Origin of the sequence: Streptomyces sp. NPDC048288 (assembly GCF_043201555.1) — a bacterium.
In the GTDB taxonomy this organism is placed as follows: domain Bacteria; phylum Actinomycetota; class Actinomycetes; order Streptomycetales; family Streptomycetaceae; genus Streptomyces.
On sequence record NZ_JBICZD010000019.1, the window covers coordinates 56,206 to 112,919 of the forward strand.

Annotated in this window: 50 protein-coding genes and 2 tRNA genes (2 of these 52 only partly in view); 31 read left to right on the forward strand and 21 right to left on the reverse strand. The window is 71.6% G+C overall.

Annotated elements, in window-relative coordinates:
- A protein-coding gene (locus ACGFZS_RS45015; protein WP_393800043.1) for an XRE family transcriptional regulator crosses the window boundary here: on the reverse strand, positions 1–1,140 show its 5' portion. 144 nt of this gene lie to the left of the window's left edge; only the first 1,140 of its 1,284 coding nucleotides appear in the window; its start codon is at positions 1,138–1,140; its stop codon lies beyond the left edge, outside the window.
- Between the two features lie 241 nt (positions 1,141–1,381).
- Here ACGFZS_RS45015 and ACGFZS_RS45020 point away from each other — a divergent pair, with 241 nt between their 5' ends.
- From ACGFZS_RS45020 to ACGFZS_RS45040, 5 genes are all read left to right on the forward strand, one after another.
- Positions 1,382–1,828, forward strand: a complete 447-nt coding sequence (locus tag ACGFZS_RS45020) for an ATP-binding protein (protein ID WP_393800044.1) — start codon at positions 1,382–1,384, stop codon at positions 1,826–1,828.
- A gap of 554 nt (positions 1,829–2,382) precedes the next feature.
- Complete coding sequence (gene tgmA / locus ACGFZS_RS45025) at positions 2,383–2,685, forward strand: putative ATP-grasp-modified RiPP (protein ID WP_393800045.1); 303 nt, start codon at positions 2,383–2,385, stop codon at positions 2,683–2,685.
- 5 nt (positions 2,686–2,690) lie between these two features.
- Entirely contained in the window at positions 2,691–3,656 is a 966-nt protein-coding gene (gene tgmB / locus ACGFZS_RS45030) for an ATP-grasp ribosomal peptide maturase (RefSeq protein ID WP_393800046.1), read from the forward strand.
- Positions 3,646–4,833, forward strand: a complete 1,188-nt coding sequence (gene tgmC / locus ACGFZS_RS45035; RefSeq protein WP_393800047.1) for an ATP-grasp peptide maturase system methyltransferase — start codon at positions 3,646–3,648, stop codon at positions 4,831–4,833. Before tgmB ends, tgmC begins: the two co-directional genes overlap by 11 nt.
- Positions 4,834–4,866: 33 nt before the next feature.
- Positions 4,867–5,193 carry a DUF6087 family protein gene (locus ACGFZS_RS45040; protein ID WP_393800048.1) on the forward strand — a complete coding sequence of 109 codons (327 nt, stop codon included), beginning with the start codon at positions 4,867–4,869 and terminating at the stop codon, positions 5,191–5,193.
- Between the two features lie 480 nt (positions 5,194–5,673).
- Here the strand turns inward: ACGFZS_RS45040 and ACGFZS_RS45045 are convergent.
- The 3 genes from ACGFZS_RS45045 to ACGFZS_RS45055 form a co-directional block, all read right to left on the reverse strand.
- Positions 5,674–5,746, reverse strand: a tRNA-Arg gene (locus ACGFZS_RS45045).
- 65 nt (positions 5,747–5,811) lie between these two features.
- On the reverse strand, positions 5,812–7,377 hold the full coding sequence (locus tag ACGFZS_RS45050; protein ID WP_393800049.1) for an IclR family transcriptional regulator C-terminal domain-containing protein: 1,566 nt from the start codon (positions 7,375–7,377) through the stop codon (positions 5,812–5,814).
- A 149-nt stretch (positions 7,378–7,526) separates the two neighbouring features.
- On the reverse strand, positions 7,527–8,768 hold the full coding sequence (locus ACGFZS_RS45055; protein ID WP_393800094.1) for a M6 family metalloprotease domain-containing protein: 1,242 nt from the start codon (positions 8,766–8,768) through the stop codon (positions 7,527–7,529).
- Positions 8,769–9,842: 1,074 nt separating this feature from the next.
- On the opposite strand from ACGFZS_RS45055, the gene ACGFZS_RS45060 reads away from it, so the two are divergent.
- Positions 9,843–10,493: a helix-turn-helix domain-containing protein gene (locus tag ACGFZS_RS45060; RefSeq protein ID WP_365694141.1), complete on the forward strand. Its 651-nt coding sequence runs from the start codon at positions 9,843–9,845 to the stop codon at positions 10,491–10,493.
- A 244-nt stretch (positions 10,494–10,737) separates the two neighbouring features.
- Entirely contained in the window at positions 10,738–12,279 is a 1,542-nt protein-coding gene (locus ACGFZS_RS45065) for an MFS transporter (RefSeq protein WP_393800050.1), read from the forward strand.
- A gap of 63 nt (positions 12,280–12,342) precedes the next feature.
- On the opposite strand, the gene ACGFZS_RS45070 is transcribed toward ACGFZS_RS45065, so the two are convergent.
- The gene (locus ACGFZS_RS45070) at positions 12,343–12,858 is read right to left on the reverse strand and encodes a MarR family winged helix-turn-helix transcriptional regulator (protein ID WP_393800051.1); all 516 of its coding nucleotides are present in this window, start codon (positions 12,856–12,858) and stop codon (positions 12,343–12,345) included.
- A gap of 151 nt (positions 12,859–13,009) precedes the next feature.
- Here ACGFZS_RS45070 and ACGFZS_RS45075 point away from each other — a divergent pair, with 151 nt between their 5' ends.
- Positions 13,010–13,801: a dioxygenase gene (locus tag ACGFZS_RS45075; RefSeq protein WP_393800052.1), complete on the forward strand. Its 792-nt coding sequence runs from the start codon at positions 13,010–13,012 to the stop codon at positions 13,799–13,801.
- Positions 13,802–13,814: 13 nt separating this feature from the next.
- On the opposite strand, the gene ACGFZS_RS45080 is transcribed toward ACGFZS_RS45075, so the two are convergent.
- On the reverse strand, positions 13,815–14,333 hold the full coding sequence (locus ACGFZS_RS45080; protein WP_365694136.1) for an N-acetyltransferase family protein: 519 nt from the start codon (positions 14,331–14,333) through the stop codon (positions 13,815–13,817).
- A 249-nt stretch (positions 14,334–14,582) separates the two neighbouring features.
- On the opposite strand from ACGFZS_RS45080, the gene ACGFZS_RS45085 reads away from it, so the two are divergent.
- Together ACGFZS_RS45085 and ACGFZS_RS45090 are read left to right on the forward strand one after the other, a co-directional pair.
- Positions 14,583–15,596, forward strand: a complete 1,014-nt coding sequence (locus ACGFZS_RS45085; protein ID WP_393538822.1) for an RNA polymerase sigma factor RpoD/SigA — start codon at positions 14,583–14,585, stop codon at positions 15,594–15,596.
- 535 nt (positions 15,597–16,131) lie between these two features.
- Entirely contained in the window at positions 16,132–16,800 is a 669-nt protein-coding gene (locus ACGFZS_RS45090) for a TetR family transcriptional regulator (RefSeq protein ID WP_393800095.1), read from the forward strand.
- A gap of 13 nt (positions 16,801–16,813) precedes the next feature.
- Here ACGFZS_RS45090 and ACGFZS_RS45095 read toward each other — a convergent pair whose 3' ends face one another.
- A complete protein-coding gene (locus tag ACGFZS_RS45095; RefSeq protein WP_393800053.1) occupies positions 16,814–17,830 on the reverse strand; it encodes a helix-turn-helix transcriptional regulator in 1,017 nt (338 codons plus the stop codon).
- A 62-nt stretch (positions 17,831–17,892) separates the two neighbouring features.
- On the opposite strand from ACGFZS_RS45095, the gene ACGFZS_RS45100 reads away from it, so the two are divergent.
- The 5 genes from ACGFZS_RS45100 to ACGFZS_RS45120 all read left to right on the forward strand — a co-directional run bounded on the left by ACGFZS_RS45100 (position 17,893) and on the right by ACGFZS_RS45120 (position 24,142).
- Positions 17,893–19,446 carry an MFS transporter gene (locus ACGFZS_RS45100; protein WP_393800054.1) on the forward strand — a complete coding sequence of 518 codons (1,554 nt, stop codon included), beginning with the start codon at positions 17,893–17,895 and terminating at the stop codon, positions 19,444–19,446.
- Positions 19,447–19,676: 230 nt separating this feature from the next.
- A complete protein-coding gene (locus ACGFZS_RS45105; protein WP_393800055.1) occupies positions 19,677–20,438 on the forward strand; it encodes a DeoR/GlpR family DNA-binding transcription regulator in 762 nt (253 codons plus the stop codon).
- 29 nt (positions 20,439–20,467) lie between these two features.
- Positions 20,468–21,415: a 1-phosphofructokinase gene (gene pfkB, locus ACGFZS_RS45110; protein ID WP_393800096.1), complete on the forward strand. Its 948-nt coding sequence runs from the start codon at positions 20,468–20,470 to the stop codon at positions 21,413–21,415.
- 247 nt (positions 21,416–21,662) lie between these two features.
- Positions 21,663–23,780: a fructose-specific PTS transporter subunit EIIC gene (locus ACGFZS_RS45115; protein ID WP_393800056.1), complete on the forward strand. Its 2,118-nt coding sequence runs from the start codon at positions 21,663–21,665 to the stop codon at positions 23,778–23,780.
- A 110-nt stretch (positions 23,781–23,890) separates the two neighbouring features.
- Positions 23,891–24,142 (forward strand): hypothetical protein, encoded by a 252-nt coding sequence (locus ACGFZS_RS45120; RefSeq protein WP_393800057.1) that lies wholly within the window; start codon positions 23,891–23,893, stop codon positions 24,140–24,142.
- Positions 24,143–24,174: 32 nt separating this feature from the next.
- On the opposite strand, the gene ACGFZS_RS45125 is transcribed toward ACGFZS_RS45120, so the two are convergent.
- The 4 genes from ACGFZS_RS45125 to ACGFZS_RS45140 form a co-directional block, all read right to left on the reverse strand.
- Complete coding sequence (locus ACGFZS_RS45125; protein WP_393800058.1) at positions 24,175–24,918, reverse strand: DUF6227 family protein; 744 nt, start codon at positions 24,916–24,918, stop codon at positions 24,175–24,177.
- Between the two features lie 157 nt (positions 24,919–25,075).
- A complete protein-coding gene (locus ACGFZS_RS45130) occupies positions 25,076–26,302 on the reverse strand; it encodes an Ig-like domain-containing protein (protein ID WP_393800059.1) in 1,227 nt (408 codons plus the stop codon).
- A gap of 181 nt (positions 26,303–26,483) precedes the next feature.
- A complete protein-coding gene (locus ACGFZS_RS45135) occupies positions 26,484–27,533 on the reverse strand; it encodes a P1 family peptidase (RefSeq protein ID WP_393800060.1) in 1,050 nt (349 codons plus the stop codon).
- A gap of 50 nt (positions 27,534–27,583) precedes the next feature.
- Complete coding sequence (locus ACGFZS_RS45140) at positions 27,584–28,822, reverse strand: low temperature requirement protein A (protein ID WP_393800061.1); 1,239 nt, start codon at positions 28,820–28,822, stop codon at positions 27,584–27,586.
- A 212-nt stretch (positions 28,823–29,034) separates the two neighbouring features.
- On the opposite strand from ACGFZS_RS45140, the gene ACGFZS_RS45145 reads away from it, so the two are divergent.
- Positions 29,035–29,223: a hypothetical protein gene (locus ACGFZS_RS45145; RefSeq protein WP_355708552.1), complete on the forward strand. Its 189-nt coding sequence runs from the start codon at positions 29,035–29,037 to the stop codon at positions 29,221–29,223.
- A gap of 16 nt (positions 29,224–29,239) precedes the next feature.
- On the opposite strand, the gene mscL is transcribed toward ACGFZS_RS45145, so the two are convergent.
- The 6 genes from mscL to ACGFZS_RS45175 form a co-directional block, all read right to left on the reverse strand.
- Positions 29,240–29,716 (reverse strand): large conductance mechanosensitive channel protein MscL, encoded by a 477-nt coding sequence (gene mscL, locus ACGFZS_RS45150; protein WP_365694118.1) that lies wholly within the window; start codon positions 29,714–29,716, stop codon positions 29,240–29,242.
- A gap of 138 nt (positions 29,717–29,854) precedes the next feature.
- Positions 29,855–30,445, reverse strand: a complete 591-nt coding sequence (locus ACGFZS_RS45155) for a hypothetical protein (RefSeq protein ID WP_393800062.1) — start codon at positions 30,443–30,445, stop codon at positions 29,855–29,857.
- Positions 30,446–30,621: 176 nt separating this feature from the next.
- Positions 30,622–31,455 carry an S-methyl-5'-thioadenosine phosphorylase gene (locus ACGFZS_RS45160; protein ID WP_393800063.1) on the reverse strand — a complete coding sequence of 278 codons (834 nt, stop codon included), beginning with the start codon at positions 31,453–31,455 and terminating at the stop codon, positions 30,622–30,624.
- Between the two features lie 123 nt (positions 31,456–31,578).
- On the reverse strand, positions 31,579–31,920 hold the full coding sequence (locus ACGFZS_RS45165) for an FmdB family zinc ribbon protein (protein ID WP_393800064.1): 342 nt from the start codon (positions 31,918–31,920) through the stop codon (positions 31,579–31,581).
- 67 nt (positions 31,921–31,987) lie between these two features.
- A complete protein-coding gene (locus ACGFZS_RS45170; RefSeq protein ID WP_393800065.1) occupies positions 31,988–33,283 on the reverse strand; it encodes an MFS transporter in 1,296 nt (431 codons plus the stop codon).
- A gap of 268 nt (positions 33,284–33,551) precedes the next feature.
- Positions 33,552–35,057 carry a potassium/proton antiporter gene (locus tag ACGFZS_RS45175; protein ID WP_393800097.1) on the reverse strand — a complete coding sequence of 502 codons (1,506 nt, stop codon included), beginning with the start codon at positions 35,055–35,057 and terminating at the stop codon, positions 33,552–33,554.
- Positions 35,058–35,326: 269 nt separating this feature from the next.
- On the opposite strand from ACGFZS_RS45175, the gene ACGFZS_RS45180 reads away from it, so the two are divergent.
- Entirely contained in the window at positions 35,327–38,089 is a 2,763-nt protein-coding gene (locus ACGFZS_RS45180; protein WP_393800066.1) for a penicillin acylase family protein, read from the forward strand.
- Positions 38,090–38,159: 70 nt separating this feature from the next.
- Here the strand turns inward: ACGFZS_RS45180 and ACGFZS_RS45185 are convergent, their stop codons facing one another.
- Positions 38,160–38,795, reverse strand: a complete 636-nt coding sequence (locus ACGFZS_RS45185; protein ID WP_393800067.1) for a 5-formyltetrahydrofolate cyclo-ligase — start codon at positions 38,793–38,795, stop codon at positions 38,160–38,162.
- 79 nt (positions 38,796–38,874) lie between these two features.
- Here ACGFZS_RS45185 and galU point away from each other — a divergent pair, with 79 nt between their 5' ends.
- From galU to ACGFZS_RS45220, 7 genes are all read left to right on the forward strand, one after another.
- Positions 38,875–39,786, forward strand: a complete 912-nt coding sequence (galU, locus tag ACGFZS_RS45190) for a UTP--glucose-1-phosphate uridylyltransferase GalU (protein ID WP_365694107.1) — start codon at positions 38,875–38,877, stop codon at positions 39,784–39,786.
- Positions 39,783–41,105: a gephyrin-like molybdotransferase Glp gene (gene glp / locus ACGFZS_RS45195; RefSeq protein WP_393800068.1), complete on the forward strand. Its 1,323-nt coding sequence runs from the start codon at positions 39,783–39,785 to the stop codon at positions 41,103–41,105. The genes galU and glp overlap by 4 nt, the downstream gene beginning before the upstream one ends.
- 128 nt (positions 41,106–41,233) lie before the next feature.
- A complete protein-coding gene (gene moaC / locus ACGFZS_RS45200; RefSeq protein ID WP_359223071.1) occupies positions 41,234–41,746 on the forward strand; it encodes a cyclic pyranopterin monophosphate synthase MoaC in 513 nt (170 codons plus the stop codon).
- The gene (locus ACGFZS_RS45205; RefSeq protein ID WP_393800069.1) at positions 41,743–42,279 is read left to right on the forward strand and encodes a molybdenum cofactor biosynthesis protein B; all 537 of its coding nucleotides are present in this window, start codon (positions 41,743–41,745) and stop codon (positions 42,277–42,279) included. Before moaC ends, ACGFZS_RS45205 begins: the two co-directional genes overlap by 4 nt.
- Positions 42,280–42,299: 20 nt before the next feature.
- Positions 42,300–42,923: a GNAT family protein gene (locus ACGFZS_RS45210; protein ID WP_359223067.1), complete on the forward strand. Its 624-nt coding sequence runs from the start codon at positions 42,300–42,302 to the stop codon at positions 42,921–42,923.
- A 196-nt stretch (positions 42,924–43,119) separates the two neighbouring features.
- On the forward strand, positions 43,120–44,502 hold the full coding sequence (glpR, locus tag ACGFZS_RS45215; RefSeq protein WP_393800070.1) for a gephyrin-like molybdotransferase receptor GlpR: 1,383 nt from the start codon (positions 43,120–43,122) through the stop codon (positions 44,500–44,502).
- Between the two features lie 102 nt (positions 44,503–44,604).
- Positions 44,605–44,678: transfer RNA gene (locus tag ACGFZS_RS45220), tRNA-Ala, on the forward strand.
- Positions 44,679–44,809: 131 nt separating this feature from the next.
- On the opposite strand, the gene ACGFZS_RS45225 is transcribed toward ACGFZS_RS45220, so the two are convergent.
- Positions 44,810–45,298, reverse strand: coding sequence for a GNAT family N-acetyltransferase (locus ACGFZS_RS45225; protein ID WP_393800071.1), 489 nt, complete (start codon positions 45,296–45,298; stop codon positions 44,810–44,812).
- A gap of 79 nt (positions 45,299–45,377) precedes the next feature.
- On the opposite strand from ACGFZS_RS45225, the gene ACGFZS_RS45230 reads away from it, so the two are divergent.
- A complete protein-coding gene (locus ACGFZS_RS45230; RefSeq protein ID WP_393800072.1) occupies positions 45,378–46,181 on the forward strand; it encodes an exodeoxyribonuclease III in 804 nt (267 codons plus the stop codon).
- A 3-nt stretch (positions 46,182–46,184) separates the two neighbouring features.
- On the opposite strand, the gene ACGFZS_RS45235 is transcribed toward ACGFZS_RS45230, so the two are convergent.
- A complete protein-coding gene (locus ACGFZS_RS45235; RefSeq protein ID WP_365694176.1) occupies positions 46,185–46,802 on the reverse strand; it encodes a MerR family transcriptional regulator in 618 nt (205 codons plus the stop codon).
- 177 nt (positions 46,803–46,979) lie between these two features.
- On the opposite strand from ACGFZS_RS45235, the gene ACGFZS_RS45240 reads away from it, so the two are divergent.
- From ACGFZS_RS45240 to ACGFZS_RS45255, 4 genes are all read left to right on the forward strand, one after another.
- Positions 46,980–48,500, forward strand: coding sequence for a flavin-containing monooxygenase (locus ACGFZS_RS45240; RefSeq protein ID WP_393800073.1), 1,521 nt, complete (start codon positions 46,980–46,982; stop codon positions 48,498–48,500).
- Positions 48,497–49,471, forward strand: coding sequence for an alpha/beta fold hydrolase (locus tag ACGFZS_RS45245; RefSeq protein WP_393800074.1), 975 nt, complete (start codon positions 48,497–48,499; stop codon positions 49,469–49,471). The genes ACGFZS_RS45240 and ACGFZS_RS45245 overlap by 4 nt, the downstream gene beginning before the upstream one ends.
- Positions 49,468–50,352, forward strand: coding sequence for an SDR family oxidoreductase (locus ACGFZS_RS45250; RefSeq protein ID WP_393800075.1), 885 nt, complete (start codon positions 49,468–49,470; stop codon positions 50,350–50,352). Before ACGFZS_RS45245 ends, ACGFZS_RS45250 begins: the two co-directional genes overlap by 4 nt.
- 94 nt (positions 50,353–50,446) lie before the next feature.
- Positions 50,447–50,695, forward strand: a complete 249-nt coding sequence (locus tag ACGFZS_RS45255) for a hypothetical protein (RefSeq protein WP_393800076.1) — start codon at positions 50,447–50,449, stop codon at positions 50,693–50,695.
- A 166-nt stretch (positions 50,696–50,861) separates the two neighbouring features.
- Here ACGFZS_RS45255 and ACGFZS_RS45260 read toward each other — a convergent pair whose 3' ends face one another.
- On the reverse strand, positions 50,862–54,221 hold the full coding sequence (locus ACGFZS_RS45260) for a S41 family peptidase (protein WP_393800077.1): 3,360 nt from the start codon (positions 54,219–54,221) through the stop codon (positions 50,862–50,864).
- A gap of 167 nt (positions 54,222–54,388) precedes the next feature.
- Between ACGFZS_RS45260 and ACGFZS_RS45265 the strand changes: the two genes are divergently transcribed.
- Together ACGFZS_RS45265 and ACGFZS_RS45270 are read left to right on the forward strand one after the other, a co-directional pair.
- On the forward strand, positions 54,389–54,988 hold the full coding sequence (locus ACGFZS_RS45265; protein WP_393800078.1) for a TetR/AcrR family transcriptional regulator: 600 nt from the start codon (positions 54,389–54,391) through the stop codon (positions 54,986–54,988).
- Between the two features lie 124 nt (positions 54,989–55,112).
- A protein-coding gene (locus ACGFZS_RS45270; protein WP_393800079.1) for an MMPL family transporter crosses the window boundary here: on the forward strand, positions 55,113–56,714 show its 5' portion. Its footprint extends 615 nt past the window's final position; the window shows 1,602 of its 2,217 coding nt (coding positions 1–1,602); it begins with the start codon at positions 55,113–55,115; its stop codon lies off the right edge, out of view.

Below are 56,714 nucleotides of genomic sequence, written 5' to 3' on the forward strand. Positions count from 1 at the left end.
CTTCATCGCGGTGGCCGTGGCGGTGTCGGGGGCGCCCTGTGCGAGCTGGGCGTGTGCGAGCCGGGTGGTGGTGATGGCGCGGGACCGGATCATGTGGGGGCGGAGGGCGGACAGGCAGCGGTGGGCGTGGTACTCGGCGGTCGAGTAGTCACCGAGGGCCAAGTGCGCGGAGAGGGCCAGGGAGTCCAGCTCGGCCTGGTCGTAGAAGGCGAGCATCCACACCGGCCGGTAGTCGGCGGGGTCAGCGCGCAGCATGGCTTCCTGCGCCTGCTCGAACGCGCGGCGGGTGCCGGTGCGGTCCTGTGCCGCGCCGTGGATGGCGCCTTGGCGGGCCAGGCCGAGGGAGGCGAACAGAGGGTCACGGCGGGTGAGGTGCAGGTTGCGGGCGACGTCGTTGGCAGCGAACGCGTCCGCCGGGCGGCCCATGTGGCGGTACATGGTGCCCGCGTGGCTCCAGATGCGGAACTTGATCGCCTGGTCGCCGGACATCTCGGCGAGGGCTTGGGCCTCGCGCATGTGCGCCTTGGCGACGTCGTAGCGCCGGCCGTCGATGGCGGCCCACATCGCGGAGGAGCGGAAAGCGGCTGCTGAGGCGTAGAGGTTGCTTCGTACGCGCTGGGCGGCGCTGCCTGCGTTCTGGAGGTTGAGCGTCTCGTCGGCGAGGGCGGCGGCCCGCTGTTCGATGCCGAGTTGTCCGCCGTGGCGGTGGTCGCTGGCGATGATCTCGGCGAAGCGCTTGTTGAGGCGGTTGACGTCGCTCATGCCGATACGGCGCGGCGATGCGGTGCCGGGTGCGGCTGCTGCTGCGGCAGCCGCCGCGATGCTGCCGACGAGGGTGCGGCGCTTCATGTCGGGGTCCTCCTGCTGCGGTGGGGCCGGGGTGGACGAAGGCCGGCTCCGTGGCACGAACCCTAAGGCGATGGCGGGTAGCCCGGTGACGTCCTCAAGTGCCCTGCGGGCGGCTGACTTTGGCCACGTAACCCGGCCCGCCTTCCAGGCCCGGACCGACGAGCCGTCGAGTCCACCAGGGCGTCCGGTCAACCGTTCAATGGCCCTGTTCACGGCCTCGGCGAGGCTGTTGGAGCTGTAGCCGTGTTCGGTCATCCACGCCTCAAGAACGGTGTTGCGGGTGGTGTCCATGCGGGCACGGTAGCCCGCACGATCCTCACTCGCCAGGCAAAGGAGAGGTCAAAACGCCCTAGGTCGGTCCGTCGGCTGAGCGCCTGAACGTCCTAACCAACCTGCTGGGAAAGGGAGTTGTCTGGGTGCTGGTCGCCCGCCGCGCCCCACCGTGCGGGCGGCTGTTGACGGCCCGGCCCGCCCCTGGGGTTCCCCCGCGGGGGTGGGCCGGGCGCCGAGACGACACGAAGGCTCCACCCCAATGACGAGTCTGAGAACCCTAGTTGATGCCCACTCCGTCGGCCATCCCACGTACAGCCAGACCTTCCCGTGCGAGCCGTCCACGGCCGAGCTCGGCCGCGAACTCGTCCGAGACGTCCTCGGCGTGTGGCACCTCGACGGCCTCGCTGACCGTGCCGCGCTGATCATTACGGAGCTCATCGCGAACGCCTCCAGGCACACTCCGTGTCCCGAGATTCGCCTCACGGTTGGGCGGCCGAGCGCGACTCGACTGCGTGTCGGGGTCGTGGACCGGGAACCATCGCGTCTTCCCATACTCAGCCAGGCGGCTGACGACGACGAATCGGGCCGCGGGCTGCTCCTTGTCGACGCTGTCGCCGACCGCTGGGGCTACGACCTGCACGGCTCGGACAGACGTCCTTGGGGCAAAGAGGTCTGGGCGGAACTCCGTATCGAGGGCGGCAGGTGAGCACCCCGGCCACGGCACCCTCGCCCCTTCCGGATCTGGCCCGACTCCGGCCCCGCCAGCAGATGGCCATGGACTGCGCCCTCTGCGCCCGGCCACTGGGAGCGAGCGGTCGACGGCTGGGCGAGATACGCCACCGGGGCCTGCCGTTCCAGCTCTGGGCCTGCGCGCCCAACTGCCAGGCGGCCAGATCGACTATTCCGACCGGCTGAGAAAGGGGATGTCCTTCCATGGAGTGGCCGTGGATCACCGGTGATTGCTGGCTCGGCTGCGGGCGTACCGGCGTCCTGGTGATCTGGCTCGGCCCGGTGTAGTGGGACGGGCAGCACGCACTGGTACGCCGAGGGCCGAGCCGCCGTCGAGGCCAGGAAGCCGGAAAAGTAGTCCTGCTCACGCGTGTGCTTGAGGGCCTTCGACGGCAAGTTCTCGCGCCGATCTGATCACGTATGACGCCGACCGGCACTCACCGCTCCCGCTGGGCACATGAAAGCCGCAGGTGGCCGGCGGGCAAGTAAGACAGTCATCACACAGGTACTTCCACCACCGAAAGGAAGATTGTGTTCAACCACATGGATCGCTTTCCCATGGGCAGCCCGCTGCCGCAGGGACACCTGACCGCCGTCCCATGGGGCCTGCGCCGGATCGCCCCGTACCCGCCCGTCGAGGACTCCGGTTACGCGACGGTGAAGTTGGACCCGGCGACGCAGACCGCCCGGTACTTCGACGCCTCCGGGGCGCCCACCATGTCCCCCGGCCACGGCACATCTTCCGGTACGAATCCCAAGACCGGCACCACCGGCCAGGGGGACCGCAACAGCGACTCCCCGGACAGCGACACGGGCAACGACACCGACCAGTGACTGTGGTGAGGAACGACGAGCGTCCGGTCCTGGTCGTCACCAACCTCGACGACCCGACCGCGGACTTCGTGATCACCGAGCTGCACGACCGGGGTGTCCCGGTCGTGCGGTTCGACTCCGGTGACTTCCCAGCCACCCTGTCGTGTTCAGCCGCCATCGGCGGCGACACTGACGGCTGGCGGGGAAGCGTGCAGACCCCGAGTCGGCATGCCGAGCTGGGCGCCGTGCGCTCCATGTACTACCGGCGCCCCTCCGGATTCGCCTTCCCTCACCTCGACAGGCAGGACGAACGGTTCGCCGTGGCCCAGGCCCGCTACGGGCTCGGCGGCATCCTGACCTCCCTGCCCGGCTGCCTCTACGTCAACCACCCCAACCGCATCGGCGACGCCGAGTACAAGCCCGCCGGCCTCGCGGCAGCAGCGGCGGCAGGCTTCAAGGTGCCGCCCACGGTCATCACCAACGTGCCGGACGACGCACGGGCCTTCATCAAGGAGCACGGCCCGGCCATCTTCAAGCCGATCTCGGTGCCGCTCTACCTGGTCGACGGCCAGGCCCAGACCGTCCCGGTGACCGAAGCGAGTGCCGACGAGATCGATAACTCCGTGACCGGCGCCATGCACCTCTTCCAAAAGCGCGTGGACAAGGTCGCCGACATCCGGGTCACGGTCATCGGCGAGCAGATCTTCGCCGTGCAGATCGACTCCGGTCTCCTCGACTGGCGGACTGACTACAGCACCCACACGTACACGCCGCTTGCGGCCCCGCTCGCGGTGGAGCAGTCGATGCACGCCTACCTGAAGCACTTCGGGCTCGTCTTCGGGGCGTTCGACTTCGCCCTGACCGACTCGGGTGAGTGGATCTTCATCGAGTGCAATCCTTCCGGGCAGTGGGCATGGATGGAGCCGCCCACCGGTCTGCCCATGACCGCCGCACTCGCCGACCTCCTGGAAGGAGGTTTCCATGGCCAGTGAGCCCGAAATCGAGACGGCCGCGGCCGATCTACGGCTTCGGCTCGCCCGCCGGCTGGAGGAGGACGGCCGACTGCGGTCGCCACAGTGGCGAGCCGCCGTTGAAGCGGTGCCTCGCCACGTGTTCGTCCCGCGCTTCTACCGGGAAAGCGACGCACCCGGCGTCACCACTTGGGAGCCCGTGACGCCGGAGACCGTCGGCCAGGACGAGTGGCTCCGGCTCGTCTACACCGACGAGACATGGATGACCCAGTTCGACGGCCACGACATCGACTGGACCGACCCGAAGCCGATCAGCAACGCGGCTCCGACCTCGTCATCGACCCTGCCCAGCCTCGTCGTCCGGATGCTTGAAGACCTGGACGTGCACGACGGCATGAACGTGCTGGAGATCGGTACGGGCACTGGTTACTCGACGGCCCTGCTGTGCCACCGGCTCGACAGCGGCAGCGTGACCTCGATCGAGACGGACGAGGGCGTGGCCCGACGCGCCCGAGAGGCTCTCGCCAGTGTCGGCTACAGCCCTCACCTGCTGGTGGGGGACGGCCGCGTCGGCCACCCGGACGGAGCGCCGTACGACCGGCTGGTCGCCACCTGCGGCTTCCGTAACATCCCGCCCTCCTGGCTGGAACAGGTACGGCTGGGCGGCGTCATCCTCACCACCTTGCGCGGCTGGATGCGTTCCCTCGGCCTGGTCAAACTCATCGCCGCCGGTGACAGCGCGAGCGGCTGGTTCAGCGAGGACGACCCGAGCTTCATGATCGCCCGCCAGCAGGATGCGCCGGAGAGCCTCGGCCTGGTCCCGGGACCTGCCGACGGAACGAAGCGGAAGGCCGCGTACGGACCGGGGGCACTCACCGACTCCGGGCCGGCGTTCATGGCACAACTCGCCGCACCGGACGCCCGATTCTTCTCCATGGCGGTCGACGGCGGCCAGCTCAGCACGTTCGTACTGGACAGCGTCACCGATTCCTTCGCCGTGCTCACCGCTACCGACAGCGGCTGGGGGGTCCGGCAGGGCGGCCCCCGACGTCTCTGGGACGTGATCGAGTCGGCCATCGCCACCTGGGAGGAGCACGACGCGCCGAGCACCGCCGCGTTCGGAGTGACCGTCTCCCGCGACGGACAGGTTGTCTGGCTCGGAAACCCGAGCGGCCCGCAGTGGCGGCTACCCTCCTGACACAGCCACCACCGCCGACGCGAGGAACGCAGGATGGACGACGAGCCGCTGAAGGACTGGGCGGAACGCCGTGACGCGAAGATCGGCCGACTCCGCGCCGTACCCGTCGTCTCCGGCGATGGCCCCAAGGCATCCCATCTGAACCCGGATGCACCCCGAGCCATCGAGCGCTGGAACGGACACACGTGGGAGCCGTACGGCTTCGTCGCCAACCTGGCGGAGGCCAAGGCCCTCCTGCATCCCGATGTCAATGAGCCGACACTGACCGGGCCGGTGCCGAAGCCGCTCGGCTCCGGCACCGGCGAGCACCGCAAACCCCAGTCATCCACTTCGGACGGTGGGGGCCCAGCACAGAGGTGATCAGCGCTGCCGAGTCCGAGACTGCTCCGGTCGCGGAGCCGTGAAAGGCACTGCGATGTGATGTGCGCGGGCTACTGCCTGCGTACGTGGGCCTGGTACGTGTCTGTCGGCGAGGCGGCGGATGCGCCAGGTCAGTGCTCGTGCGGGGCTGTGGGCGTCGTCCAGGGTGCGGTGGGTGAGCACATGGGTGAGGACGGTGGACGCGTTGTGGCCAGTGGCCTCCACCTCGGCGAGGGCGGTGGTGAGGGCGTCGAAGGCGGGGTCTTCGATGATCTGGAGCCTGCTCCCCGAAGAGGACCTGGCGATCGCAGAGGCCGCAGCGCGGCCCGGAGTCCGTGCCGGATGGTGCTGATCCGTTGGGCGATATCCGGGAGATCAACTCCCCGTCCGCTCACGCAAACGGCCCCGGACGACGAGTCCGAGGCCGAATAGAACCCCTCCCTGGGGGGAGAAACCCTAGGTCAGAGCGGTAATGCGCTGTGCCCCCGGCAGGATTCGAACCTGCGACACCCGCTTTAGGAGAGCGGTGCTCTATCCCCTGAGCTACGAAGGCGGATTGTGGCCCGGTGGGTCACTGGCGTCAGCGTACCGGATTCGGTCGGTGGGGGTGTGGGGGTGTCAGGCGAGGGGGACGTGGGTGAAGCGGGAGGCGAGGTGGAGGTCGGACTGGATGTGGTCGGCGGTGGTGCGCAGGTGGGGGAGGACTTCGGTCAGGAAGTTGTCCAGGGTGCGGCGGGCCGCGTGGGTGGCGACGTTCAGGGCGGCTACCGGGCGGCCGGTGCGGTCCCGTACCGGTACGGCGATGGAGCGGAGGCCGGATTCGAGTTCCTCGTCGGCGAGGGCGTAGCCGTGGGGGGCGGTGTTCAGGAGGGCTCGGCCCAGGGCGGTGCGGTTTGCCGGGAGGCGGGTGCCGACGGTGATGTCCACCGTCAGGACGCGGGTGGCGGCGGCGACCGCGAGGTACTGGATCTCGGCCGGGTCGGTGCCTGGCACCAGTACCGCCAGTGCCGTGGGTTCGTGCAGGCGGTCGGCGAGGGTGCGGAGGTGGGGGGTGGCGAGGTGGGCCAGGGTGGTGCGGGACAGGGGTGGGTAGCCGAGGGACAGGACGCGGGGGGTGAGGGTGAACCGGCGGTCCTGGGCGGCCACCAGACCGAGGTGTTCGTAGGTGATCAGGGCGCGGCGGGCTGTTGCCCGGGCCAGGCCCGTCGCCTTTGCCACGTCCGTCAGGGTCAGGGACGAGCGGCCCTCGCCGAAGGCGGTGAGGACGGTCAGGCCCCGGGCCAGGGATTCCACGAAGTCGCGGCCCAGTTCGTGTTTGGAGGCCGTCGTCCAGATGGCGAGGCCTGTGGGGGTTGGGCCGGGCTCGGGAGGTGCGGCTTCCCGTAGTCGCGTCTCCATTGCCGCCACCGTCGTACGGAGCCGGGGGAGCAGGGTCTCGCGCAGGTCTGCCGCCGTGTGGCGGCTGGTGTGGCTGACCACGCTCGCCACGCAGGCGATGCGGGCGGAGGACGGAGTTCGCACGGGGGCCGATACCGCTACCAGGCCCGGTTCGATCAGCTGGTCGTCCAGGGACCAGCCGTTCCGGCGGGCCTGGGCCGCCCGGGACTCGAAGTCGGTCGGGGCGGTGGGGGTGCGGGGCGGTACGGCGGGGAAGCCGGCGTCCGTCGGGTCCGCCGCGCGGCGGGTGTGCCAGGCGGACCAGTCCGCGTCCGTCCACTCGGCCGCGAACAGCGGGCCGGGGGCGGTGCGTTCGGCCGGCAGCAGGTCGCCGATGCGGAAGCTGACGGACATGGCGCGGCGGCGGGTCGCCTGGTGGATGAAGCGGATGCCGTCGCGGTCTCCGACGGCGAGGGAGACGGACTCGTCCAGTTCGTCGGCCAGGGCGTCGGCCTCGCCGTCCAGCAGGGACGGCAGGCGGAGGGCGGACAGGTAGGCGTTGCCCAGCTCCATCACGCGGGGGGTGAGTACCGCGTCCCGGCCCGTCAGGCGGACGTATCCCATGCGGGCCAGGGTCGCGGTGATCCGGTCCACCGTGGAGCGGGCGAGGCCGGTGCTCCGTTCGAGGGCGCTCGCGCTCAGGGTCCCGCCCGCCTCGGTCAGCGCCGTCAGCACCGCCACACCCCGGACCAGCGGTGTCACCGCTTCGGCGGGGGGAGGGGAGGAAGAAGGGGAGGGGGCGGTCATCGACTCTCCGGTACGGCCATCAGGGCAGACGGCGCCGATCAGGGCACGCCTACCGTAAGCGCCTACCGTAAACCGTCGCCCACCTGGTCAGCGTCAGGTTCGGAAACCCGAGACCCGAGATCCGAGACCCGCTGACGCCCTGTCGGTCGCTATCCCCGGATCACCCGTACCCGGTAGTTCCCCGTCCCCGTCCCGTCGACGGCCGACACCTGTACCTCGATGCCGTGCTGCGGGTCCTTGAAGGTCTCGCCCGGGCCGAACGGGGCGTCGGAGAGTTCCGCCTGGACGTTGGGGCTGCGGGTGCAGCCGCCGGAGTCGCCGTGGGCGTCGTACACCTTGATCGGTCCGCGGCCGGTGTCGATGTTCGCGTCGACCTTGTAGATGAGGACGCCGGGGCGGCAGACCTCCTCGTCGTTGCCGCCCTTGGTGCGCACCTCCAGGGCGTAGCCGGTGCGGGCGTCTACGGGGACGAAGACCAGTTTGCGGCCGCCGGGGACGGCGAGGGGGGTGAGGGTGTAGTCGGTGCTGCCCCGGGCCGCCGCGCAGCTGACCTGGTCGGGGTCCAGCCAGCCCAGCTTCCACTTGTGCCAGGCGAGCAGGTCGTTGTCGGCCCCCCAGTCCTCGCTCATGATGTCCCAGTGCCCGACCGCGCCCCCGCCCTCCTGGGTGTAGAGGTCCGGCAGGCCGAAGACATGGCCGTTCTCGTGCGGGAGGACGCGGTAGCCGGTGCGGGCGTAGGAGCCGGAGCCGTCGTCCTGGCGGGAGTAGACGAAGGAGGCGTTGGCGACCGGGATGCCGTCGGCGACGGGGGCGTCGGCGTTGCCGGCGAAGGTCACCGACAGGACCGTCTCCAGGGCGGAGGGGCCGGCGTTCGGGGTGACCAGGACGTTCAGGAGGTCGTACGACCGGAAGTCCACGTCCGGGTCGGCGGCGGCCACGATGTCCTGGACCAGCTGCCGGTAGCCGGGGTCGAAGGGGGCGCCGCGCTCTATGCCGTAGGCGGCGAACGGCTTGGGCATCCGCAGCCAGTGGTCGATCGGGGCGGCGGGCTGGTAGTCGAGCTTGCCGTAGGAGGCGGTGCGGAACCAGTCCTGGGTCTGCGGGAAGAACTCGTGGTAGCGGTCGAGTGCGCTGCCCTGGCCGGGGGCGTCGGAGAAGTCGACCATCAGGGTCAGGGCGTGCACGGTGCCCGTGGAGCGGGAGTAGCCGCCCGGGGTGGGGATGCCCTCGGTCATCTGGACCTCGTGGCCGCCGCTGATCAGACAGGGGCCGTAGGCGGAGGAGCGGGCCAGCGCGATCGGGCCGGCGCCGGCCGGGGTGGGGGCCGCCGTGAGGCGCCCGGTGCCCGCCGAGGTGCCGACCGCCAGGATCAGCACGGTCACGGCGGCGATCGAGACCGCCCGGCGCGTGCCGCTCCGCCGCCGCCTCGCGCATACGTGCCGAACGGGTGCGGCGATCCGGTCGGTCGGGGTGATCTGGTCGGGTGGGGTGATTCGGTTGGGTGGGGTGATCTGGTCGGGTGGGGTGATTCGGTCGGTCGGGGTGATCCGGTCGGGTGGGGCGATCCGGCCGTTCGGGGAGAGCCGACCGTTCGGGGAGATCCCGCCGGTCGCGTTGCTCCGGCCGTTCGGGGAGATCCCGCTGGCCGGGGTGATCCCGCCGTCCGGGGTGAACTGGCCGTTCGGGTCGGCTCGGTCCCTCGGGGCGCTCCGGCCGTTTGGGTCGGCCCGGTCCCTCGGGTTGCTCCGGCCATTCGGGTTGGCCCGGCCGTTCAGGTCGCTCTGGCCGCTCGGATCGTTCCGGCCACTCACGGGTATCGGGCGGTCCGCCGATATGGAGCGGTCCTCGGGCAGAGAGCGGTCCGGGGGTATCGGGCGGTCCTCGGATATGGAGCGGTCCGTGGGCACAGGGCGGTCCGCAGGGACCGGGCGATCTGCAGGCCCAGGTCGGTCCGCGGGCCCAGGTCGGTCCGCAGCGACCGCGTGGTCCGCAGCGACCGGGTGATGGTCCGCGGGCACCGGGCGATCCCCGGATACCGAGCGATCCCCGGATACCGGGCGATCCCCAAATGCCGGGCGGTCCCCAGGGGCCGCCCTGTCCGCCGACGCGGGGCGGTCCGTGGGCATGGGCCGGTGCCCGGGTGTGTGGCGGTGCCCGGGCAGGGGGCGGCGGCTGGGCTGCGGCTGCATGCATGGACCTTTCGCTCCACGGCAGCCGCCGGTCTCCGGCTGCACCCTTTCGATCACCCTGTGTCGACAGGGCCGTGGGCGCGCGTTGGAGGGGCCGATCGTGGGATTCCCCGGGCAGGAGAGTGTGAGTCAGGTCACATGAAGTTTGGGGAAGGTGCGGAAATAACCGGGGAGCCCTTCCCCGTTTAGACCTGTGTCCGCGCGAAACGGGGAGCGGATCCCCGGATCGCGGAAACCAGACAGACCGACGTCCGTCCGACCGACCAGGAGTGCGCCGTGCAGACCGCGACCGCTACCCCCGCCGTGCGCAAGGCACCCCGGCCCCGCGCCGACGCCCTGCGCAACAGGGAGCGGATCGTCACCGCCGCCCGGGAGATGTTCACCGAGTTCGGCCCTGACGTGCCGCTCGACGAGATCGCCCGCCGGGCCGGGGTCGGCAACGCCACCCTGTACCGCAACTTCCCCGACCGCGACGCGCTCGTCCGTGAGGTCGTCTGCTCCGTGATGGACCGGACGTCCGAGGCGGCCGAGCTGGCGCTCGCCGAGACCGGGGACGCCTTCGAGGCGCTGGAGAGGTTCGTGCACGCCTCCGCCGACGAGCGGATCAGCGCGCTGTGCCCGATGGTCGCCAGCACCTTCGACGAGAACCACCCCGACCTGGAAGCGGCGCGTGAGCGGTGCGAGCGGCTCATCGGGCAGCTCATGGACCGTGCCAAGGCGTCCGGACGGCTCCGGCCGGATGTGGGCGTCGGCGACGTGATGATCGCCGTGGCCCAGCTCAGCCGGCCCCCGGCCGGCACCGGCTGCCGGATCAACGACCGCTTCGTCCACCGTCATCTGCAGCTGTTCCTGGACGGACTGCGGGCCCCGGCCCGCTCCACCCTGCCCGGCACGGCCGTGACCATGGAGGACCTCCGCCAGGCCTGACCCAGCCGCGAACCACCGATCAGTTCGGGACCGCCGACCGGTCCTCTACCTCAACACGTTCCGTTCTCCGCCAACGTCACCGCCACCGTCACCGTCACCGAGTCCGACCTTCCGTCACCACGTTCTGACTTCCCGTCACGAAGTCAAGAAGTCACGCAGTCACGCAGTCACGCACTGACACAGTCACGCACTCACGCAGTCACGCATTTCTCAAAGTCAACGAAGTCACGAAGTGGGTACCCCCATGTCTGAAACAGCCGCCAAGGCTCCCGGCGCCGCGGACGACCGTTCCGCGCACGCCAACCGCTGGCGAGCGCTGGTCTTCATCGCGCTCGCCCAGCTGATGGTCGTCCTCGACGCCACCATCGTGAACATCGCACTGCCCTCCGCCCAGACCGACCTGGGCATCTCCGACGGCAACCGGCAGTGGGTCGTCACGGCCTACGCCCTCGCCTTCGGCGGTCTGCTGCTCTTCGGCGGCCGTATCGCCGACCTGTGGGGCCGCAAGCGGGCCTTCGTCATAGGCCTGATCGGCTTCGCCGCGGCCTCCGCGCTCGGCGGCGCCGCGACCACCGGCGCCATGATGTTCGGCGCCCGTGCCCTGCAGGGTGTCTTCGGCGCCATGCTCGCCCCGGCCGCGCTCTCCCTGCTCGCCGTGATGTTCACGGACGCCAAGGAGCGTGCCAAGGCGTTCGGTATCTACGGCGCGATCGCCGGTGGCGGCGGCGCCGTCGGCTTCATCCTCGGCGGTGTGCTCACCGAGTACCTGGACTGGCGCTGGACGTTCTTCGTGAACATCCCGTTCGCCATCGTCGCCGCGCTCGGCGCGTACTTCGTCATCCGTGAGCCGGAGGGCGGCCGCAACCGCAACCCGCTCGACATCCCCGGCGTGCTGCTCTCCACCCTCGGCCTGGTCTCGCTGGTCTACGGCTTCACCCGCGCCGAGTCCGACGGCTGGGGCGACACCACCACCGTCGGCCTGTTCGTCGCCTCCGCGGTCCTGCTGATCGCGTTCGTCGTCACCGAGGCCCGGGTCAAGGCCCCGCTGCTGCCGCTGCGCGTGATCCTCGACCGCAACCGCGGTGGCATCTACCTCTCGCTCGGTATCGCGATCATCGCGATGTTCGGCACCTTCCTCTTCCTGACCTACTACCTCCAGGTCATCAAGGGCTTCTCGCCGATCAAGACCGGCTTCGCCTTCCTGCCGATGATCGCGGGCATGATGATCGGCTCCACCCAGATCGGCACCCGGCTGATGACCCGGGTCCCGGCCCGGGCGCTGATGGGCCCCGGCTTCCTGGTCGCCGCGGCCGGCATGCTGGTCATGACCCAGATCGAGATCGGCTCGTCGTACGCCTCGACGATCCTGCCCGCGATGGTGCTGCTCGGCCTCGGCATGGGTACCGCGTTCATGCCGGCCATGTCCCTGGCCACGCTCGGCGTCGAGCCCCGGGACGCCGGTGTCGCCTCCGCGATGGTCAACACCTCGCAGCAGGTGGGCGGCGCCATCGGCACCGCTCTGCTGAACACGATCGCCGCGTCCGCGACGACGTCGTACATCAAGGACCACATCGCGACCGCGACCTCCAAGCCGCAGCAGCAGCTGGTCCAGATGGAGGGCGCGGTGCACGGCTACGCCAACGCGATCTGGGTCGCCGTCGGCATGCTGGTGCTGGCCGCGGTCGTCGTGGTGAGCCTGGTCAACGCCGGCCGGCAGGACACCACGCCGGTCGCCTCCGGTGACGGCGCGGAGGACGAGGTGGCGGTTCCGGTGGTCGCCCACTGAGCCCGCCTCCGCGTCTCTGAGTTCCGAGTTCCGGGTACCCGCTCGCGGACCTGCCCCGGCTCCTCAGCGGAGCCAGGGCAGGTCCGCGCCCGCTTCGCTGGGCTGCAGGCCCTCGGCGACGATCTGCATGATCTCGCCGAGGGCCTGCTGCTGTTCGGGGGTCAGCCGCTCGAACATCGCCTGCCGTACGGCGGCCACATGGCCCGGGGCGGTGCGCCGCAGCACCTCGGCGCCCTCGTCGGTCAGGACGGCGAACTGGCCGCGCTTGTCGGAGGGGCAGTCCTCCCGGCGTACCCAGCCGTTCTTCTCCAGCCGGGCGACGGCGTGCGAGAGCCGGGACCGGGTGATCTTCGCGTTCATCGCCAGCTCGGTCATCCGCAGCCGCCGGCCGGGCGCCTCGGCGAGCCCGACGAGCAGGCCGTAGTAGATGTGCGGCATCCCCGCGTCGCGCTGGAGCTGACGGTCCAGATGGTCCTCCAGCAGGGTCGTGGCGTGCAGATACGAGCGCCAGACGCGCTGTTCGTCCTCGGTGAGCCAGCGCTCCTGCTGGGCCGTGGCGGATGCGGATGCCGTATTCATGTATCCCACTCTACGAGGCCCCTCCTTGAAGATTAAACAAGTGGCGCGTAAGGTGTCGGGGGAAAGCTTGAGAGTTAAAACATTGAGTTGAAGCATCGAGTTGAGACATCGGGGCCGGGTCGAGGGCCTGTCTCCGGAGGGAGCCGCCGTCATGTCCGCCGCCGCCCGGGAGCGTATGCCCGCCCTCTATCTGAGCCACGGCGCGCCGCCGCTCGCCGACGACCCCGTCTGGCCGGGCGAACTGGCCGCCTGGAGCACGGACCTGCCCCGCCCCAGGGCGATCCTGATGGTCTCCGCGCACTGGGAGGAGGCCCCCCTCGCCCTCGGTGCCGTACAGCCGGTCCCCCTCGTCTACGACTTCTGGGGCTTCCCCGAGCACTACTACCAGGTGCGGTACGACGCCCCCGGCGCGCCGGAGCTGGCCGAGAGCGTGCGCAAGCTGCTGCGCGCCCCCGGCACCCCCGTACAGGACATCCCGGACCGCGGCCTCGACCACGGCGCCTATGTGCCCCTGGTGGAGATGTTCCCGGCCGCGGACATCCCCGTCCTGCAGATATCCATGCCCACCCTCGACCCGGTCCGCCTGATGGAGATCGGCCGCAGGCTCGCCCCGCTGCGCGACGAGGGCGTGCTGATCGTCGGCTCCGGCTTCTTCACCCACAACCTGGCCGCCCTGCGCCACCTCGGCAGCGGGGTGCCGACCTGGTCCTCCGAGTTCGACGACTGGGGGCACCGGGCGCTGGAGAACCGTGACTGGGACGCCCTGCTCGACTTCCTCGACAAGGCCCCGGCCGGCCGCTACGCCCACCCGCGCACCGAGCACTTCGCCCCGCTCTTCGTCACCATGGGCGCGGCGGAGGCCGGCGGCGAGCTGGACGCGCAGAAGTCGGTGATCGACGGGTTCTGGATGGGGATGGCGAAGCGGTCGGTGCAGTTCGGCTGAGCCCTTCGCTCCGCTAGAGCGGGCGCTCGTACCAGGCCACGTCCCAGTAGCGGCCGAACTTGCGGCCCACTTCGCGGTACGTGCCGACGTACCGGAAACCGAAGCGCTCGTGCAGCCGGGTGGACGCCTCGTTCGGCTGCGCGACGCCCGCGTAGGCGCGGTGCAGGTCCTCTCCCGCGAGCGCCTCGAAGAGGGCCTTGTAGAGGAGTGTGCCGATACCGCGCCGGCCGGCCCGCGGAGCGACATAGACCGTGGTCTCCACGGAGGTCCCGTAGGCCGGTTTCGCGCGGTAGGGGCTGGATGTGGCGTACCCGAGAATCTCCTGTGAGTCCGCCGACGTGGCAACCATCAGGCGGTACGGGCCGTCTTCCGGGTGGGAGAGCAGCCACGGACGACGCTCTTCCGGTGTGAAGACCACCGTGTCGAATGTGATGGACGTCTCACGTACGTAGTGGTTGTAGATCTCCGTGAGGGCTTCGAGGTCTCCCTCGACTCCTGATCTGACCTGCACCTCTGTACGTTCCGACGACACCTTGCCTCCTCAGGTGGTCGCACAGGGTACTGCATGATCAGAAAAATCGGGGGTCGGCGTGGGAATTCTGTCCGGATTCCAGTCGTTGTTTCCTTCGGATGCCGGGCACTGGACGAGAGTCCCGGGAGTTCCAGGAGTGGAGTTCCGGGGCATCGCGAGCCGAGCGCCGGGCATGCGCCGAAGGACCGAGTAGGACCGAGAAGAACCGACAGGACCACCCCGCCCGCCCACCATCGCAAGGGAGCACGCATGGCAACCCGTGCCGTCGCCCGTCGTAAGACCGCCACTGGCGAGGCGGCCGAATCGGCAAGCAGTGTCCGCGCCCGTGGCGTTCGCAGCCACGGCGGCGAGATCGCCGACCGCGACCTGGTCGGCATGTACCTCGACGAGATCGCGCGCACACCGCTGCTCGACGCCGCCAAGGAGGTCGAGCTGTCCCAGGCCATCGAGGCGGGTGTGTTCGCGCAGCAGGTCCTCGACGGCGAGGAGGAGTCCACGTCGGACGCCACCCGCGAGGAGTTGGAGGCGCTCGTCGTCGCCGCCGACCGGGCGAAGGACGTCTTCATCCGCTCCAACCTCCGCCTGGTCGTGGCCGTCGCGCGGCGCTACCCGCGCAGCGGACTGCCCCTCCTCGACCTGATCCAGGAGGGCAACGCCGGCCTGGTGCGCGCCGTCGAGAAGTTCGACTACCGCAAGGGCTTCAAGTTCTCGACGTACGCCACCTGGTGGATCCGTCAGGCCATCACCCGCTCCATCGCCGACCAGTCCCGGACCATCCGGCTCCCCGTCCACCTGGTGGAGGAGCTGGGCCGGATCCGGCGCGTGCAGCGCGAGTTCAACCGGAAGAACGGCCGCGACCCGGAGCCGGCCGAGATCGCCGCCGAGCTCGACTCCACCCCGGAGCGCGTCACCGACGTGCTGGACTGGGCCCGCGACCCGGTCTCGCTGAACATGTCGGTGGACGACGACGGCGACACCCAGTTCGGCGACCTCCTGGAGGACACGTCGGCGGTCAGCCCCGAGCAGTCCGTCCTCACCCTGCTGCGCAGCGAGGAACTGGACGACCTGATCGGCCGCCTGGACCAGCGCACGGCCTCCATCATCAAGATGCGGTACGGCATCGAGGACGGCCGCGAGCGCACGCTGACCGAGGTCGGCAAGGAGCACGGCCTGACCCGCGAGCGCATCCGCCAGATCGAGAAGCACGCGCTGCTGGAGCTGAAGAAGCTGGCCCGTTCCACCGGGTTCGAGCCGGCCGCGTAACAAGAGGTGAGGTTCGTGGGGTCGGATGCGGGGCTCGCGTGCTTGGGGGCGCGCGAGGCTCCGCTCACCCGCCGCGCGTGCGCCGGGTGGCGAAAGACGGCGCAAACATGGCGCGGTACCGCCGCTTCAAGGCTCTGGGTGTAGGGAACAACCATTCAGGGCCGGGGAGTTGACCACTCCGGCAGCGGCAGCGGCAGCGGTCGCCGACGCCTCGGCAAGACCTTCGACCTTCTCCTACGGCCCCTCGATGAGCCACGTCCCGACGCACCATCCCCCCGGCGCCGGGACTTTCCCCGAGCCGGGCTTCGGCGCCCATCCCCCCCGGGTGCCGGGGCCCGGCTCCACCCCGCACGGGCCGCACCTGCGGAAACGGTGGCCCACCCCGTACCTGAACCACGGGGTGAACCACCGGATGGCAGATTCTGCCACAGCGGCATAGCCTGCCGGGGTGAGCACCCCCAGCACCACCGGCGACACCTCCCGGCAGGATTCCCCCGCCGCCTCCCTGACGGAGCGGCGCAAGGCGGAGACCCGGATGGAGATCGCCAGGGCGGCCGCGGGCCTCTTCGTGCGGCGGGGCCTGCGGGCCACCCGCGCCGAGGACATCGCCCAGGCCGCGGGCATCGCCCCCCGCACGTTCTACCGCTACTTCGCCACGAAGGAGGAAGCGGTCGCCCCGCTCTACGCGGCGGGCGCCCGCCGCTGGGCCGAGGCGGTGCGCTCGGCCCCGGCGGCCCTCTCCGTCCCCGAGGCCCTGGAACACGCGGTGCACCACACCCTGACCCCCGGCGAGGGCGTCTCCGCGGCCTCCTGGGAATGGGTCCGCACCCTGATGCACCTGGCCGACACCAGCCCGGCCCTGCGCAGGGTGTGGGCCGAGGTGTGCCGTTCCTCGGAGGACCTCCTGACGTCGATCCTGGCGGAGCGCACGGCCACCCCCGCCGACAACGCTGCCCCGCAACCGCAACCGCAACCGCAACCGCATCCCCACCCTCACCCGCAACCCCACCCGCAACCCCACCCTCACCCGCACCTCCGCTTCACCTCGGCGGTGGCCAGCGCGGCGGTCCGGGTGGCGGTGGAGTCCTGGGCGGCGGGCACCTCCCCCGCGACCGGAGCGCAGGGCCCGGCGGCCCTGGCGCTGCGCAACCTGGGGGCGCTGCGCGGGTTCGCCTGGGGAGCGGGGGAGGCGGCGGGAGCGTAGCCCGTACGACGGCTCAGCCCCGCCCGCCCGCCCGGCTCAACCGGCCCCCCAACTCCCGTACGCACGCCACGAGTTCCGCAGGCTCCCGGACCGCGAACTCACACCTCGCCATCACCAGCCGCACCGCCAGCCACTCCATCGGATCCCCGGTGGACCCCCGCACCACACACCACCCGGCGCCCCCTTCACCCGTCTCGCCGCCCTCGCCGCCCTCGCCTTCCTCGCCCCCCTCGTCCACGGGTGTCCCCAGCCACTTCGGCAGCCGGGCCCCCACCTCCGCCGCCGTCCCGGCGAACGCGACGGCGAACTCGTATGTCTCCTGCTGCCGTTGGATCGACCGCCGCAGGTACTCCGCCGCGCTCCCCGTCGGCAACTCCCGCGGCGCGAACCGCGCTCCGGTCGCGAACGGCTCGCTCACCCGGTCGACCCGGAACGTCCGCCAGTCGTCGCGATCGAGGTCGTAGGCCACGAGGTACCACCGCCGCCCGGTCGAGACCAGCCGGTACGGCTCCGCCTGCCGCCGGGTCTCGCTGCCGTCCGCCGCGCGATAGGCGAACCGCAACCGCTCCCGCCCCGCGACCGCCGAGGCCATCACGGTCAGCGTCTCGGGCGCGATGCTCGCGCCGTCCCCCGATGTCAGCGGGGTGGTCGCGGCCTGGAGCGTGCTCACCCGGTGCCGCAGCCGGGCCGGCAGCACCTGCTCCAGCTTGGCCAGCGCCCGTACGGACGCCTCGTCCACGCCCGCCACGGCATGCCCGGCGCCGGCCCGCAGCCCGACCGCGATGGCCACCGCCTCCTCGTCGTCGAGCAGCAGCGGCGGCATCGCCTTCCCGGCGACCAGCCGGTACCCCCCGTCGGAGCCCTTGCTGGCCTCCACGGGATACCCCAGCTCCCGCAACCGGTCGATATCGCGCCGCACGGTACGCCGGGACACCTGGAGCCGGTCGGCTAGCTCACCACCGGGCCATTCGCGGGGCGTCTGGAGAAGAGACAGAAGCTGAAGCAGCCGAGCCGGAGTGTCTGTCGTCATGCGTCCGAGGATGCCGTACCACTAGGACAAGATCTGGCCTAGTGCCACTTTAGATTGACCCCATGACCTCCAGCGAGACGAGTGCCCTCGAGGGGCGCGGGGAACCGGCGACGCCGCTCCCCGCCTCCCCGCCCGACCGAACCCGATGGCTGGCCCTGGCCATCGTCATGACCGCGGCCTTCATGGACCTGGTCGACGTCACGATCGTCAACATCGCCATCCCCTCCATCCAGCGGGACGCCGGTGCCACCTTCAGCCAGATCCAGTGGATAACCGCCGGCTACGCCCTCGCCTTCGCGGCCGGCCTGATCACCGGCGGCCGTCTCGGTGACATTCACGGCCGCAAGCGGATGTTCCTGGCCGGGGTCGCCGGCTTCACCCTCGCCTCGGCGCTGTGCGGCTTCGCCGCGAACCCGGAGATGCTGGTCGCCTCCCGGATCCTGCAGGGCGGCATGGCCGCGATGATGGTCCCGCAGGTCCTCTCGATCGTGCACGCCACCTTCCCGGCCCACGAACGCGGCAAGGTCTTCGGCCTGTTCGGCGGGATCGTCGGCCTGGGCGCGGTCTCCGGCCCGCTGCTCGGCGCCCTGCTCACCGAGTGGAACCTCTTCGGCCTCGAATGGCGCCCGATCTTCCTGATCAACCTTCCGGTCGGCATCGCGGCCCTCCTCCTCGGCCGCCGTTACATCGGCGAATCCAAGGCCCCGAAGGCGCTGAAACTGGACCTCGTCGGCGTGGCCCTGGTGACCCTCGGGCTGCTGATGCTGCTCTACCCGCTGACCCGTGGCCGCGAGCTGGGCTGGCCGCTGTGGGGGTACGCGTCGATGGCCGGCGCGCTCGTCGTCTTCGGCGTGCTGGTCGCCTACGAACGCCGCAAGGCCGCCCGCGACGGTTCGCCCCTCATCGAGACGTCCCTCTTCACCGTGAAGAGCTTCGCCGCGGGCATCGCCGTGCAGACCGTCTTCGGTGTCGCGCTCGGCGTGTTCTTCCTGGTCTGGACGCTGTACATGCAGATCGGCCTCGGCTGGACCCCGCTGCACGCGGGCCTGACCGGGGTGCCGTTCTCCATAGCGGTGTCCGTCGCGGCCGGTATGTCCGTGCAGAAACTGGTTCCGCGCTTCGGGCGCAAGGTGCTCCAGGCGGGGGCCCTGCTGATGGGCCTCGGCGTGCTGCTCTACATCTGGGAGTCCGACCGCTACGGCCTCGCCATCGCCTCCTGGCAGATGGCCCTGCCGCTGGTCGTGATGGGCGTGGGCATGGGCCTGATCGTCGCCCCGCTGACCGACATGGTGCTGTCGGAGGTGCCGCGCGAGCACGCCGGTTCCGCGTCCGGCCTGATCAACACCGTCCAGCAGATGGGCAACGCGCTCGGCCTCGGCCTGGTCTCCGTGGTCTTCTTCGGTGTCATCGGCGACCGGCTCACCCCGGCCGAGGTCGGCCCGGCCTTCGCCCACGCCTTCCGGCACGCGCTGGTCTGGGTGGCCGTCGTCATGGCCGTGATCTTCCTGCTGATGTCCGCCCTGCCGAAGCGCGCGGCACAGCATCCGGAAGGCGGCGACACCGATGAGCCGCTCCCGGCGCCGGCGCCGGAGTCGGCGGGCGAACTCGTCCACTGACGGCCTGACCAGCGGCGAGGGGCCCGGTACCGGAAGGTGCCGGGCCCCTCGTTATGGGTTCGGAATGGGTTCGGAAGTCCGATCATGTCCGGTTGACGCCCGAACCTGTTTACTTTCTGGAAATCCGGGCGTAGCCTCCCTGCGAAACCACAAGTTCGGGCATGAGTCAGACGCAGTCGGACATGGGCCGGACATCAGTCGGACGTATCGTGGAGCGGAGGCACAGGGGCATGTACGCACCGGAGCGGCAGCAGGAGATTCTCCGGCTCGCCCGTGACGGCGGCCGGGTGGACGTCGTGTCGCTCGCCGAGGAGTTCCAGGTCACGCAGGAGACGATCCGCCGCGACCTGAAGGCCCTCGACCGGGCCGGCCTCGTCCGCCGGGTGCACGGCGGCGCCATCCCGGCCGGACGCCTAGACTTCGAGCCGGACCTCGCCGAGCGCGAGTCCACCTCGGCCGACGAGAAGGACCGCATCGCCAAGGCCGCCGTCCCGGAGCTGCCGACCGAGGGCACCCTGATCCTCGACGCCGGTTCGACGGTCGCCCGGCTCGCCGCGGCCATCCCGCTGGACGCGGAGCTGACCGTCGTCACCCACAGCCTCCCCATCGCGGCCCGCCTCGCCGACCACCCGGGCATCCAGCTCCACCTGGTCGGGGGGCGCGTACGGCACCGTACGCGCGCCGCCGTGGACGCCTGGGCGCTCCGCGCGTACAGCGAGATCCGGGCCGACGTCCTGTTCGTCGCCGCCAACGGCTTCTCCGCCGAGCAGGGCCTCACCACCCCCGACCTCGCCGAGGCCGCGGTCAAGCGGGCGGCCGTCACCGCGGCCCGCCGGGTGGTCCTGCTCGCCGACTCCGCCAAGCACGGCCAGGAGCACTTCGCCCGCTTCGGCGACATGGGCGACGTGGACCTGCTGATCACCGACAGCGGACTGAGCCCCGAGGACGCCGCCGCCATCGAGCGCGGCGGCACGGAAGTAGTACGAGCATGAGCACCACGAGCGCCACGAACGGTACGGGCATGATCCTCACCGTCACCCCCAACCCCTCCCTCGACCGCACCTACGAGGTGCCCGCCCTGGAGCGCGGCGAGGTCATCCGCGCCACCGGCGAACGCATGGACCCCGGTGGCAAGGGCGTCAACGTCTCCCGGGCGGTCGCGGCCGCCGGGTGGCGCACGGTCGCCGTCCTGCCCCTGGGGGGTGCGCCGGGCGCGCTGGTCGCCGACCTGCTGGACGCGCAGGGCATCGAGGTCGCGCCGGTCCCGGTCGCCGGAGCCACCCGCTCCAACATCGCGCTCGCGGAGTCCGACGGGGTGCTCACCAAGATCAACGCGCCCGGTCCGGAACTCTCCGCCGACGAGCAGGAACTCCTCCTCGACACCGTCCGCGAGCAGTCCCGTGACGCCGACTGGATCGCCTGCTGCGGCAGCCTGCCGCGCGGTCTCGCGCCCTCCTGGTACGCCGATGTCGTCGCCCGGGCGCACGCTGGGGGCGCGCGGATCGCACTGGACACCTCGGGGCGCGCTCTGCTCGAAGCGCTGCGCGAGCAGCCCGACGTGGTGAAGCCGAACGCCGAGGAGCTCGCGGAGGCCGTCGGGCGCCCCCTGGCGACGGTGGGCGACGCGCTCAAGGCGGCCGAGGAGTTGCGCGGCATGGGTGCCCGCGCCGTCCTCGCCAGCCTGGGCGCCGACGGCCAGCTCCTGGTGGAGGACGAGGGCGCCTGGTTCGCGAGCGCCCGGGTGGACACCGTTCGCAGCAACGTCGGTGCCGGCGACTCCTCCCTCGCCGGTTTCCTGATCGCCGGCGGCAGCGGCCCCCGGGCCCTCGCCTCCGCCGTCGCTCACGGCGCCGCCGCCGTCCAGCTGCCGGGCAGCGTGATGCCCACCCCCGCCGACCTGGACCCGGCGTCGGTCACCGTCACCGACCGCGTCCCCGTCGACCGCGAACTGACGGAGCCGGTGTCATGAACGCAGAAACGACCCTTCAGGCGGCCGCGCTCCTCCCCGGCGCCGCCCGCCGACAACCGGCCCAGGAGCGGCGAGGTCCCTCGTTACTCGCCGCGCCGACGGGCCGTCGGGGCACCCTGAGCCGCCCCGCCGTCCCCGGGAGGCGGGGCTTCCCCGGCCCCGTCTCCCACCCCGCCCCCCACGGCACCCCCGTCCCCACCCCCGCCCACCCCACACCCCGGGCGATACGCGTGCATAGGAGCCCGCGATGAGCGACATGATCACCGCGGACCTGGTCGATCTCGACCTGTCCGCCGACTCCAAAGAAGCGGCGGCGCGCGCCCTCGCCGAGCGCATGGTGAGCCTGGGCCGGGTGACCGACCTGGAGGGCTTCCTCGCCGACGTGGCCGCCCGCGAAGCCCAGATGCCCACCGGCCTCGACGGCGGCATCGGCATCCCGCACTGCCGCAGCGCCCATGTCACCGAGCCGACGCTCGCCTTCGGGCGCAGCGCCGCCGGCATCGACTTCGGCGCCCCGGACGGCCCCGCCGACCTGATCTTCCTGATCGCGGCCCCGGCCGGCGCCGACGACGCCCACCTCACGATCCTCTCCGCCCTGGCCCGCCAGCTGATGAACAGCGAGTTCACGGACGCGCTGCGGTCGGCGGGCGACGCGGAGACGGCGGCGGCGCTGATCCGCGGGGACGAGGCGGCAGCGACGCCCGCGACTCCTGCGGCCTCGGCGACTCCTGCGGCCGAGGGCGCCGTGAGCGCCTCCCAGAACACCGCTGCGGCGCCGGCGGCGGCCTCCGCCGGCACCGCAGCGGCCAGCACGGGCACGGACGCGGGCGCGAGTTCGGGTGCGGGCTCGGAAGCGGCCGGGCGCCCCTTCCGTATCGTCGCCGTCACCTCCTGCCCGACCGGCATCGCCCACACCTACATGGCGGCCGAGTCCCTGGAGAACGCGGGCCGTGAGGCGGGTGTCGAACTCGTCGTGGAGACGCAGGGCTCGGCCGGCTTCACCCGGCTCGACCCCGAGGTCATCGCGGCGGCGGACGGCGTGATCTTCGCGCACGACGTACCCGTGCGCGACAAGGACCGCTTCGCCGGCAAGCCCACCGTCGACGTCGGCGTGAAGGCGGGCATCAACCGCCCCGCCGAGCTGATCGGCGAGGTGCGGGAGCGGGCGGCCCGCGGCGAGGTGACGTCCGGTTCCGCGCCGTCCACGCCGGTCGAACGCGCCGGTGACGCCGGCGAGGGGTACGGCACCAAGCTGCGCAAGTGGCTGATGTCCGGCGTCAGCTACATGGTCCCGTTCGTCGCGGCCGGCGGTCTGCTGATCGCCCTCGGCTTCGCGATCGGCGGCTACAAGGTCAACAAGGCGCCGTCGGTGATGGACCACTTCGTGTGGACCCAGGGCGACAGCTGGGCCGCGCTGCTCTTCCAGATCGGTGTCGTCTCCTTCGGCTTCCTGGTCCCGGTCCTCGCGGGCTACATCGCCTACGGCATGGCGGACCGGCCGGGTCTGGTCCCCGGTTTCGTGGGCGGCATGATCGCGTCCACCATCAGCGCGGGCTTCCTCGGCGGCCTGGTCGCCGGTCTGCTGGCCGGTGGCGTGGTGATGGCGATCCAGAAGATCAACATCCCGGCGGCGATGCGCGGCATCATGCCGGTGGTGGTGATCCCGCTGATCTCCTCGGCGATCGTCGGGTTCCTGATGTTCGTCGTGGTCGGCAAGCCCATCGCCTCCGCCCAGAAGGGCATGACCGACTGGCTGAACGGCCTCTCCGGCTCCAACGCCATCCTGCTCGGCGCCCTGCTCGGCCTGATGATGTGCTTCGACCTCGGCGGCCCGGTCAACAAGGTCGCGTACACCTTCGCCACCGCCGGTATCGCGGTCTCCAACCCCAGTGACTCCGCGATGAAGATCATGGCGGCGGTCATGGCGGCCGGTATGGTCCCGCCGCTGGCGATGGCCCTGGCCACCACCGTGCGCGGCAAGCTCTTCACCCCGACCGAGCGCGAGAACGGCAAGGCCGCCTGGGTGCTGGGCGCTTCCTTCATCTCCGAGGGCGCCATCCCGTTCGCCGCGGCGGACCCGCTGCGCGTCATCCCGTCCTCGATGGTCGGCGGCGCGGTCACCGGCGCCCTGTCGATGGCCTTCGGCGCCACCCTGCGCGCCCCGCACGGCGGCATCTTCGTGGTCCCGCTGATCGGCAACCCGTTCCTCTACCTGATCGCCATCGCCGCCGGTGTCTGTGTCACCACGGCCCTGGTCGTCGTCCTGAAGGGCCTGCGCAAGCCGGCCGGGCAGGCCACGGCGGGCGGTACCGCCCCCGGTGCGGCCGCCGCCGCGAAGGAGGACCGCCAGCCGGTCGCGGCCTGAGCGTCCGCGACCCTCTTGTCCCTTTGGTGCGCTGTGAGTTGTTCACGGCACCTGCGAGATACGTCACGGTCCGGGACCAAAGTCCCGGACCGTGGTGTGTACTGGGCCGTATGCCTGCGCACGTCTCGACCCTCCAGCTGATCGGCATGGCCGCGCTCACCCTGGCGACCGTCGCCTGGGCGGTCGTCGTGACGCGTCTGCTGCGCCGCAACCGCCGCGCGGCCCTCGCCTGGCACGCGGGCCGGGTGCTCCCCGTCCTCCCGCACCAGGAGCAGGCCGGTCCGTCCCGCGAGTCCGTGGAACTGACCCCGGCCGAACAGGACGCCTTCGCCGGCCTGGTCCGCCGACTCGGCGGCCGCTGAGGCCCGCCGGACCTCTCCGGACCCGCCGCTCTCTAACCCCGCCGCTCCATCGCGTCCCTGGCCGCGTCCTCCGTCGGGTACACCTCGCACCGGTGGCGGCCGTCCGGGGTCGCCGTGTGCTCGACCTCCCACAGGGACAGCTCCCGGCCGTCCCGCAGCAGGAACGCGTGCTCGTAGAGCGCGAAGCTCAGACCCGCACGCCCCGTCCGTCCCGCCCGCCCCGGGCGTCCGAACGCCTGGGTGATCTGGTGCGCGAACGCCGTCGTCAGCACCTGGGCCGTCTCCGCGTCCGGCCGGTCGGCGTTCTCCGCGCGGCGCAGCAGCCTGCGCGCGTGGTCCGCCGAGTCGTCCGGCACGTACACATGGCGGGGCTCGGGGACCGGCGCCAGGGTCGTCAGCACCGGCAGCTCGAAGTCCGGGGCGTCCGGCGGCAGCGGCAGCCGGGCGGTCGCCGCCCGCAGCTCCTCCTCGTCGACGTACACCTCGTGCTGCGGGTCGCTGCCCGGCGCGGTGTTGTGCACGAGCTCCCACAGCGTGACCGCCGAGCCGTCGGCCAGCAGCCAGGTGTGCCGGTACGTCTCCCGGTGCAGCCCCGCGCTGTGGTGCGCGGAGTGCAGCGAACTGTCGTGCGCCAGCGCGCAGTCCAGCTGCCTTATGGCCTCGTCCGGCAGCTCGAAGGAGTTCAGGGCACGGCCGAGGAGCCGCGCGAGGTGCTCCTCCGGAGACTCGGGCGACTCGGCTGGTTCGTACGCTGCCGTCTCGTACGGAACGCTCAAGGTTTCTCCCGGCGTTGCTGCATGTCACCTTGTGGGTGCATACCGTAGCCCCTCGGTCGGACATCATGTCCGGGAACCGAGAAAACGTACGCCGGGAAAACGCGCGGGCCGCGCGAAAAGTTCCCGCGCGGCCCGACGATCCGTCAAAAGCGGCCTGTCATACGGCGCTTCCGGCGGTCCAGTCGCTCCACGACAGGTTCCATCCGTTGAGGCCGTTGTCCGGCTGCACGGTCTTGTCGGGGGAGTTCTTCACGATCACGACGTCCCCGATGAGGGAGTTGTCGTAGAACCACTTGGCCGTCGTGTCGCCCTGCGCGCCCTGCACGTCGGCGAGCCCCACGCAGCCGTGGCTGGTGCCCTGCTGCCCGAACGGCGGGTTGGACCTGCTGTACCAGTAGTTGCCGTGGATGAACGTCCCCGACGTCGTCAGGCGCATCGCGTGCGGCACGTCCGGGATGTCGTACTCCCCGCCGAGGCCCACCGTCTGGCTGTTCATCCGGGTCTGGGTGAACTTCTCCGAGATCACCATCTGCCCGTTGTACGTCGTGTGCTCCGGGCTGCCCGTGGACACCGGCACCGACTTGAGGACCTTGCCGTCCCGCACCACGGTCATGGTCTGCGTGTTCGCGTCCACCGTGGAGACCTGCGAACGGCCGACGGTGAACGACACCGTCTTCTTCTGTACCCCGTAGACGCCGTTCGCGCCCTCGACCCCGTCCAGGTCGATCTTCATCGTGACCTTGGAGCCGGCCTTCCAGTACTCCTGCGGCCGGAAGTCCAGGCGCTGCGCCCCGAACCAGTGGCCCACGACCTGCTGGCCGCTGCTGGAGGTGACCGTGATGTGCGCCTGCACGGCCTTCTTGTCGGTGATGACCTTGTCGAAGTTGAACGACACCGGCATCCCCACGCCGACCGTCGTCCCGTTGTCCGGGGTGTACGTGCCGATGTAGCTGTTCGCCGAATTGACCGTGGTGAAGATGGAGTTGGCCGCCGCCGTGAGCCCCTTGGAGTCCTTGGCGGTCGCCGATATCTCGTACTTCGTGCCGCGCTCCAGCTGCTCCTTCGGCTTCCAGACGCTGCCGTCCGCCGAGACGGTGCCCTCGACCGCCTGCCCCGACCCCGACACGGTCATCTTCACGTCGGTCAGCTTGCCGTCGCTGACCTGCACGCCGGTCGTGTTGATGGACGCGCCGGTCGAGCCGTCCTTCGCCGAGATCACGATCTTCGCGGTGGACGTCTTGGCGGCGCTGTCCTGCCCGCCGCCCTTGCTGTCGTTGGTCTTGGCGTCGGCGTTGCCACCGCAGGCGGTGAGGGTGAGGGCGCCGACCATCAGGGCGGCACAGGCCCCCAGTACGCGCCGCGCTGCAATGTCCGGCGTTGTCACGGGCTGCTCCAGTTCCTTGTGATGTGCGTGATCCGCTCCGAGTCGTGGAGAAAGAGGGCGCCGGTGCGGGGCGGGGTTCCCCCGAACGGCGGAGAACGCCATCACGTGACAGAACCGGGACAATCGACAGGAACGCGCAAGGTTCCGGGCGCGACACCGCGCCGCCGTCACCGCGCCGCTGTCACCGCTCCCCGTGCGACTCCCCCTGGGACGCCCCGTACAGCTCCTCGTACGAGGGCCACACCCCGCCCGGTCCGTCCACCGGCTCGGCGGCCCGTACGGCGCGCACGATGGCGCGCGTCACCAGGTCCGCGCCGGCCGCGAGGATCTCGTTGAGCGCGAGGGGGCTCGCGTCCAGCGGGTGCGCGTCCGTCGCCAGCGCGAACACCGTGTCCCCGTCGTGCAGCAGGTGCACCGGGCGTACGGCGCGCGCGATGCCGTCGTGCGCCGTCCCGGCCAGCTTCTGCGCCTGGGCCTTGGAGAGCCGGGCGTCGGTCGCGACCACCGCCAGCGTGGTGTTGAGCGGCGGCAGCCCGTTGCGGGCGGCGGTCTCGGCGAGCCGCCGGCGCGCGGCCTCGTGCACCCGCTCCCCGGGGTACTCCACCCGCCCCTGGAACAACTCCCCGTACAGCACGCCCGTTTCGGGATCCAGCACTCCGCCGGCCGCGTTGGCCACCACCAGCGCGGCCACCGTGATCCCCGACTCCAGCACGGTGCTCGCGCTGCCCACCCCGCCCTTCAGTGCTCCGGCCACCGCGCCCGTACCCGCGCCCACGCATCCTTCGGGCACGGGGGCCCCGGGCACGCTCGCCGCGGCCGCCTCGACCGCCGCCCGCCCCGTGGCCGCGTCCGGCCGGGCCCGGAAGTCCCCGCCCCGCCCCAGGTCGAAGACGCAGGCCGCGGGCACCACCGGCACGACGTGCGTGGGATCCGGCCCCACCCGCACCCCGCGCCCCCGCTCCTCCAGCCAGGCCATCACCCCGGACGCCGAGTCGAGCCCGTAGGCGCTGCCGCCCGTCAGCACGATCGCCTCCGCCCGCTGCACCAGGTTCCGCGGGTCGAGCGCGTCGGTCTCCTTGGTGCCCGGCCCTCCGCCCCGCACGTCCACGGCGGCGACCGCGCCACCCTCGGGGGCGAGGACCACCGTCGTACCGGTGAGCCAGCCCCCGCCGCTGCGGGTGGCGTGTCCCACGCGCAGCCCGGCCACGTCCGTCAATGCGTCAACCGTCATGACGGCCAGTCTGGCCCAGCCCGCGGGGTCCGGACGCGGTTCCCGGCCGGTCAGGAGGCGGCCGGGGTGACGTCCGCCGGGCGCTCGCGGGCGGCCGTGCGCGCCGTCAGGGTCGTCCCGGCCGTCACCGCCAGCGCGGAGACGAAACCCGCCGCCGGCACCGCCCAGCCGCCCAGGAGGGTGCAGCAGAGCACCAGCACCGCGGTGACCGGCAGCACCAGCTGCTGGGCGATGCCGACCTTGAAGTGCCGCGAGTGCAGCGCCCACACGGTCAGCAGGTACAGCGCCGTCGGCAGGGTCACGGCCAGCGAGGCGGCCTGTGTCGAGATGTGCGCCTTCCCGACCGCCTCCTCGACGGCCACCTCCAGACCCGCGCCGATCGAGGCCGCCGACGCGAAGATGAAGTAGTGGCCGTAACCCCACAGGAACGACTCCCTGTTGGAGCGCAGATGGCCGTGGATCGGCACCACGAAGTAGATCCACCAGGCGGAGAAGACGATCAGCAGGCCGCCCGCCGCGATCGGCAGCAGCTCGCCCAGCGCGTCGTGCTCGGCCGCGGCCGATCTCACGGCGACCGTCGCCGCCGCGATCGTCTCGCCGAGCACGATGATGGTGAAGAGCCCGAAGCGCTCGGCGATGTGGTGCGGGTGCCAGGAGGTGGTGTGGTCCTTCTCCGCGTACAGCGGCACGCACAGCTCGGCGATCACCATCACCAGGAACACCCAGGGACGCGCGTGCACCGGCAGCACCACCAGCCCGAGCCAGCCGACCTGGCACAGCAGCACGCCGCCGGCGTACCGCAGCGCCATGGTCCGCTCCGCGCCCCCGGCCCCCCGCGCGGCTCTCAGCCACTGCGAGGCCAGCGCCATCCGCATGATCACGTAGCCGATCAGGACCAGCGTGAAGTCGTGGTCGGCGAAGGCCCGCGAGACGCCGGCCGCCAGCACCAGCACGCCGGCGATCTGCACCAGGGTGACGACCCGGTAGAGCACGTCGTCGTTGTCGTACGCCGAGGCGAACCAGGTGAAGTTCATCCAGGCCCACCAGATGGCGAAGAAGATCATCGCGTAGTTCAGGACGCCCTCGCCCGCGTGGCCGCCCGCCACGGCGTGCACCAGCTCCGAGCCCGCCTGTGCGATGGCCACCACGAAACACAGGTCGAAGAAGAGTTCGAGCGGAGAGGAGACGCGGTGGGCCTCCTCGCGGCCACGCGCGGTGAGCCGGCGCAGCGGCCGGTGGGGCTGGGGTGCGCCCTGGGGAGCGGGCGCCGGAGCGGAACTCGACGTCATGCCCCCCAGCACAGCAGAAATCCGCGGCGATATCTTGCCCGGGAGCGCCCGGCGGGGTGCCGGGGGGCGAGGCCTGCGCGGGCGGCGCCTGCAGGGGCGGTGGGGCCTGTGCGGGCGGCGAGGCCTGTGGAGGCGTAGGAGCCTGCGCGGGCGGAGCGGCCTGTGGAGGCGGCGCGGCCGGGCCGGGGGCGTACCGACCGTACCCTTGAGGCATGAGTACCGCCCCCGAGCCCGAGCCGCGCGACCCGAAGGCCGCGCTGATCTTCGACGACCCGCTGGACCGGCAGTCGTCGGACGACACGGACCGCGGCTGGGGCGACCGCCCGTCGGGCGACTCGGCGGCCGACTCCGCCGCCGACCTCCGGCGCTTCCTCGACGAGAAGCCGCCCCACCACCTCTGAGCCGCCCGCGCCGCCGCTAGCGCTGGTTGTGGCCGTTGCCGCGCTGCGCGATCAGGGCGTCGCGGATCTCCTTCAGCACCTCCAGCTCGGTCACCTCGATGACCTCGTGCGTGCCCTCCTTCGCCTTCCTGCGGGCCTCCACCCGGGCCAGGTACTTCGCCATCGGCAGGACCATCAGGAAGTACACGACCGCCGCGGTGATCACGAAGGAGAGCGTGGCCCCCAGGACCGAGCCCCACATGATCTGGACACCGGTCTTCACGGTGCCGTCCGCGTTCAGCGTGCACGGCTCCTTGATGCACGTGCTGTAGCTGTCGAGGTTCTGCGTGCCGATCGCCCCGACCAGCGGGTTGATGAGCCCCTTCACCACCGAGTTGACGATGTTCGTGAAGGCGGCGCCGATGACCACCGCGACCGCCAGATCGACGACGTTGCCGCGCATCAGGAAGGCCTTGAAGCCCTGCCAGACGCTCGGTTCCTTCTTCTCGCTCACCTCGGGGACTCTCCTTGTGTGCACAGGGTGTGGAACAAAACGCTCCGCAACCTACGTCACCCTGCGGCCATTGCGCCCAACCCGGTAGCTCGAAAGGGCGACTTGACAGCATTCGGCCGAGAAATCTCCCCAGGTTGTTCAGCACAGCGTCACCGCCAGCCGCGCCGTGGCGCTCGCACCGACCAGCCGCGCGGCCGTGGCCCGCGGCACCGAGAGCACGACCAGCGCCCCGCTCTCGGCGGCTCCGTCCACCGGCCGGGGCAGCTTCGTGACCCGGACCCCGCGCGCGATCACCCGGGCCTCCCCGCCCCGCGCCGGATCCCCGGCCGCGATGACGTCCACCCGGTCACCGGGGCGCAGCAGCAGCACGGTGGCCGCGTCCGCGATCCGCACCGGCGCCGTCACCATGTCCACAGGCGGGGCGTGGCGTCGTAGCGGCGGCTGGGTGACCGGATGTCCCCGGGGCCGCTCGGCGGCGTGCGGGGGCCCCGTGGCGGCCCGGGGTCCCGCCGCGACCAGCGCCGCCGCCGTGACCGCCAGACCGGCCGCCAGGGCCCGCCCGCGGTGCCGCAGCAGCCGCCCCGGCAGATACCGCCCGCCGCGCACCCGCACCGGCTCGAAGTGCGGGACCTCGCAGGTGGCGGGGGCGTCCGTGCCCAGCGGGCGCGGGACACGAAGGGGCGGCGGGAGGACGGGGGAGGGGACGGAGGAGAACGGGGGAACGGACACGTGGACCACCACCTGCGACGAGGAATCGGCTTGCGGTGCCACGATGGGGCCGCGCGCCGGAACCCGCCGGAGCCGGTGGGTTACCCACGGGTTGTGGACAACTCCGCCACCCGGACGAGGGGTGCTCTACGACGAGGGGCGCTCTGCGACGAGGGGTGCCTACGACGAGGGGTGCGCTACGGCAGGGCGAACCCCGGATCCATGCCGCCGAGCGCGCTCGTGCACAGGCAGTCCCGGGCGGTGTTCTCCGGCAGGGCCGCCACCGCGTCGAACAGCACGCCCCGCAGTCGGTCCACGTTGGCCGCGAACACCCGCAGCACCTCGTCGTGCGAGACGCCCTCGCCGGTCTCGGCGCCCGCGTCCAGGTCCGTGACCAGGGTCAACGACGCGTAGCAGAGCTCCAGTTCCCGGGCGAGCGCCGCCTCGGGGTGGCCGGTCATGCCCACCACGGACCAGCCCTGCGCCTGGTGCCACAGGGATTCGGCGCGGGTCGAGAAGCGCGGCCCCTCGATCACGACCAGCGTGCCTCCGTCCACCGGCGCCCAGTCCCGGCCGCGGGCCGCCTTCAGCGCGGCGGCCCGGCCGGTGGGGCAGTAGGGGTCGGCCAGCGATACGTGCACCACGTTCGGCACGGTGCCGTCGGGCAGCGGCAGCCCGTCGAAGTAGGACTGCGCCCGGGACTTCGTACGGTCCACCAGCTGGTCCGGCACGAGCAGGGTGCCCGGTCCGTACTCGGGGCGCAGACCGCCCACCGCGCACGGGCCGAGCACCTGGCGCACGCCGACGGTGCGCAGCGCCCAGAGGTTGGCCCGGTAGTTGATGCGGTGCGGCGGCAGATGGTGGCCGCGTCCGTGGCGGGGGAGGAAGGCGACCCGGCGGCCGGCGATCTCGCCGAAGAAGAGGGAGTCGCTGGGCGGCCCGTAGGGGGTGTCGACCTGGACCTCGGTCACGTCGTCGAGGAACGAGTAGAAGCCGGAGCCGCCGATTACGCCGATCTCTGCGTTCACCATGCCCCGCACCCTAGCTGGCCGCCGCGGCGGCCCGGAGCGGTGGCCGGGAGCGGTGGCCGGGAACGCCTCGGACCCCGCCGTCACCTGACGGCGGGGTCCGAGGGGAGCCGAGGGGGAGGGGCCTCAGGCGGCGGAGCTGCTGGTGGAGCCCGACGACGACGAGGACGAGGAAGAGGACGTCGACGAGGACGAGGTCGACGACTTCGTGTCGGACGACTTCGACTCGGACGACGTGCCCGACGAGCCGGAGCCCGGCGACTTCGACGCGGGGCTGCTGCTCGACGAGGAGCCGCGGCTGTCGTTGCGGTAGAACCCCGAGCCCTTGAAGACAATGCCTACGGCGGAGAACACCTTCTTCAGGCGGCCACCGCAGTTGGGGCACTCGGTCAGGGCGTCGTCGGTGAACTTCTGCACCGCCTCGAGGCCCTCGCCGCACTCGGTGCACTGGTACTGGTAGGTCGGCACTGTCTTCCTCCTGGCACTCTCACTCGATGAGTGCTAACGACGGTCCATAGTGACGTATTCCCGAGGATCAGTCCACCGTCACCGGCACTCGGTGACCGACGCCACGTGCGACCGTACGGTTCCGGGGCCGGGTGGCGAGCCGGGATCGCAGTGCCAGCAGGGTCGCCAGGGCGAGCAGGGTGCCGGCCATCGGCACCAGGAACCCGGCGCCGCCCCACAGCCGGTCCTCCAGCTGTCCGGCGACGGTGACCGCGGCCGCCTGGCCGAGCGCGACGGCGCCGGTCAGCCAGGTGAAGGCCTCCGTGCGGGAACCGGCCGGGACCAGGCCCTCGACCAGCGTGTAGCCGGTGATCAGCGCGGGCGCGATGCACATGCCGACCAGCAGGCCGAGGCCCGCGAGGACGAGCACGGAGTGGGACGTCCACAGCGCCGAGGCGGTCAGCGCGAGCGCCGCGTAGCCGACGACGAGGCGGCGGTGCGGGGCGGCCTTCCAGGCGATCGCGCCGCAGACGATGCCCGAGAGCATGTTCCCCGCGGCGAAGGTGCCGTACAGGACGCCGTTCAGGCCGGGCTCGCCGATCGACTCGGTGAACGCCGCGAGCGAGACCTGCATGCCGCCGAAGACGGACCCGATGCCCAGGAAGACGGCGATCAGGACGCGCACGCCGGGGACGCGGAGCGCGGAGGCGTGCGGCACGCGCGCGTGGCCGGCGGCGGTCACCGTCGGCTGGGTGCCCCGCTGGGCGGCGAACAGCAGGCCGCCGAAGAGGGTCAGTGCGGCCTCGGTGACCAGGCCGGCGGCCGGGGTCACGGCGGTGCACAGGGCGGTCGCGAGCAGCGGGCCGAAGACGAAGGTGAGCTCGTCGGTGACGGACTCGAAGGCGGCCGCGGTGGACATCAGGGGCGAGTCCTGGAGCTTCACGCCCCAGCGGGCCCGCACCATGGGGCCGACCTGCGGCACCGAGGCGCCGGTCGGCACGGCCGCGACGAACAGCGCCCACAGGGGCGCGTGCGCCAGCGCGAGCGCCGTCAGGCCGAGACCGGACAGGGTGTGGACGAGGACGCCGGGGACCAGTACCGCGCGCTGCCCGTAGCGGTCGGCCAGGCGGCCGCCGTAGGGCGCGAAGAGCGCCATCGAGACGCCGGTGACGGCCGCGGCGGCGCCCGCGGCGCCGTAGGAGCCGGTCGTGTGCTGGACGAGCAGCACGATGGAGATGGTGAGCATCGCGAACGGCTGGCGCGCCGCGAAGCCGGGGAGCAGGAACGTCCAGGCCCCGCGGGTGCGCAGCAGCTGTCCGTAGCCCGGGCGGGACGGGGCCGCCGGGTCGTCCTTCGACGGCTCGGTGGTGACCGTGGATGCCACGGCCCGTGCCTTTCTGCCGCCTGGTAGCGCGCCCGTGCGGGGGCGCCGAGAGCTGTCCTCTTGCGCGGAACTGCGGTAGATACCGGCGTCCACTGCGAGGAGCGATCCGGCCGCCATACGGTCGCGCCAGCTCTGCGTCAGGCAGAGTTGGTTCGATCAGGGTGCTTTCATCGTACAGGGCCGAAGGTCTCGTACACCTGTGAAAACGGGCACCTCCAGGGGCGTTCACCTGGGATTGGCGGGGGTGTGAACCGCCCGAAACATGCCCTTAACGCACGCCCGTCGTCCCGTTCGTGCCCAGCCAGCCGGCGAGCTTGCCGCCGTGGCCGACCGCGCGGAGCCGGCGTTCCGCCGCGTCCCGCACCGGGTCGGTGGCGACGACGAGGAGTTCGTCCCCGCGCCGCAGCACCGTCGTGGGCAGCGGAACAAACGATTTTCCTTCGCGGACGACCAGGGTGACGGCGGCCCCGGCGGGCAGCCGCAGCTCGTTGACCTCGACGCCGTGCATCAGGGAGCCCTCGGGGATCGAGACGGACAGCAGGTGCCCGCGCAGCCGCTCCAGGGGCGCGGACTCGATGCCGAGGTCGGCCGCCTCCGGGCCCTCGCCGAGCCGCAGCTTGCGGGCCAGCCAGGGCAGCGTCGGCCCCTGGATGAGCGTGTAGACGACGACCAGGACGAAGACGATGTTGAAGATCCGGTGGGTGGAGTCGACGCCGTTCACCATGGGGATCGTCGCCAGGATGATGGGCACGGCGCCGCGCAGCCCGGCCCAGGACATCAGGGTCTGCTCCGGCCAGGGCACCCGGAACGGCGCGAGGCTCAGGATCACGCTCAGCGGACGGGCCACCATGGTGAGCACCAGGCCGATGACCAGGGCGGGCACGATGTCGTCGCCGAGCTCGTGCGGGGTGACCAGCAGGCCGAGCAGGACGAACATGCCGATCTGGGCGATCCAGCCGAGCCCCTCGGCGAAGCCGCGGGTGGCGGGCCAGTGCGGCAGCTTGGCGTTGCCGAGCACCATGGAGGCGAGGTAGACGGCGAGGAAGCCGCTGCCGTGCGCCAGCGCGCCGGCGGCGTACGCGGTGACCGCGATGGCCATCACGGCGATCGGGTAGAGGCCGGAGGCGGGCAGGGCGACGTGCCTGAGGCCCCAGGAGCCGAGCCAGCCGACCGCGAGGCCCATGGCCATGCCGATGCCCAGCTCCAGGGCTATCTCGCCGATCAGGACGTACCAGTGCTCGACCGGGCCCGCGGTGGAGAAGGCGACGACCAGGATGACCACGGGGGCGTCGTTGAAGCCGGACTCGGCCTCCAGGGTGCCCGTCACCCGCGCGGGCAGCGGGATGCGCCGGAGCACCGAGAACACCGCCGCCGCGTCCGTCGAGGACACCACCGCCCCGATGACGAGCGCCTGCCGCCATTCCAGTCCCACCAGGTAGTGCGCGCCCGCGGCGGTGACGCCGACGCTCACCCCGACCCCGACCAGGGCCAGTACGGAGGCGGACGCCAGGACGGGTTCGACCTCCTTCCACTTCGTGCCGAGACCGCCCTCGGCCAGGATCACGACCAGGGCCGCGTACCCGATGAGCTGGGTCAGTTCGGCGTTGTCGAAGTGGATGTCGCCGATGCCGTCCTGGCCCATGAGGACGCCGATCCCCAGGTACACGAGCAGGCTGGGGAGCCCGCTGCGGGAGGAGACCCGGACGGCCGCGACGGCCACGAGCAGGACCACGGAGCAGACGAGCAGGAGCTGGTTGAGATGGTGGACGGTCAGTGGCGGTTCCCTTCCTTGGCTCCCGCGCGGGCGGCGCGGAAGCTCACGTGCACAGACCCGAGGGTGCGGTACTCCGCGCCCAAGTACTTCGTTACCTTACCTAACTCTTGACGCTTTCTTGACGCTTCGCGCGGCAAGATCGAACGCCCGTGCCCGCCGGTTCCCCACTCCGGGTCAAGTGCCGTGGGGCCCTGCGCCTATGGTTGCTCCAGCGCTCAGTCAAATGCACAAGCCCGCCTGCCGCTCGCGTTAGGACAGCAAGGACAGCGATGCCCCCCAACACCACCGCCACATCGGGTGACAAGCCTGGCAAGTCCGGCAGGAAGAAGGGGCGCAAAGCCCGACTCGTCGTGTTGGTGCTGGTCCTTGCCGTCATCGGCGGCATCGCCTTCGGGGCCTACTGGTCGATCAGCACGGTCCGCGCGTCCTTCCCGCAGACCAAGGGTTCGATCACGCTCAAGGGCCTGTCCGGACCCGTGACCGTGAAGCGGGACGGCTACGGCATCCCGCAGATCTACGCCTCCACCGACGCGGACCTGTTCATGGCGCAGGGCTACGTCCAGGCGCAGGACCGGTTCTACGAGATGGACGTGCGCCGGCACATGACCTCCGGGCGCCTGTCGGAGATGTTCGGCAAGGGCCAGGTGAAGAACGACGAGTTCCTGCGCACGCTGGGCTGGGACCGGGTCGCCAAGGAGGAGTACGACACCAAGCTGTCGGACTCCACGAAGAACTACCTCCAGGCCTACTCCAAGGGGGTCAACGCCTACCTCGCCGGCAAGGACGGCAAGGACATCTCCCTGGAGTACGCGGCCCTCGGGTTCACCAACGACTACAAGCCCGAGCAGTGGACCCCCGTCGACTCGGTCTCCTGGCTGAAGGCGATGGCCTGGGACCTGCGCGGCAACATGCAGGACGAGATCGACCGCGCCCTGATGACCAGCCGCCTGGGCCCGCAGCAGATCAAGGACCTCTACCCGGACTACCCGTACAGCCGCAACAAGGCGATCGTCCAGGAGGGCCAGTACGACGAGCTCACCAGGACGTTCCAGCAGAGCGGCTCCACAAGCGGCTCCGGGACCTCCACGGGCACGAGCGGCGCCACGACCTCGTCGTCCACCGGTTCGGCGCTCACGAGCCAGCTGGCGGGCCTCTACAACGTCCTGGACGACGTCCCCACGGCCGTCGGCGTGAACGGCCAGGGCATCGGCTCCAACTCCTGGGTCGTCGCGGGCAAGTACACCATCACCGGCAAGCCGCTGCTCGCCAACGACCCGCACCTGTCGGCCTCGCTGCCCTCCGTCTGGTACCAGATGGGCCTGCACTGCACCACGGTCTCCAGCAAGTGCCAGTACGACGTCACCGGTTACACCTTCGCGGGCATGCCCGGCGTGGTCATCGGCCACAACGGCGACATCGCCTGGGGCATGACCAACTCCGGTGTCGACGTCACCGACCTCTACCTGGAGAAGCTCTCCGGCGACGGCTACCTGTACAACGGCAGGACCAAGCCCTTCACGACCCGCGAGGAGACCATCAAGGTCGCCGGCGGCACCTCGAAGAAGATCGTCGTACGGCAGACCGCCGACGGGATGCCCCTGCTGTCCGACCGTGACGACGAGCTCGTCCAGGTCGGCAAGAAGGCGAGCGTCGACACCGCGGCACCCGACCGCGGCGACGGCTACGGCATCGCCCTGAAGTGGACCGCCCTGGACGCGGGCACCACCATGGACGCCGTCTTCGCCCTCGACAAGGCGAGCGACTGGAACAGCTTCCGCGCCGCGGCCGCCCAGTTCGACGTGCCCTCGCAGAACCTGATCTACGCCGACACCAAGAACAACATCGGCTACACGCTGCCCGGCAAGATCCCCACCCGCTCCTCTGCCGACGACGGCTCCATCCCGGCACCGGGCTGGGACCCCAAGTACAAGTGGACCGGGTACATCAAGCAGGACGAGCTGCCCTACGAGTACAACCCGGAGCGCGGCTACATCGTCACCGCCAACCAGGCCGTGATCGACAAGGACAAGTACCCCTACACGCTCACCACGGACTGGGGCTACGGCACCCGCAGCCAGCGCATCACCGACCTGATCGAGTCGAAGATCAAGGACGGCGGCAAGATCTCCACGGACGACATGCGCCAGATGCAGACGGACAACAGCAGCGAGATCGCCAAGCTGCTGGTGCCCAAGCTGCTGAAGATCAACCTGGACGACAAGGACGTCCGGGACGCGCAGAAGCTCCTGGAGGGCTGGGACTACACCCAGGACGCCGACTCCGCGGCCGCCGCCTACTTCAACGCGGTCTGGCGCAACATCCTCAAGCTCGCCTTCGGCAACAAGCTGCCCAAGGAGCTGCGGGTCAAGGGCCAGTGCCTGTGGGTCGACAAGATCGACAGCACCGGCCCGGTCGACGACGACACCAAGGTGCGCGAGTGCGGCGAGCGCGACGCCGACCAGGCCCAGCCGGACGGCGGCGACCGCTGGTTCGAGGTGGTCCGCACCCTCATGGACCAGCCGAACAGCGACTGGTGGAAGACGCCGGCCGGCGCGGGCGACCGCAACAAGGCCGACAACATGAACGAGCTGTTCCGGCGCGCCATGGTCGACGCCCGCTGGGAGCTGACCGCCAAGCTCGGCAAGGACATCGACACCTGGAGCTGGGGCCGGCTGCACCGCCTGTTCCTGAAGAACCAGACCCTCGGCACCGACGGCCCGAGCATCATCCAGTACGTCCTCAACCGGGGCCCCTGGAAGCTCAGCGGCGGCGAGGCCACGGTCAACGCGACCGGCTGGAACGCGGCCGGCGGCTACGGCGTCGTCTGGGTCCCCTCCATGCGGATGGTCGTCAACCTCGACGACCTCGACAAGTCCAAGTGGATCAACCTCACCGGGGCCTCCGGCCACGCCTTCAGCGCCCACTACACGGACCAGACGGGCAAGTGGGCCGACGGCGAGCTGCTCTCGTGGTCGTTCTCGGACAAGGCGGTCGACGACAGCACCAGCGACACCCTCGTCCTCAAGCCCTGAGGCGGACCGGCACGCACCGCCGGAACGGCCCTCCACGCGTGCGTGGAGGGCCGTTTCGCGCGAGAGCGGCTCAGGGGCTCACGAACCGGCGGACGCCCGACGGCGTCACCACCGCCTGGACCGGCCGGTCGTGCGCCTCCGCGGGCACCCGATCGACCACCTCCGTGTCGTACAGCAGCACCACGAGCGCGGGGTGCGCGCCCGCGCCCTCCAGACGGGCCAGCACACGGTCGTACGACCCTCCGCCGCGCCCCAGCCGCATCCCGCGCGTGTCCACCGCGAGCCCCGGCAGCAGGACGACGTCGGCGGCGAGCACGGCGTCCGGACCCAGGCGTTCACCACAGGGTTCGAACAGCGCCATTTTTCCGCCGTGTTGGACGCGCGCCAGGGAGCCCTCCCCGGCGTACGCGCCCCAGTCCAGGTCGTGGTCGGGCAGGAGCGCGGGGAGCAGGACGCGCACCCCCCGGGTGAACAGGGCGTCCAGCAGCGGGAGCGTGCCCGGCTCGCTCCCCACGGAGACGTAGGCCGCCACCGTGTGTGCCCTGGCCACCTCGGGCAGTTCCAGCGCGTGCGCGGCCAGCGCGTCGGCCGCCTCCCTGACGACATCCGTCGTCAACCTGTTCCTCACCCCGGCGCATTCTCGCCGCAACGTTCGCTTGTCAGTCTCGCCCCCGGGTTCACTGTGCTGCACAGGTCGTCCCCGCATCCTTTCCAATGTGGTCATATGAGTGCCAATTAACCGGAGCCTCAGATTCTTCACAAAGGCACCGGATAAGGTTGCGGACATGACTCAGTCGCACCCCAGGATCAGCAAGGCTGTCATCCCCGCAGCAGGTCTCGGCACCCGGTTCCTGCCGGCCACCAAGGCCACTCCCAAGGAGATGCTGCCGGTCGTCGACAAGCCCGCGATCCAGTACGTGGTCGAGGAGGCCGCGTCGGCGGGGCTCGACGACGTCCTCATGATCACCGGACGCAACAAGCGTCCTCTGGAGGACCACTTCGACCGCAACTACGAGCTGGAGTCGGCGCTTCAGAAGAAGGGCGACGCCGGCCGGCTCGCCAAGGTCCAGGAGTCCAGCGACCTGGCCACCATGCACTACGTACGCCAGGGCGACCCCAAGGGCCTCGGCCACGCCGTGCTGTGCGCGGCCCCGCACGTGGGCCACGAGCCCTTCGCCGTCCTGCTCGGCGACGACCTGATCGACCCCCGCGACCCGCTGCTGCAGCGCATGATCGAGGTCCAGGAGCGGCACGGCGGCAGCGTGATCGCGCTCATGGAGGTCGCCCCCGAGCAGATCCACCTCTACGGCTGCGCGGCCGTGGAGACCACCGCCGACGGCGACGTCGTCAAGGTGACCGGCCTGGTCGAGAAGCCCGACCCGGCGGACGCCCCGTCCACCTACGCGGTCATCGGCCGCTACGTCCTCGACCCGCACGTCTTCGACATACTGCGGCGCACCGAGCCGGGCCGCGGCGGCGAGATCCAGCTCACCGACGCCCTCCAGCAGCTCGCCCAGGACGAGAAGGTCGGCGGCCCGGTGCACGGCGTCGTCTTCCGGGGCCGCCGCTATGACACCGGCGACCGTGGCGACTACCTGCGTGCCATTGTCAGACTCGCGTGCGAACGTGAAGACCTGGGCCCGGACTTCCGGACCTGGCTTCGCAGTTACGTAGCCGAGGAGATGCAGCAGAGTTGAGCAGCGCCGCGACCCGCCCCGCCGGCCAGGACCGCCTGTGGTCGGTGGACGAGCACCTGGAGGACATCCTCACCACCGTCCGCCCCCTGGAGCCCATCGAGCTGCAACTCCTCGACGCCCAGGGCTGCGTCCTGGTCGACGACGTCATGGTGCCGCTCTCGCTGCCCCCGTTCGACAACAGCTCCATGGACGGGTACGCGGTAAGGGTCGCGGACGTGGCGGGCGCCAGCGAGGAGTTCCCGGCCGCCCTGGAGGTCGTCGGGGACGTCGCGGCGGGCGCGGCGGAACTCACCCCGGTCGGCCCCGGTCAGGCCGCCCGGATCATGACCGGCGCCCCGCTGCCGCCCGGCGCCGAGGCCGTCGTCCCGGTCGAGTGGACCGACGGCGGGCTCGGCGGGGGACCGGTCGACGGGATGCGGGCGCGCAGCCTCGCCCCCGAGGGCGCCGCCGGGCAGGTGCGCGTGCACCGTCCGGCGGAGGCACGCGCGCACGTGCGCGCGAAGGGCAGCGACGTCCGCGCGGGCGACCGCGCGCTGGAGGCCGGCACCGTCCTCGGCCCGCCGCAGATCGCGCTGCTCGCCGCGATCGGCCGCGGCACGGTACGCGTGCGTCCCCGCCCGCGGGTGGTCGTCATGTCCACCGGCAGCGAACTCGTCCAGCCGGGTGAGGAACTGGGCAGCGGCCAGATCCACGACTCCAACAGCTTCGCCCTCACCGCCGCCGCCCGGGACGCGGGCGCCATCGCCTACCGGGTGGGCGCCGTCGTCGACGACGCCGACACCCTCCGCTCCACCATCGAGGACCAGCTCGTCCGCGCCGACCTGCTGGTCACCACCGGCGGGGTGAGCGTGGGGGCGTACGACGTCGTCAAGGAGGCGCTGGCGCACGTCGGCGACGAGGACGAGGCGGGCGGCGGCGTCGAGTTCCGCAAGCTCGCCATGCAGCCCGGCAAGCCCCAGGGCTTCGGCTCCGTCGGCCCCGACCACACGCCGCTGCTGGCCCTGCCCGGCAACCCCGTGTCGTCGTACGTCTCCTTCGAGCTGTTCGTCCGCCCCGCCGTCCGCACCCTGATGGGCCTCCAGGACGTCCACCGGCCCCGCACCAGGGCGACCCTCCGGTCGGACAAGGCGCTGAGCTCGCCGAAGGGGCGCCGGCAGTTCCTGCGCGGGACGTACGCCGACGGCGAGGTGACCGCCGTCGGCGGCGCCGGCTCCCACCTGATCGCGGCCCTGGCCCACGCCGACGCGCTGATCGTCGTACCCGAGGACGTGGAGTCCGTCGAGCCCGGCACCGAGGTCGAGGTCGTCCTGCTCGGCTGACGCGGGCACGCGGACCCGCCCACCGGCGGTCCTGCCCGGTGGCGGGCGCCGGCTTGGCGGTACCGTGTCGCGCACAGCAGGCCCGAGCGCCGCACCGCGACGGGCCCGGACCGGGAGCGCCACACAGCATGACTGAGCCCTTCCGGGGGGAGACCCCCGGACCCTTGGCACCAGACCGACTGACGCACATCGACGACGCGGGCGCCGCCCGCATGGTCGACGTGTCCGGCAAGGACGTGACCGCGCGCACCGCCCGCGCCAGCGGACGCGTCCTCGTCTCGCCCCGCGTGGTCGAGCTGCTGCGCGGAGAGGGCGTCCCCAAGGGCGACGCGCTCGCCACCGCGCGCATCGCGGGCATCATGGGCGCCAAACGCACCCCGGATCTGATCCCGCTGTGCCACCCCTTGTCGGTCTCGGGTGTGAAACTGGATCTGTCGGTCGCGGACGACGCCGTGGAGATCGCGGCCACCGTGCGGACGACGGACCGTACGGGCGTCGAGATGGAGGCCCTCACCGCGGTCTCCGTCGCCGCGCTCACCGTGATCGACATGGTCAAGGCGGTCGACAAGGGAGCGGTCATCACGGACGTACGCGTGGAGGAGAAGACGGGCGGCAAGTCGGGCGACTGGAGCCGGGCGTGAACGCCGGGCCGTCCGCCGGCGACGCGCCGCGCGCGCCGTACCGCGCGCTGGTCGTGACCGCCTCCAACCGCGCCGCCGCCGGGGTCTACGAGGACCGGGGCGGCCCGCTGATCGCGGCCGGTCTGGAGGGCTTCGGGTTCACCGTGGACGGGCCGCGGGTCGTCCCCGACGGGGATCCCGTGGCGGCCGCGCTGCGCGCGGGTGTCGAGGCCGGGTACGACGTCGTCGTCACCACCGGCGGCACCGGCGTTTCGCCCACCGACCGCACCCCCGAGGCCACCCGCGCGGTGCTCGACTACGAGGTGCCGGGCATCGCCGAGGCCGTCCGGGCGTTCGGCCGGGAGAAGGTGCCCACCGCCGCGCTCTCCCGGGGTCTGGCCGGGGTGGCGGGCCGGACACTGATCGTCAACCTTCCGGGGTCCACCGGCGGGGTGCGGGACGGCCTGGCCGTCCTGGAACCGCTGCTGGCGCACGCCGTCGACCAGATCCGCGGCGGCGACCACCCCGGGCCGAGCAGTGGGGGTGCGAGCTGAACAGCCCGTCCTGGCCCGTCGTGCTGGTGGACGGCGATGTCGTCCTCCGGCCCATAAGGCTGCGCGACCAGCGGCCCTGGCGCGAGGTCAACCGGCGCAACCGGGACTGGCTGCGCCCCTGGGAGGCGACCATCCCGCCGCCCACGCCCAGCGGGCCGATCGCGCACCGGCCGACCTACCGGCAGATGGTCCGCCATCTGCGGTCCGAGGCGAACTCGGGCCGGATGCTGCCGTTCGTCATCGAGTACCAGGGGCGGCTGGTCGGGCAGTTGACGGTCGCCGGGATCACCTGGGGGTCGATGTGCTCGGGGCACGTCGGCTACTGGGTGGACCAGGGCGTGGCCGGCCGCGGGGTGATGCCGACCGCGGTGGCGCTCGTGGTGGACCACTGTTTCCGCACCGTTGGTCTGCACCGCATCGAGGTCTGCATTCGCCCCGAGAACCGGCCCAGCCGCCGCGTCGTGGAGAAACTCGGATTCCGCGAGGAGGGGCTGCGGCCGCGTTATCTCCACATCGACGGCGCCTGGCGCGACCACCTCGTCTACGCCCTCACCGCGGAAGAGGTGCCCGAGGGGCTCCTCGCCCGCTGGCAGCGGGCCCGCTCCCCGCGGAACCCGCAGAACACCCCGGGGAATCCCGCCTAGTCGTCGCCGCGCCGGGAAAATTGAATACATGTTCGAAATTGATCGTTCGATGACCGTCTCAGGGCATTGAATTCCCGGCTTCGGCGGCCTGCTGATCGCATCGGTCACAAAAAAAGCTCGAAATATCAGCCGGATCGTGCGACACACCGGCGCAATTGGCAGATGGCCCCACGCAAACCCCTCTACCGTGTGAGGCGTGAGCAGCAGCGGCCTCATCTACGCAGTCATTGTCGGGGCCTGGGCCGCCTACTTGGTGCCGATGTGGCTCCGTAGGCAGGACGAGCTGAACGAGGCCCGTCCGACGGAACGCTTCAGCACCGCCATCCGGCTGCTGTCCGGACGGGCGGGGATGGAGCGCCGGTACGCCAGGGACCTAAGGGCGCGCTCCGCCTCGGAGGGGGAGCAGGACGCCGACGGACCGGACGTCGTCACCGACTCGGTGGACGTCCGGGCCTTCGCCATGACCCCGACCCGCCGTCAGGTCCGGGCGGACGTCAGGGCGGAGCGGGAACCGGAGGCGCCCGGGCGTCAGGAACCGGCGCGCGACCAGACGGTCCCGCCGGCGGCCAAGTCCCCGTCCGCACCGGCACGTCAGCCGGGCGGCGCGCCCGCCTCGGCATCCGTCCCCACCCCGGCCCCGGCATCCGCCTCCGCACCGGGCTCCGGTCCCGCCCCTAAGCCGGCCTCCGGTCCCGCCCCTAAGCCGGCCTCCGGTCCCGCACCCAAGTCGGGCTCCGGTCCCGCCTCCAAGCCGGGCTCCGAACCCGCGCGCAAGCAGGTTCCGGCGGCGCGGCGCACGACCTCCGCCTCCGCGCAGGCATCCGCGGCGCGCGCCCGGCGCTCGAAGGTGCTCGCGCGCCGTCGGCGTACCACCGTGATGCTCTTCATCGCCTTCACGATGGGCGCGATCGTCGCCGCCGTCGGGGGACTCGCGTTCCTCTGGGCGCCGGGTGTCCCCGCCGTCATGCTCAGCGGGTACATCGCCTATCTGCGGGTGCAGGAGCGCCGTCGCTTCGCCTACCAGATGGACCGGCGGCAGGCCGAGGTCGCCGCGCAGCGGTTGCGGGAGCGCCAGCCGAGGCGGCGCGCGCCCCTCGACCCGGGTGCCGTGAGCGACGAACCGGACGAGGGACCAGCGGCCGACACCGACCCCGGCCTGTCCGCGCTCGCCGCCGACCGGCGCGCCCTCGTCGAGCAGACCGACCACGCCGAGTGGGTCGACCAGCAGCGCGAGCGGCAGCGGCGGCCCGGGCACGGGGACAGCTGGGACCCGGTGCCGGTGCCCCTGCCGACGTACGTGACCGCCCCGGTCGCGCCGCGCGCCACCTCCGACGTGGACCTCGGGGCGCCCGACGCGTGGAGTTCGGCGCGGTCCAGTTCCGTCGCCCCCGAGCAGGAGGCGAAGCCGGTGGCGCCGGAGGCCGAGGAGGAGCCGGCCGCCGAGGCCGACGACAGGTCGGCGGACGGCCGCACGGACGCCCGCCGCGCCGCCTCCGCCCGCCGGGCGCGCGAGCGCGGCCGTACGCCCCTGTTCGACCAGTACGAGGAAGGCGAGCGCCCGCGCGCGGCCAACGAGTGACCCCACGGCGGCGCGAGGCGCCGCCGGAACCCGGGTCCTGACCAGTCAGGGAACGGATTTCCAAGCACCCCGACGAGGATGCTAGAGTTTCACTCGTTGCAAGGGCCTGTGGCGCAGTCCGGTAGCGCACCTCGTTCGCATCGAGGGGGTCTGGGGTTCAAATCCCCACAGGTCCACTGCACGATGAGATCCCGGCGATCATGATGATCGCCGGGATCTCTGTCGTTCACCCCGGGTGGCCGGCGAGCGCGCGGCCACCCGGTCGGTCCGGGGCGGCAGTTGGGGCCGGACGCGGGCCGGACGCGGGCTACTGAGCCGCCCGCAGGGGCTTCGCGTAGCAGCGGCTCGACTCGTAGTGGCGGTAGTAGCCGAACTTGGTGCACGGCGCGTAGCCGCTGGAGGCGTAGAGGGCGATGGCCTCCGGCTGCTTGGTGCCCGTCTCCAGGACCATCCGCAGCCGGCCGGCCGCGCGGGCGTCGTCCTCCAGGGCGGTGAGCATCCGGCGGGCGAGGCCCCGGCCGCGCATCGCCTCGACGACGAACATGCGCTTGAGCTCGGCGTCGCCGTCCTCGTTGCCCTCGCCGTTCGCGTCCTGGCTGCGCCAGCCGCCGGTGGCCACGGGGCGGTCGGCCGCGTCGTACGCGATCAGGTAGACGCCGTTCGGCGGTTCGAAGTCGGCCGTGTCGAGGACGGTGGCGTCGCCGCCGTCGCCGTAGCGCAGCTGGTACTCGGCCTGGACCTCGTCGTTCAGCTTGACGGCGTCGGGGTGGTCGAAGGCAACGCGACGTATATTCATGTGAGGCATCGTATATTCGTGCAGGCGATGAACGCGGTGGGCATCGGGACTCCGTCCAGTGTGCCGGTATCGTGCCCGGGTGCTGACTGTGACCTCGGTGAATGTGAACGGACTGCGGGCCGCCGCGAAGAAGGGCTTCGTGGAGTGGCTCGCGCAGACCTCGGCGGACGTGATCTGCCTGCAGGAGGTGCGCGCGGAGCCGCAGCAGCTCCCGGAAGAGGTGCGCGCGCCCGGCGGCTGGCATGTCGTGCACGCCCCCGCGGCGGCCAAGGGGCGCGCGGGCGTCTCCCTGTACACCCGGCGTGAGCCGGACCGGGTACGCATCGGCTTCGGCTCGGACGAGTTCGACACGAGCGGCCGCTATGTCGAGGCCGACCTGCCCGGTGTGACCGTCGTCTCCCTCTATCTCCCCTCCGGGGAGGTCGGCACCGAGCGGCAGGACGAGAAGGTCCGCTTCATGGGTGAGTTCCTCGCCCACCTCAAGGACCTGCGCGAGCGGGCCGCCGCCGACGGGCGCGAGGTCGTCGTCTGCGGCGACTGGAACATCGCCCACCAGCAGGCCGACCTGAAGAACTGGCGCGGCAACACCAAGAACTCCGGCTTCCTGCCGGAGGAACGCGAGTGGCTCGGCAGCGTCCTGGACCCGGCCGACGGCGGCTACGTGGACGTCGTACGCACCCTGCATCCGGAGGTCGAGGGGCCGTACACCTGGTGGTCGTACCGGGGGCGGGCTTTTGACAACGATTCTGGATGGCGCATCGACTACCAGATGGCCACCCGCGGGCTCGCGGGCAAGGCGGTGAAGGGGTTCGTGGAGCGGGCGGCCACGCATGCCGAGCGGTGGTCCGACCACGCGCCGGTCACCGTCGTGTACGACCTCTGACCGTCACGGCCGCTTGCGCAGCCGGCGGTCCATGGCCAGGGAGACCTCCGCCTCCACGACGCTGCGGGCGAGCGGGCGCAGGCGGGCCATGTCCTCCTCGGGGCCGTGGCGGAGGACGAGCTGGGCGAAGAGTTCGGCGAGGGCGTCGGCGTGCTCGCGGACGCGGGCGCCCGCCTCCAGGACCTCGGCCAGCGGGATGCCCTCGCGGACCAGGGCGGAGGAGACGTCGAGAAGCCGGCGGCTGACGTGGACGATGCGGTCGCCGTCGGTGCCCAGGTAGCCGAGATCGAGGGCGGCCGCCAGGTTCTCCGTGGTGACCTGGCCCTCGAAGCGGGCGGCGAGTTCCTCCGGGGTGAGGCGGACCGGCTCCTCCTCCGTCGGCTCGATCCCCAGGAGATCGGCGACGTCACGGCCGTGGTCGAGCGCCTCGGCCAGCTCCGCGATGCCGCTGAGCGTGTGACCGCGCTCCAGGAGCGCCGCGATCGTGCGCAGCCGGGCCAGGTGATGGTCGTCGTACCAGGCGATACGGCCCTCGCGGCGCGGCGGCGCGAGCAGCTTGCGTTCGCGGTAGAAGCGCAGGGTGCGCACGGTGATGCCGGCCAGCCCGGCCAGCTCCGCCATGCGGTACTCGCGAGGGCCCGCCAGGGGTTCTGCGTCGTCTGCCACGGGCGAAGCCTATGTTGTACCGCCGGTAACTTTCGTCTGTCCGACCCCTACCCATCGGTACGGAGCTGCTCTACAGTCCCATTGCGCCAGTGTTCACTGGCGTAATCACGGTCGAGGTGTGGAGGCTCCGGGATGGCCGAGCACGAGCATGTACGGGTGGCGGTGATCGGGTCCGGATTCGGCGGACTGGGCGCGGCCGTGCGGTTGCGCCGGGAGGGGATCACCGACTTCGTCGTCCTGGAACGGGCCGGCGGCGTCGGCGGCACCTGGCGGGACAACGACTACCCGGGGTGCGCCTGCGACGTGCCGTCGCACCTGTACTCCTTCTCCTTCGCGCCCAACCCCGACTGGCCGCGCACCTTCTCCGGGCAGCAGCACATCCGCGCCTACCTGGAGCATGTCGCCGACGTGTTCGGGCTGCGGCCCCACCTCCGCTTCGACGCCGAGGTGAAGCGGATGACCTGGGACCCGGAGAAGCTGCGCTGGGACATCGAGACGGCGTCCGGCTCGCTCTCCGCCGACGTGGTCGTCTCCGCCACCGGGCCGCTGTCCGACCCGAAGACCCCCGAGATCCCGGGGCTGGACTCCTTCCCCGGCAAGGTCTTCCACTCGGCCCGCTGGGACCACGACTACGACCTGCGGGGCAAGCGGGTCGCCATGGTCGGCACCGGCGCCTCCGCGATCCAGATCGTGCCCGCCGTCCAGCCCGAGGTCGCCAAGCTCACCCTCTTCCAGCGCACGCCCCCGTGGGTGATGCCCCGCATGGACCGCGCGATCAGCGCCGCCGAGCGCCGGCTGCACCGGGCGCTGCCCTTCACCACCCAGGCCCGGCGCGGGCTGCTGTGGGGCATCCGGGAGCTCCAGGTCCAGGCGTTCACCAAGCGCCCCGACGAACTCGGCCTGGTCGAGAGCATCGCCAAGCGCAACATGGGCCGCGCGATCAAGGATCCCGCGCTGCGCGCCAAGCTCACCCCGGACTACCGCATCGGCTGCAAGCGGATCCTGCTCTCCAGCACCTACTATCCGGCGCTGGCGCAGCGGAACGTCGACGTGGTGGCGAGCGGGCTGAGCGAGGTGCGCGGATCGACCGTGGTGGCCGCCGACGGCAGCAGCGCCGAGGTCGACGCGATCATCTTCGGCACCGGCTTCCACGTCACCGACATGCCGATCGCCGAGCGGGTCGTGGGCGCCGACGGACGGACCCTCGCGGAGAGCTGGAAGGGCGGGATGGAGGCGCTGCGCGGTGCCTCGGCCGCCGGGTTCCCCAACTGGATGACGATCATCGGGCCCAACACCGGCCTCGGGAACTCCTCCATGATCCTCATGATCGAGTCCCAGCTGAACTACATGGCCGACTACCTGCGCCAGCTCGACGTCCTCGGCGGGCGGGCGGCCCTCGACGCGCGCCCCGCCGCCGTGGCCGGCTGGAACCACAAGGTCCAGGAACGCATGAAGCGAACCGTCTGGAACACCGGCGGCTGCACCAGCTGGTACCTGGACGCGAACGGCCGCAACACCACCATCTGGCCCGGTACGACCACCGAGTTCCGGCGCGCGACCCAGCGCGTGGACCTCGGCGAGTACGAGGTGATCCGGCCGCCGCTGCACGAGGGCGTGCCCGGCGCCACGTCCGACGCGGAGGTGGGCGCGTGAGCCGGCTCACCCATGTGACCAGCGGGCCCTACGCCCCGCCGGCCCCCGCGCGCGAACTCACCGCGGTCTCCGCCGACGGCGCCCGGCTGCATGTCGAGGTGCACGGCCCCGAGCACGCGCCCCCCGTCGTCCTCGCCCACGGCTGGACCTGCTCGACCGCCTTCTGGGCGGCGCAGATACGTGAACTGGCCGCCGACCACCGGGTCATCGCCTACGACCAGAGGGGGCACGGGCGCAGTCCCGCGAGCCCCGCGTGCAGCACGCGTGCGCTGGCGGACGACCTGGAGGCGGTGCTGGCGCAGACGCTCGCGCCCGGGGAACAAGCCGTGATCGTCGGGCACTCCATGGGCGGCATGACGGTCATGGCGGCCGCCACCCGGGCCGGCTTCCGTGAGCACGCCGCCGCCGTCCTGCTGTGCTCCACCGGCAGTTCGCGGCTGGTCGCGGAGGCGCGGGTCATACCGATACGCGCCGGGGCCGGGCGCAGCTGGCTCACGACGCGTGTCCTGGCCTCGCGCGCCCCGCTCGGACCGGTCACGCCCCTCGCGCGGCGCATCCTCAAGTACGCCACCATGGGCGCCGGTTCCGCCCCGCAGGCGGTGGAGGCGTGCGCGCGGATCGTGCACGCCTGCCCGCGCGCCGTACGGCATGCCTGGGGGCGGGTCCTCGCGGAACTCGATCTCGACGCCGGGGTCCGGGAGTTGCGCGTGCCCACGGCGGTCGTCGCCGGCACGGACGACCGGCTCACGCCCCCGCTGCACGCCCGCGCGCTGGCCGCCGCGCTGCCGCACTCCCTCGGGCTCACCGAACTGCCGGGCATGGGACACATGACGCCGGTCGAGGCGCCGGAGCTGGTCAACGGAAAGATCCGGGAACTCGTCACCGCGTATGCGCAGATCGAGCAGGTCAAGCAGATCGAGCAGAGCACGCGGATCATCGAGCAGAGCACGCAGGTCAAGGAGGGCGCATGAGCAGGGTCGGTCTCGAAGGGCAGGTCGCCGTCGTCACGGGAGCGGCGCGCGGTGTCGGCGAGTTGCTGGCCCGCAAGCTCTCCGCGCGCGGGGCAAAGGTCGCGCTGGTCGGTCTGGAGGAGGAGGCGCTCAAGGAGGTCTCCGGCAAGCTGCACAGCGAGAGCGCCCACTGGTACGCCGACGTCACCGACCAGGAGGCGATGAGCCGGGTGGCGGCGGAGGTGAAGGAGCGGTTCGGGAAGACCGACATCGTGGTGGCCAACGCGGGCGTGGCGAACGGCGGTCCGTTCGCCGACTCCGACCCGGTGGCCTGGCGGCGGGTGATCGAGGTCAACCTGATCGGCTCGGCGGTGACGGCCCGCGCGTTCCTGCCGGTGCTGACGGAGAGCCGCGGCTATCTGCTGCAGATCGCCTCGCTGGCCGCGATCACGCCGGCGCCGATGATGACGGCGTACTGCGCGTCCAAGGCGGGCGTGGAGGCGTACGCGCACTGCCTGCGCGCCGAGGTCGGCCATCAGGGGGTGCGCGTCGGGGTCGGGTACCTGTCCTGGACGGACACCGACATGGTGCGCGGCGCCGACCAGGACGACGTGATGCGGGAGTTGCGGCAGCGGCTGCCGTGGCCGGCGAACAAGACGTATCCGCTGGGTCCGGCCGTGGACCGGATCGTGGCCGGGATCGAGCGGCGCTCGGCGCATGTGTACGGGCAGGGGTGGCTGCGCGGGATGCAGGGCGTGCGCGGGTATCTGCCGGCGCTCATCGGCACGGTCGGACAGCGTGAGATGAAGCGGTTCGCGCCCCGCTTGCAGGGCATGCGCACGGGGCTCGTCGGCGCGGGTGGGGCGGCCGACGAGGAGAAGCGCGCTACGCACCGTGACTGATCGAAATGCGAGCGTTGTCCGCCCGTGTGAGTCTGGTCGAGGCCCCACTGAGGGCCGATCCCCTCACCCTCCACGGGAGTGAACCCACATGGGTATGAAGGACAAGGCCGGCAAGACGCAGGGTCAGGCCAAGCAGAAGATGCACGAGGGCCAGCAGCAGGCGCAGCAGACGCCGCAGGCGCCGCAGCGCGGCCAGCAGGCTCAGCAGCGTGGCCAGCAGACGCCGCAGCGCGGGCAGCAGGCGCAGGAGCGCGGGCAGCAGACGCGGGAGCGCGGGCGGCAGGGCCTGGACGACACCGAGCAGGAGATGCAGGACCGGTTCGACCAGGACTACGACGCGTAGCCGTTGCACTTGGCTCGGCCGAATCGCGTGGGGCGCCCTTCTTTTCGGAGGGCGCCCCGCGTTGTTGTTTTCGGGGTGGTGGCGGTTGTGGGGGCGGTGCGGGGCGGTGGGGGCTTGTCGCGCAGTTCCCCGCGCCCCTGACGGGGCGCTGCCCCTGACGGCGTGTTCAGGGAGCCGTCGGCCTTGGGGGGAGCTTCGGGCGGGAGCGGTCGGGGGCCTCGCTGTAGTCGGGGGGGATGGCTGCGGGGTGGTCGGTGAGGAGGTCCAGGGCGAGTTGGATGGCGTCGTCCATCTCGACGTGGCGGCCCTCGGCCCAGTCGAGGGGGGTGCGCAGGATCTCCAGGTCGGGGGCGACGCCGTGGTTCTCGACGGACCAGCCGTAGTCCTCGAACCAGGCCGCGTTCATCGGGACCGTGATCACCGTGCCGTCGCCCAGGCGGTGGCGGCCGGTCATGCCGACCACTCCGCCCCACGTGCGCTGCCCGACGACCGGGCCGAGCCTCAGCAGCTTGATCGCGGCCGTGATCATGTCGCCGTCGGAGGAGGTGGCCTCGTCCGTGAGCGCGACGATCGGGCCGCGCGGGGCGTTGGAGGCGTACGACACCGGCTGGGCGTTCCTCGTCAGGTCCCAGCCGAGGATGGTCCGGGTGAGCTTCTCCACGACGAGTTCGCTGATGTGGCCGCCCGCGTTGCCGCGCACGTCGACGATGAGCGCCGGCCGCGAGACCTCCCCGCGCAGGTCGCGGTTGAACTGGGCCCAGCCCGAGCCGCCCATGTCGGGGATGTGCAGGTAGCCGCACTTGCCGCCGCTCATCTCCCGTACCACCTCACGGCGTTTGGCCACCCAGTCCTGGTAGCGCAGCGGCCGTTCGTCGATGAGAGGAAGAACGGCGACCCGGCGCGGCGGGCCCGACTCGCCCTCGCCCGGGGTGAACGTCAGCTCCACCGTCGTGCCGCCCGCCCCCGCGAGCAGCGGGTACGGGCCGGTGACCGGGTCCACCGGCCGGCCGTCGATGTGGGTGAGCACCGCGCCCTCGCGGATGCCGGTGCCCGCGAGCGGGGAGCGTGCCTTGGAGTCGGAGGAGTCGCCGGGCAGGATCCGCTTCACCGTCCAGCCGCCGTCCCGGTGGACGAGGTTGGCACCGAGCAGGCCCTGGAGGCGCTGGTAGTGCGGCGGGCCCTCGTTGCGGCGGGCGGGGGTGACATAGGCGTGGGAGGTGCCGAGTTCGCCGAGGACTTCACGCAGGAGGTCGGCGAACTCGTCGGGGGAGGCGACCTGTTCGACCAGCGGGCGGTACTGGTCGAGCACGCCGTCCCAGTCGATGCCGCACATCCCCGGGTCCCAGAAGTAGTCCCGGATGAGACGGCCGGCCTCGGCGTACGCCTGGCGCCACTCGGCGGGCGGGTCGACCTCGTGCAGGATGCGGCGCAGGTCGATCCAGACGGTCGTGTCGCCGTCGCCGGACTCGGTCGAGGGGACGGCCCGCAGCTCGCCCTCGTCGACCACGACCAGCCGGCTGCCGTCGCCGCTGACCGTGAACCAGTCGAGATGGTCGACGAGTTCGGACTTCTTCGCCTTGCTGATGTTGAAGTACTCAAGGGTCGGGCGGCCGCTGGTGTCGGCCGGGTTGGCGAAGGTCTCGCCGAGCGCGCCCGAGATCGGCCAGCGCAGCCAGACCAGGCCGCCGCCCGCGACCGGGTACAGCGCCGAGTACTTGGAGGCGGTGACCGGGAACGGGGTCACCCGGTTCGCCAGGCCCTCGACCTCGACCGTCACCGCGCCGCCCTCGCCGGGCTCCTCGTCCTCGACGGGGTCCAGACCGCCGGCGGCCGGCCGCCCGTCCGGGTTGAGGGCGAAGGGGGAGAGGGTGGCGGAGGAGAGCGGGACCAGGTACGGCCGGCAGCCGAGCGGGAAGGAGAGGTCGCCGGTGTGGACGTCGTACACCGGGTCGAAGCCGCGCCAGGAGAGGAACGCGAGGTAGCGGCCGTCGCGGGTGAAGACCGGGTTCTCGTCCTCGAAGCGGCCGTTGGTGACGTCGATGACGAGCCGGTCGCTGATCCGGGCCATCTTGATCTGCCGCAGCGTCCGGCCGATCCCCGGATGCGACCAGGTCAACCATGACCCGTCCGGTGAGAAGGCCAGATCGCGGACCGGACCATTGATCGACTGGATCAACTCGGTGACCACCCCGTCGGCGCCGTCAACATTGACGGCCTCAACATCCTCAACGGCCTCAACGTCATCAACATCCACAACGACCCGGTCACCCTCGTTGTCCGCCACCTCCTCCGCCACCTCCTCCTCCGCCACGTCGATCAACAGCAGCCGGCCGTCGTGGGCGGCCACCGCCAGTCGTTCGCCGAGCGGGTCGGAGACCAGTTCCAGTACCCGGCCGAGCCTCCCGGAGGCGAGCCGGCGCGGTGGGCGGTCGCCGCTGGCGCGGGGCAGGTGGGCGATCTCGACGGCGTCCTCGCCGCCGGCGTCCGTGACGTAGGCGATCTGGCCGGTCGAGCCGAGCATCTCCGGGAGCCGTACCCGGACGCCCGGGGTGTCGGCGATGGTGCGGGCGGGGCCGTCGCGGTGGGTGAGCCAGTACAGGCTGCCGCGGACGACGACGGCGCTGGCCCGGCCCGTCTCGTCCACGGAGACGCCGTCGACGTGCTGGGCGGCCGGCACCTGGTAGGGGCGGCGCCCGGCGCGCGGCCCGGACAGCCGTACGTCCAGCCGGCGCGGCGCCGCGTCCGGGCCGAGGTCGTCGACGAGCCACAGGTCGCCCGCGCACTGGTACACCACGCGCGAGCCGTCGCTGGCGGCGTGCCGGGCGTAGAAGGCGTCGTGGTCGGTGTGGCGGCGCAGGTCGGAGCCGTCGTAGGCGCAGGAGTAGAGGTTGCCGACGCCCTCGTGGTCGGAGAGGAAGGCGATCCGGCCGGCGACGAACATCGGGGAGTCCAGATGGCCGCCGATGCCGTCGAGCAGCCGCTGCCCGTGCAGCCACAGCCGGCCCATGGCGCCGCCCCGGTACCGCTTCCAGCCGGCCGGTTCGTGCGGCGGGGTGCCGGTGAGGAGAAGGGTCCTGCGCTCGTCGTCGATGTCGGCGACCTGGATGTCGGAGACCGGGCCCCAGGGCAGCTTGCGGCCGGGGTCGCCGTCGGGGGAGACCTTGTAGGCCCAGGTGAAATAGGAGAACGGCTGCCCGTGCGAGGCGACCGCCAGGATGTCGGCGTCGCCTTCCCTGTCGGGGGGAGTCCAGCCGCGGACCTGGGTGTCGGCGCTGCCCCAGTACGTCAGCTGCCGTCCGGGCCCGCCGTCCACGTCGGCCAGGTGGATCTCGGGCACCAGGCTGCGCCAGCTCGTGTAGGCGACCCGGCGGCCGTCGGGCGAGAAGCGCGGGTGGCCGACCTTGGTGCGGTCGACGGTGAGCCGCCAGGCGCGGCCCGGGGTGTCGATCGAGGTCAGCCAGAGGTCGTCCTCGGCCACGAAGCACAACAGGTCGCCGCTGAGATGCGGCAGGCGCAGATAGCTCACCTCCCCATGCTTTTCCGGTCGCAGGGGGCGAGCAACTCGTGGGAGCGGGTATGTCTTTCACATACGTGAGACAACACACGTACGAAACGGTTTCGTTTCTGTAGATCGCAGGGTATCTTCGAGGTGTACGCATGAAGGTGCCGAGGGAGCAGTGAAGGGTGAGTGGCATGACTGAGGTCGCAACGGCGCGTCGCAGTCGGATCACGCCCGAGCGTGAGGCCGAGCTGTACGAGGCCGTGCTCGACCTGCTCCGCGAGGTCGGCTACGACGCCCTGACCATGGACGCCGTCGCCGCCCGCACCAAGTCCAGCAAGGCCACCCTCTACCGCCAGTGGGGCGGCAAGGCCGAGCTGGTGGCCAGGGCGGTGCGGCACAACAAGCCGGGCGGCTTCGGGAACATCGACACCGGATCGCTCCGGGGCGACCTGCACGCCCTCACCCTGAACTCCGACGACTGCCAGATGGAGCAGAACTCCGCGCTCATGCGAGGGCTCGCCATGGCGATCCACGGCAGCCCGGAGCTCCTGGCGGCCTTCAAGGAGCATCTGATCGAGCCCGAGATGGCCGAGTTCCACCGAGTGCTGCAGCGTGCGATCGACCGGGACGAGGTCCGTGCGGACAACCCGGCGATCGACTTCGTGATGCACATGATGATCGGTGGATTCGCCGCTCGTTCGCTGATCGACGAGCAGCCGCCCACGCAGGCCTTCCTGCTGAAGTACATCGACGCTGTGGTGCTCCCCGCCCTTGGCGCGGCCACCCGCTGACCCTTCCCCACAGCCAGCCAACCTGACGTCTCCGCTCACGTCGTCGGGCCGATCGACCCTGCCACCCACCGGGTCGGTCAACCCTGCCCTGAACACCCCACGACCTGACCGGGAGTACGCCCTCGTGGCCACGTTCCTCTACAAACTGGGCCGGTTCGCCTTTCGGCGACGGCACTTCGTCGCCCTCATATGGGTGGCCCTGCTGACCCTGGCGGGCGTCGGCGCGGCCAGTGCGCCCGCCGCCGGCTCCACGTCCTTCTCGATCCCCGGCACGGAGGCGCAGAAGGCCTTCGACCTGCTGGACCAGCGCTTCCCCGGCTCCAGCTCCGACGGCGCCACCGCGCGGGTCGTCTTCAAGGCGCCGGCCGGCGAGAAGATGACGGACAAGCTCAACAAGGCCACCGTCAAGGCCACCGTGAAGGAACTGACGGACGGCTCCGAGGTCACCTCCGTCACCGACCCCTACAAGACGCACGCCGTCAGCAAGGACGGCACGGTCGTCTACGCCTCGGTGCGCTACGACGTCTCCGGCATGGAGCTCAAGGACTCCTCCCGCGACGCGCTGGAGGCGGCCGGGCACGACGCGCAGAAGGCCGGGCTGACCGTCGAGATCGGCGGTGACGCCCTGCAGGCCGGGGCCGAACCGGGCGCGGCCGGCGAGGTCGTCGGCCTGGCCATCGCCGCCGTCGTCCTCGTCATCACCCTCGGCTCGCTGGTCGCGGCCGGACTGCCGCTGCTGACCGCGATCATCGGCGTCGGCATCGGCGTCTCCACCATCACCGCGCTCGCCAAGACACTCGACCTGGGCGACACCACGTCCACCCTGGCGCTGATGATCGGCCTGGCGGTCGGCATCGACTACGCCCTGTTCATCGTCTCCCGCTACCGCGGCGAGCTGGCCGAGGGCCGCGACCGCGAGGAAGCGGTCGGCCGCGCGGCGGGCACCGCCGGCTCGGCGGTGGTCTTCGCGGGCCTCACGGTCGTGATCGCGCTGGCCGGCCTCTCCGTCGTCGGCGTCCCGATGCTCACCAAGATGGGCCTCGCCGCGGCCGGCACGGTCGTGGTCTCCGTCCTGATCGCGCTGACCATGATCCCGGCCCTGCTCGGCTACGCGGGCAAGCGGGTCAAGGCGGCCGGTGCGAAGCGCCGCAAGAGCGACACCGGCGTTCCGGCCAAGCCCGGTCTCGGCGAGCGCTGGGCGAGCTTCGTGGTCCGCCGCCCGGCCGCCGTCCTGCTGCTCGGCGTGGTGGGCCTCGGCGCGGTCGCCCTGCCGGCCTCCCAGCTGGAGCTGGGCCTGCCCGACGACGGCTCGCAGCCCACGTCCACCACCCAGCGCCGCGCCTACGACCTCCTGTCGGAAGGCTTCGGCCCCGGCTTCAACGGCCCGCTGATGATCGTCGTCGACGCCAAGGACAGCGCCGACCCGAAGGCCGCGGCCAGCACGGTCACCGACGGCATCAAGGACCTCAAGGACGTCGCCTCGGTCAGCCCGGCGATGTTCAACCAGGCCGGCGACACCGCGACGATCACCGTGGTCCCGTCGTCCAAGCCGTCCTCGGTCCGTACCGAGGACCTGGTGCACGCCATCCGTGACGAGGGCGCCGGGGTCGAGGCGGACACCGACGCGCGGGTCCTGGTCACCGGCACCACCGCGATGAACATCGACTTCTCGCAGAAGCTCAACGACGCGCTGGTCCCGTACCTGGCGCTGGTGGTCGGCCTCGCC

What these genes read in the sequence shown, in the direction of transcription:
- ACGFZS_RS45095 (WP_393800053.1), bottom strand. Translation starts at nt 17,830, where the DNA reads ATGACGACAGACACTCCGGCTCGGCTGCTTCAGCTTCTGTCTCTTCTC.
- pfkB (WP_393800096.1), top strand. Translation starts at nt 20,468, where the DNA reads ATGATCCTCACCGTCACCCCCAACCCCTCCCTCGACCGCACCTACGAG.
- ACGFZS_RS45160 (WP_393800063.1), bottom strand. Translation starts at nt 31,455, where the DNA reads ATGGTGAACGCAGAGATCGGCGTAATCGGCGGCTCCGGCTTCTACTCG.
- galU (WP_365694107.1), top strand. Translation starts at nt 38,875, where the DNA reads ATGACTCAGTCGCACCCCAGGATCAGCAAGGCTGTCATCCCCGCAGCA.
- ACGFZS_RS45115 (WP_393800056.1), top strand. Translation starts at nt 21,663, where the DNA reads ATGAGCGACATGATCACCGCGGACCTGGTCGATCTCGACCTGTCCGCC.
- ACGFZS_RS45070 (WP_393800051.1), bottom strand. Translation starts at nt 12,858, where the DNA reads ATGAATACGGCATCCGCATCCGCCACGGCCCAGCAGGAGCGCTGGCTC.
- ACGFZS_RS45075 (WP_393800052.1), top strand. Translation starts at nt 13,010, where the DNA reads ATGTCCGCCGCCGCCCGGGAGCGTATGCCCGCCCTCTATCTGAGCCAC.
- ACGFZS_RS45250 (WP_393800075.1), top strand. Translation starts at nt 49,468, where the DNA reads ATGAGCAGGGTCGGTCTCGAAGGGCAGGTCGCCGTCGTCACGGGAGCG.
- ACGFZS_RS45020 (WP_393800044.1), top strand. Translation starts at nt 1,382, where the DNA reads ATGACGAGTCTGAGAACCCTAGTTGATGCCCACTCCGTCGGCCATCCC.
- ACGFZS_RS45185 (WP_393800067.1), bottom strand. Translation starts at nt 38,795, where the DNA reads ATGCGGGGACGACCTGTGCAGCACAGTGAACCCGGGGGCGAGACTGAC.
- ACGFZS_RS45135 (WP_393800060.1), bottom strand. Translation starts at nt 27,533, where the DNA reads ATGACGGTTGACGCATTGACGGACGTGGCCGGGCTGCGCGTGGGACAC.
- moaC (WP_359223071.1), top strand. Translation starts at nt 41,234, where the DNA reads ATGACTGAGCCCTTCCGGGGGGAGACCCCCGGACCCTTGGCACCAGAC.
- ACGFZS_RS45085 (WP_393538822.1), top strand. Translation starts at nt 14,583, where the DNA reads ATGGCAACCCGTGCCGTCGCCCGTCGTAAGACCGCCACTGGCGAGGCG.
- ACGFZS_RS45120 (WP_393800057.1), top strand. Translation starts at nt 23,891, where the DNA reads ATGCCTGCGCACGTCTCGACCCTCCAGCTGATCGGCATGGCCGCGCTC.
- ACGFZS_RS45065 (WP_393800050.1), top strand. Translation starts at nt 10,738, where the DNA reads ATGTCTGAAACAGCCGCCAAGGCTCCCGGCGCCGCGGACGACCGTTCC.
- ACGFZS_RS45040 (WP_393800048.1), top strand. Translation starts at nt 4,867, where the DNA reads ATGGACGACGAGCCGCTGAAGGACTGGGCGGAACGCCGTGACGCGAAG.
- ACGFZS_RS45265 (WP_393800078.1), top strand. Translation starts at nt 54,389, where the DNA reads ATGACTGAGGTCGCAACGGCGCGTCGCAGTCGGATCACGCCCGAGCGT.
- ACGFZS_RS45145 (WP_355708552.1), top strand. Translation starts at nt 29,035, where the DNA reads ATGAGTACCGCCCCCGAGCCCGAGCCGCGCGACCCGAAGGCCGCGCTG.
- ACGFZS_RS45105 (WP_393800055.1), top strand. Translation starts at nt 19,677, where the DNA reads ATGTACGCACCGGAGCGGCAGCAGGAGATTCTCCGGCTCGCCCGTGAC.
- ACGFZS_RS45255 (WP_393800076.1), top strand. Translation starts at nt 50,447, where the DNA reads ATGAAGGACAAGGCCGGCAAGACGCAGGGTCAGGCCAAGCAGAAGATG.
- ACGFZS_RS45140 (WP_393800061.1), bottom strand. Translation starts at nt 28,822, where the DNA reads ATGACGTCGAGTTCCGCTCCGGCGCCCGCTCCCCAGGGCGCACCCCAG.
- ACGFZS_RS45050 (WP_393800049.1), bottom strand. Translation starts at nt 7,377, where the DNA reads ATGACCGCCCCCTCCCCTTCTTCCTCCCCTCCCCCCGCCGAAGCGGTG.
- ACGFZS_RS45240 (WP_393800073.1), top strand. Translation starts at nt 46,980, where the DNA reads ATGGCCGAGCACGAGCATGTACGGGTGGCGGTGATCGGGTCCGGATTC.
- ACGFZS_RS45225 (WP_393800071.1), bottom strand. Translation starts at nt 45,298, where the DNA reads ATGAATATACGTCGCGTTGCCTTCGACCACCCCGACGCCGTCAAGCTG.
- ACGFZS_RS45100 (WP_393800054.1), top strand. Translation starts at nt 17,893, where the DNA reads ATGACCTCCAGCGAGACGAGTGCCCTCGAGGGGCGCGGGGAACCGGCG.
- tgmC (WP_393800047.1), top strand. Translation starts at nt 3,646, where the DNA reads ATGGCCAGTGAGCCCGAAATCGAGACGGCCGCGGCCGATCTACGGCTT.
- ACGFZS_RS45180 (WP_393800066.1), top strand. Translation starts at nt 35,327, where the DNA reads ATGCCCCCCAACACCACCGCCACATCGGGTGACAAGCCTGGCAAGTCC.
- ACGFZS_RS45235 (WP_365694176.1), bottom strand. Translation starts at nt 46,802, where the DNA reads ATGGCGGAGCTGGCCGGGCTGGCCGGCATCACCGTGCGCACCCTGCGC.
- ACGFZS_RS45090 (WP_393800095.1), top strand. Translation starts at nt 16,132, where the DNA reads ATGGAGATCGCCAGGGCGGCCGCGGGCCTCTTCGTGCGGCGGGGCCTG.